At 67.1% G+C, this 50,988-nt stretch carries 51 protein-coding genes and 1 tRNA gene (1 of these 52 only partly in view); 28 read left to right on the top strand and 24 right to left on the bottom strand.

Translation table 11 applies throughout. The features are described from left to right. Positions 1-10, top strand: a tRNA-Leu gene (locus tag NNZ72_RS07155); it begins 75 nt to the left of the window's first position. Between the two features lie 56 nt (positions 11-66). Here NNZ72_RS07155 and NNZ72_RS07160 read toward each other — a convergent pair. The 3 genes from NNZ72_RS07160 to NNZ72_RS07170 are packed head-to-tail and all read right to left on the bottom strand — an operon-like array spanning position 67 to position 1,255. Then, on the bottom strand, positions 67-375 hold the full coding sequence (locus NNZ72_RS07160) for a helix-turn-helix domain-containing protein (protein ID WP_257314471.1): 309 nt from the start codon (positions 373-375) through the stop codon (positions 67-69). Between the two features lie 15 nt (positions 376-390). Beyond that, positions 391-738, bottom strand: coding sequence for a hypothetical protein (locus tag NNZ72_RS07165; protein ID WP_257314472.1), 348 nt, complete (start codon positions 736-738; stop codon positions 391-393). A gap of 22 nt (positions 739-760) precedes the next feature. Beyond that, a complete protein-coding gene (locus NNZ72_RS07170; protein ID WP_257314473.1) occupies positions 761-1,255 on the bottom strand; it encodes a peptide deformylase in 495 nt (164 codons plus the stop codon). Between the two features lie 278 nt (positions 1,256-1,533). On the opposite strand from NNZ72_RS07170, the gene mgtE reads away from it, so the two are divergent. Both mgtE and NNZ72_RS07180 read left to right on the top strand, forming a co-directional pair. Beyond that, positions 1,534-2,964, top strand: a complete 1,431-nt coding sequence (gene mgtE, locus NNZ72_RS07175) for a magnesium transporter (protein WP_257314474.1) — start codon at positions 1,534-1,536, stop codon at positions 2,962-2,964. Between the two features lie 61 nt (positions 2,965-3,025). Continuing rightward, the gene (locus NNZ72_RS07180; RefSeq protein ID WP_257314475.1) at positions 3,026-3,412 is read left to right on the top strand and encodes a MerR family transcriptional regulator; all 387 of its coding nucleotides are present in this window, start codon (positions 3,026-3,028) and stop codon (positions 3,410-3,412) included. Positions 3,413-3,473: 61 nt separating this feature from the next. Here NNZ72_RS07180 and NNZ72_RS07185 read toward each other — a convergent pair whose 3' ends face one another. From NNZ72_RS07185 to NNZ72_RS07195, 3 genes are all read right to left on the bottom strand, one after another. Then, positions 3,474-3,947: a methyltransferase family protein gene (locus NNZ72_RS07185; RefSeq protein WP_257314476.1), complete on the bottom strand. Its 474-nt coding sequence runs from the start codon at positions 3,945-3,947 to the stop codon at positions 3,474-3,476. Positions 3,948-3,951: 4 nt separating this feature from the next. Next, complete coding sequence (locus NNZ72_RS07190; RefSeq protein WP_371747732.1) at positions 3,952-4,863, bottom strand: acetyltransferase domain-containing protein; 912 nt, start codon at positions 4,861-4,863, stop codon at positions 3,952-3,954. 205 nt (positions 4,864-5,068) lie between these two features. After that, a complete protein-coding gene (locus tag NNZ72_RS07195) occupies positions 5,069-5,758 on the bottom strand; it encodes a DUF599 domain-containing protein (protein ID WP_257314478.1) in 690 nt (229 codons plus the stop codon). Positions 5,759-6,315: 557 nt separating this feature from the next. On the opposite strand from NNZ72_RS07195, the gene NNZ72_RS07200 reads away from it, so the two are divergent. Then, on the top strand, positions 6,316-7,716 hold the full coding sequence (locus tag NNZ72_RS07200; RefSeq protein WP_257314479.1) for an L-serine ammonia-lyase: 1,401 nt from the start codon (positions 6,316-6,318) through the stop codon (positions 7,714-7,716). A 54-nt stretch (positions 7,717-7,770) separates the two neighbouring features. Next, a complete protein-coding gene (locus tag NNZ72_RS07205) occupies positions 7,771-8,208 on the top strand; it encodes a DUF1489 family protein (protein WP_257314480.1) in 438 nt (145 codons plus the stop codon). A 30-nt stretch (positions 8,209-8,238) separates the two neighbouring features. Here NNZ72_RS07205 and NNZ72_RS07210 read toward each other — a convergent pair whose 3' ends face one another. The 6 genes from NNZ72_RS07210 to NNZ72_RS07235 form a co-directional block, all read right to left on the bottom strand. Further along, complete coding sequence (locus NNZ72_RS07210; RefSeq protein ID WP_257314481.1) at positions 8,239-8,511, bottom strand: hypothetical protein; 273 nt, start codon at positions 8,509-8,511, stop codon at positions 8,239-8,241. Between the two features lie 128 nt (positions 8,512-8,639). Then, positions 8,640-10,115, bottom strand: coding sequence for a D-alanyl-D-alanine carboxypeptidase (locus NNZ72_RS07215; RefSeq protein WP_257314482.1), 1,476 nt, complete (start codon positions 10,113-10,115; stop codon positions 8,640-8,642). Between the two features lie 69 nt (positions 10,116-10,184). Next, entirely contained in the window at positions 10,185-10,967 is a 783-nt protein-coding gene (locus NNZ72_RS07220; RefSeq protein ID WP_257314483.1) for a hypothetical protein, read from the bottom strand. Positions 10,968-11,218: 251 nt separating this feature from the next. Next, positions 11,219-11,824, bottom strand: coding sequence for a transglutaminase-like cysteine peptidase (locus NNZ72_RS07225; protein WP_257314484.1), 606 nt, complete (start codon positions 11,822-11,824; stop codon positions 11,219-11,221). Between the two features lie 457 nt (positions 11,825-12,281). Beyond that, the gene (locus NNZ72_RS07230; RefSeq protein WP_257314485.1) at positions 12,282-12,893 is read right to left on the bottom strand and encodes a PilZ domain-containing protein; all 612 of its coding nucleotides are present in this window, start codon (positions 12,891-12,893) and stop codon (positions 12,282-12,284) included. 117 nt (positions 12,894-13,010) lie between these two features. Beyond that, positions 13,011-13,652, bottom strand: coding sequence for a PAS domain-containing protein (locus NNZ72_RS07235; RefSeq protein WP_257314486.1), 642 nt, complete (start codon positions 13,650-13,652; stop codon positions 13,011-13,013). A 290-nt stretch (positions 13,653-13,942) separates the two neighbouring features. On the opposite strand from NNZ72_RS07235, the gene NNZ72_RS07240 reads away from it, so the two are divergent. After that, positions 13,943-14,680 (top strand): rhomboid family intramembrane serine protease, encoded by a 738-nt coding sequence (locus NNZ72_RS07240; protein ID WP_257314487.1) that lies wholly within the window; start codon positions 13,943-13,945, stop codon positions 14,678-14,680. Between the two features lie 187 nt (positions 14,681-14,867). Beyond that, complete coding sequence (locus NNZ72_RS07245; RefSeq protein ID WP_257314488.1) at positions 14,868-15,296, top strand: CBS domain-containing protein; 429 nt, start codon at positions 14,868-14,870, stop codon at positions 15,294-15,296. A 104-nt stretch (positions 15,297-15,400) separates the two neighbouring features. On the opposite strand, the gene NNZ72_RS07250 is transcribed toward NNZ72_RS07245, so the two are convergent. The 3 genes from NNZ72_RS07250 to folE all read right to left on the bottom strand — a co-directional run bounded on the left by NNZ72_RS07250 (position 15,401) and on the right by folE (position 17,817). Further along, positions 15,401-16,369, bottom strand: a complete 969-nt coding sequence (locus NNZ72_RS07250) for a patatin-like phospholipase family protein (RefSeq protein WP_257314489.1) — start codon at positions 16,367-16,369, stop codon at positions 15,401-15,403. Between the two features lie 350 nt (positions 16,370-16,719). After that, complete coding sequence (hisI, locus tag NNZ72_RS07255) at positions 16,720-17,172, bottom strand: phosphoribosyl-AMP cyclohydrolase (protein ID WP_257314490.1); 453 nt, start codon at positions 17,170-17,172, stop codon at positions 16,720-16,722. 33 nt (positions 17,173-17,205) lie between these two features. Further along, positions 17,206-17,817 carry a GTP cyclohydrolase I FolE gene (folE, locus tag NNZ72_RS07260; RefSeq protein WP_257314491.1) on the bottom strand — a complete coding sequence of 204 codons (612 nt, stop codon included), beginning with the start codon at positions 17,815-17,817 and terminating at the stop codon, positions 17,206-17,208. 330 nt (positions 17,818-18,147) lie between these two features. Between folE and NNZ72_RS07265 the strand changes: the two genes are divergently transcribed. The 4 genes from NNZ72_RS07265 to thrS all read left to right on the top strand — a co-directional run bounded on the left by NNZ72_RS07265 (position 18,148) and on the right by thrS (position 22,008). Then, positions 18,148-18,594 carry an iron-sulfur cluster assembly scaffold protein gene (locus NNZ72_RS07265; RefSeq protein ID WP_257314492.1) on the top strand — a complete coding sequence of 149 codons (447 nt, stop codon included), beginning with the start codon at positions 18,148-18,150 and terminating at the stop codon, positions 18,592-18,594. Between the two features lie 9 nt (positions 18,595-18,603). Further along, positions 18,604-18,963 carry a membrane protein insertion efficiency factor YidD gene (gene yidD, locus NNZ72_RS07270; RefSeq protein ID WP_257314493.1) on the top strand — a complete coding sequence of 120 codons (360 nt, stop codon included), beginning with the start codon at positions 18,604-18,606 and terminating at the stop codon, positions 18,961-18,963. 15 nt (positions 18,964-18,978) lie between these two features. Beyond that, positions 18,979-19,881 carry a DUF2971 domain-containing protein gene (locus NNZ72_RS07275; protein WP_257314494.1) on the top strand — a complete coding sequence of 301 codons (903 nt, stop codon included), beginning with the start codon at positions 18,979-18,981 and terminating at the stop codon, positions 19,879-19,881. A gap of 156 nt (positions 19,882-20,037) precedes the next feature. Beyond that, positions 20,038-22,008, top strand: a complete 1,971-nt coding sequence (thrS, locus tag NNZ72_RS07280; protein WP_257314495.1) for a threonine--tRNA ligase — start codon at positions 20,038-20,040, stop codon at positions 22,006-22,008. 335 nt (positions 22,009-22,343) lie between these two features. Here thrS and hspQ read toward each other — a convergent pair whose 3' ends face one another. Next, positions 22,344-22,676, bottom strand: coding sequence for a heat shock protein HspQ (gene hspQ / locus NNZ72_RS07285; protein ID WP_257314545.1), 333 nt, complete (start codon positions 22,674-22,676; stop codon positions 22,344-22,346). 91 nt (positions 22,677-22,767) lie between these two features. Here hspQ and NNZ72_RS07290 point away from each other — a divergent pair, with 91 nt between their 5' ends. Next, a complete protein-coding gene (locus NNZ72_RS07290; RefSeq protein WP_257314496.1) occupies positions 22,768-23,706 on the top strand; it encodes a hypothetical protein in 939 nt (312 codons plus the stop codon). Positions 23,707-23,717: 11 nt separating this feature from the next. Continuing rightward, positions 23,718-24,749: a TAXI family TRAP transporter solute-binding subunit gene (locus NNZ72_RS07295; RefSeq protein ID WP_257314497.1), complete on the top strand. Its 1,032-nt coding sequence runs from the start codon at positions 23,718-23,720 to the stop codon at positions 24,747-24,749. A gap of 175 nt (positions 24,750-24,924) precedes the next feature. On the opposite strand, the gene NNZ72_RS07300 is transcribed toward NNZ72_RS07295, so the two are convergent. The 6 genes from NNZ72_RS07300 to NNZ72_RS07325 form a co-directional block, all read right to left on the bottom strand. After that, positions 24,925-26,451: a caspase family protein gene (locus NNZ72_RS07300; protein ID WP_257314499.1), complete on the bottom strand. Its 1,527-nt coding sequence runs from the start codon at positions 26,449-26,451 to the stop codon at positions 24,925-24,927. Beyond that, a complete protein-coding gene (locus tag NNZ72_RS07305) occupies positions 26,451-28,019 on the bottom strand; it encodes a caspase family protein (protein ID WP_257314501.1) in 1,569 nt (522 codons plus the stop codon). The genes NNZ72_RS07300 and NNZ72_RS07305 overlap by 1 nt, the downstream gene beginning before the upstream one ends. Next, the gene (locus NNZ72_RS07310; protein ID WP_257314502.1) at positions 28,016-28,897 is read right to left on the bottom strand and encodes an OmpA family protein; all 882 of its coding nucleotides are present in this window, start codon (positions 28,895-28,897) and stop codon (positions 28,016-28,018) included. The genes NNZ72_RS07305 and NNZ72_RS07310 overlap by 4 nt, the downstream gene beginning before the upstream one ends. Before the next feature lie 75 nt (positions 28,898-28,972). Then, positions 28,973-32,260 carry a c-type cytochrome gene (locus NNZ72_RS07315; RefSeq protein ID WP_257314503.1) on the bottom strand — a complete coding sequence of 1,096 codons (3,288 nt, stop codon included), beginning with the start codon at positions 32,258-32,260 and terminating at the stop codon, positions 28,973-28,975. A 50-nt stretch (positions 32,261-32,310) separates the two neighbouring features. After that, the gene (locus NNZ72_RS07320; protein WP_257314508.1) at positions 32,311-33,552 is read right to left on the bottom strand and encodes a ferredoxin reductase family protein; all 1,242 of its coding nucleotides are present in this window, start codon (positions 33,550-33,552) and stop codon (positions 32,311-32,313) included. 209 nt (positions 33,553-33,761) lie between these two features. Beyond that, entirely contained in the window at positions 33,762-33,920 is a 159-nt protein-coding gene (locus NNZ72_RS07325) for a hypothetical protein (RefSeq protein WP_257314510.1), read from the bottom strand. A 246-nt stretch (positions 33,921-34,166) separates the two neighbouring features. Between NNZ72_RS07325 and NNZ72_RS25435 the strand changes: the two genes are divergently transcribed. The 14 genes from NNZ72_RS25435 (at position 34,167) to NNZ72_RS07400 (ending at position 48,070) form a co-directional block, all read left to right on the top strand. Next, on the top strand, positions 34,167-35,666 hold the full coding sequence (locus tag NNZ72_RS25435; protein ID WP_306766219.1) for a M10 family metallopeptidase: 1,500 nt from the start codon (positions 34,167-34,169) through the stop codon (positions 35,664-35,666). A gap of 78 nt (positions 35,667-35,744) precedes the next feature. Further along, entirely contained in the window at positions 35,745-36,635 is an 891-nt protein-coding gene (locus NNZ72_RS07340) for a VOC family protein (protein WP_257314512.1), read from the top strand. A 1-nt stretch (position 36,636) separates the two neighbouring features. After that, complete coding sequence (gene kdsA / locus NNZ72_RS07345) at positions 36,637-37,476, top strand: 3-deoxy-8-phosphooctulonate synthase (protein WP_257314513.1); 840 nt, start codon at positions 36,637-36,639, stop codon at positions 37,474-37,476. A 92-nt stretch (positions 37,477-37,568) separates the two neighbouring features. Continuing rightward, positions 37,569-38,843: a phosphopyruvate hydratase gene (gene eno / locus NNZ72_RS07350; RefSeq protein ID WP_257314514.1), complete on the top strand. Its 1,275-nt coding sequence runs from the start codon at positions 37,569-37,571 to the stop codon at positions 38,841-38,843. 241 nt (positions 38,844-39,084) lie between these two features. Further along, positions 39,085-39,393 carry an FtsB family cell division protein gene (locus tag NNZ72_RS07355; protein ID WP_257314517.1) on the top strand — a complete coding sequence of 103 codons (309 nt, stop codon included), beginning with the start codon at positions 39,085-39,087 and terminating at the stop codon, positions 39,391-39,393. A 149-nt stretch (positions 39,394-39,542) separates the two neighbouring features. Then, positions 39,543-40,577, top strand: coding sequence for a pyruvate dehydrogenase (acetyl-transferring) E1 component subunit alpha (gene pdhA, locus NNZ72_RS07360; RefSeq protein WP_257314518.1), 1,035 nt, complete (start codon positions 39,543-39,545; stop codon positions 40,575-40,577). Between the two features lie 18 nt (positions 40,578-40,595). Further along, positions 40,596-41,993 (top strand): pyruvate dehydrogenase complex E1 component subunit beta, encoded by a 1,398-nt coding sequence (locus NNZ72_RS07365; RefSeq protein WP_257314520.1) that lies wholly within the window; start codon positions 40,596-40,598, stop codon positions 41,991-41,993. Between the two features lie 16 nt (positions 41,994-42,009). Continuing rightward, positions 42,010-43,371 (top strand): pyruvate dehydrogenase complex dihydrolipoamide acetyltransferase, encoded by a 1,362-nt coding sequence (locus tag NNZ72_RS07370; RefSeq protein ID WP_257314522.1) that lies wholly within the window; start codon positions 42,010-42,012, stop codon positions 43,369-43,371. A 14-nt stretch (positions 43,372-43,385) separates the two neighbouring features. Next, on the top strand, positions 43,386-44,027 hold the full coding sequence (locus NNZ72_RS07375; protein WP_257314523.1) for an SGNH/GDSL hydrolase family protein: 642 nt from the start codon (positions 43,386-43,388) through the stop codon (positions 44,025-44,027). A gap of 68 nt (positions 44,028-44,095) precedes the next feature. Next, entirely contained in the window at positions 44,096-44,356 is a 261-nt protein-coding gene (locus tag NNZ72_RS07380; protein ID WP_257314524.1) for an HP1242/YdcH family protein, read from the top strand. Positions 44,357-44,440: 84 nt separating this feature from the next. Beyond that, positions 44,441-45,886, top strand: a complete 1,446-nt coding sequence (lpdA, locus tag NNZ72_RS07385; RefSeq protein WP_257314525.1) for a dihydrolipoyl dehydrogenase — start codon at positions 44,441-44,443, stop codon at positions 45,884-45,886. A gap of 92 nt (positions 45,887-45,978) precedes the next feature. Then, the gene (gene lipA / locus NNZ72_RS07390) at positions 45,979-46,956 is read left to right on the top strand and encodes a lipoyl synthase (RefSeq protein WP_257314526.1); all 978 of its coding nucleotides are present in this window, start codon (positions 45,979-45,981) and stop codon (positions 46,954-46,956) included. 72 nt (positions 46,957-47,028) lie between these two features. Next, the gene (locus tag NNZ72_RS07395; RefSeq protein ID WP_257314527.1) at positions 47,029-47,595 is read left to right on the top strand and encodes a P-loop NTPase family protein; all 567 of its coding nucleotides are present in this window, start codon (positions 47,029-47,031) and stop codon (positions 47,593-47,595) included. A 10-nt stretch (positions 47,596-47,605) separates the two neighbouring features. Beyond that, positions 47,606-48,070 (top strand): type II toxin-antitoxin system RatA family toxin, encoded by a 465-nt coding sequence (locus NNZ72_RS07400; RefSeq protein ID WP_257314528.1) that lies wholly within the window; start codon positions 47,606-47,608, stop codon positions 48,068-48,070. A gap of 2 nt (positions 48,071-48,072) precedes the next feature. Here NNZ72_RS07400 and NNZ72_RS07405 read toward each other — a convergent pair whose 3' ends face one another. Next, on the bottom strand, positions 48,073-48,579 hold the full coding sequence (locus NNZ72_RS07405; protein ID WP_257314530.1) for a CinA family protein: 507 nt from the start codon (positions 48,577-48,579) through the stop codon (positions 48,073-48,075). Next, a complete protein-coding gene (locus NNZ72_RS07410; protein ID WP_257314532.1) occupies positions 48,576-49,775 on the bottom strand; it encodes a bifunctional 2-C-methyl-D-erythritol 4-phosphate cytidylyltransferase/2-C-methyl-D-erythritol 2,4-cyclodiphosphate synthase in 1,200 nt (399 codons plus the stop codon). Before NNZ72_RS07410 ends, NNZ72_RS07405 begins: the two co-directional genes overlap by 4 nt. A 146-nt stretch (positions 49,776-49,921) precedes the next feature. On the opposite strand from NNZ72_RS07410, the gene dusB reads away from it, so the two are divergent. Continuing rightward, positions 49,922-50,935 (top strand): tRNA dihydrouridine synthase DusB, encoded by a 1,014-nt coding sequence (gene dusB / locus NNZ72_RS07415; protein WP_257314533.1) that lies wholly within the window; start codon positions 49,922-49,924, stop codon positions 50,933-50,935. Positions 50,936-50,988: the final 53 nt, after the last annotated feature.

A 50,988-nucleotide genomic window follows, 5' to 3' on the forward strand; every position in this document is an offset into this window, starting at 1 on the left:
GACCGCACCAAGAACCCGGCTTCGAGCCGGGTTTTTTGTTGTTCCGTCCCGCCTGAGGAAGCGTGGTCAAGCGACCTGCGCGGCGGCTTCGACGATCTCGGGATGCCGTTCGAGGACCTTCAGGAGGAGGCGTCCGGCAGGATCGGGGGACCGGCGTCCCTGTTCCCAGTTGCTGACGGTTGCCGCCGGTATGCCGAAGCGGCGCTCGAACTCTTTCGCGGACCTTGCGACTTTCTTGCGAATGGCGCGAATGCGCTCGGCCGGCATCGGATCGACGTTCACGGCTTCGAGTGCGATTTCGCCGCGCTTCCAGGCGAGGGCTTCCCTGAGGCCCTCCTCGATGGCGGTGCCGAGCTCGGTTCGCTTGTCAGTCATTGTTCAACTCCTTGATCAGGGCGAGCAGAGCCTTGCGATCGGCGCTCGAAAGATCGGCTTTCTCGTTCTTGGCGTAGGCTGTGAGCAGCAGGGCCATTCCTCGGAGATCATCAGGAAGTAGATGGCACGCCCGCCTCCGCTCTTGCCGCGGCTACCGAGGCGGAAACGTATCTTGCGGATGCCGCCGAGCCCCTGAATGACGTCGCCGGCCGCAGGATTGGAGGCGATCGCCTGTTCCACGGCCATCATGTCGGCCGCCGAGGCGCCGATCCGTTTCATGTCCTTCAGATAGCGCCTGGTTCGGACGACCTTCATGGGTCCATATACGCCATCGGCGTATTCTTCGCAAAGAAAATACGCCAATAGCGTAAATTCATGCGCCGGTTCAATCCCGCATCTTCCGATATCTCTTGACGATCCGCTCCCGCTTCAGCCGCGACAGGCGCTCGATCCAGAAGATGCCGTCGAGCTGGTCGATCTCGTGCTGCAGGCAGACGGACAGCAGGCCGCCCGCTTCCTCGACATGCTCCCCGCCCGAGAGGTCGCGATAGCGGACGCGCACGCGGGCGGGGCGCTCGACGGTGTCGGTGACGCCGGGCATGGAGACGCTGCCCTCGGCGTGCTGCGCGGTCTCGGGCGAGGACCACTCGATCGCCGGGTTGACGTAGACGCGGGTGGAGGCGGGACCGTCGAGCTCGATGACGACCAGCCGCTCGAGGATGCCCGCATGGGCGGCGGTGATGCCGATGCCGGGAGCGGCGCGCATCGTCTCGGCGAGGTCCGCCGCAAGCGTCGCGAGGCGGGCGTCGAAGCGGCCGATCTCGACCGAGCGGGCCTTCAGCCGCGGGTCGGGATAGCGCAGGATGGGAAGGGGTGCCATGGGGTCTCCGCCGGATCGTTCCGCCGTTCCTTCCTAGCCGATCCGGGCTCGCCGGAAAACACCATGGAGCCCATGTAATTTTCATGACATTGCAACAGCTTGCGCATTTTTTTCGGCAGCGCCGCCATTTGCCGTTTTCGGTGGTGGACCGGAGACGCTCTTTGCTTTAGCACGAAGGCGGTAGGCCCGCTGGGCCGTCCGGAACCCTCTATGCAGCTTCGTCGTCTCCGCTCCGCCGAAAGGCCGGACAGGACGCATTCCCCCGGAGGAACGGCCCGATGGAAAACGCCGGCGACGACGACCGCACCGCGCAGGAGGACCGCGCGCACCTGCCCTTCGAGGGCGAGGACATCTATGCCGAGGACGGCTCGATCCGCTCCGACTTCCTCATGCATGTCGGCGCGGCGATCGCCGACCGCGACCTCCTGTTCCTGCGCCGGCACGTGGCGCGGCTGCACGAATCGGAGATGGGCGACCTCCTGGAGGCGATCCAGCCGGAGCAGCGCCGCCAGCTCGTCTCGCTGCTCGGCGCCGACTTCGACCTCGCGGCGCTGACCGAGGTCGACGAGGCGATCCGCCTCGACATCGTCGAGCACCTGCCGAACGAGCAGCTCGCCGCCGCCCTCGGCGAGATGGATTCGGACGACGCCGTCTACATCCTGGAGGACCTCGACCAGAAGGACCAGGAGGAGATCCTCTCCAAGCTGCCCTTCACCGAGCGCATCCGGCTCCGCCGCTCGCTCGACTATCCGGAGAGCACCGCCGGCCGGCGCATGCAGACGGAATTCGTCGCCGTGCCGCCCTTCTGGACGGTCGGCCAGACGATCGACTACATGCGCGAGGACGGCGACCTGCCGGAGAGCTTCTCGCAGATCTTCGTCATCGACCCGACCTTCCGGCTCCTCGGCGCCGTCGACCTCGACCGCATCCTGCGCGCCAAGCGCGGCACGAAGGTCGAGGCGATCATGCGCGAGACGAACCATCCGATCCCCGCCGAGATGGACCAGGAGGAGGCCGCCCAGCTCTTCGAGCAGTACGACCTTCTCTCCGCCGCCGTCGTCGACGAGAACGGCCGCCTCGTCGGCGTGCTCACCATCGACGACGTCGTCGACGTCATCCAGGAGGAGGCGGAGGAGGACCTGATGCGTCTCGGCGGCGTCGGCGACGAGGAGCTGTCGGACACCACCATCGAGACCGTGCGCTCGCGCGCGCCGTGGCTGCTCGTCAACCTGCTGACGGCCTTCGTCGCGGCCTCCGTCATCTCGCTGTTCGAGGCGACGATCGAGGAGATCGTGGCGCTTGCCGTGCTGATGCCGATCGTCGCCGGCATGGGCGGCAATGCCGGCTCGCAGACGATGACCGTGACGGTGCGCGCGCTCGCCACCCGCAACCTCGACATCCACAACGCCTGGCGCGTCGTGCGCCGCGAGGCGGGCGTCGGCATCCTGCACGGCGTCGCCTTCGGCCTCATGATCGGCCTCGTCGCGGGCGTCTGGTTCCACGATCCCAACATCGGCGGCGTCATCGCCGCCGCCATGCTGATCAACATGACGGCGGCGGCACTCGCCGGCATCGCCATCCCGCTCTTCCTCGACCGGGCGGGCGCCGACCCCGCCGTCTCGTCGGCCGTCTTCGTGACGGCGGTCACCGACATCGTCGGCTTCTTCGCCTTCCTCGGGATCGCCACCTGGTGGTTCGCGCTGCGCTGAAAATTGACTTGTACGTAAAAGTCAATAGAATGGGCGCCCGCGGAACGGGAGCCGGGCAGGCGTGGACAAATACTATACCATAACCGAGTTGACGCGCGAGTTCGGGGTCTCGACCCGGACGCTGCGCTTCTACGAGGACGAGGGGCTGATCCATCCCGAGCGGCGCGGGCGCACGCGGCTCTTCCGCCCGGCCGACCGCCGGCTGATCCAGGAGATCCTGCGCGGGCGGCGCATCGGCCTCACCATCGCCGAGATCCGCGAGATCATCCGCGTCTACAAGGACCCGCCGGGCGAGGTGGGCCAGCTCGAGCTGCTGATGAAGAAGGTGAACGAGAAGCGCGACGAGCTGCGCCAGAAGCGGCGCGACATCGACGAGACGCTCGCCGAGCTCGACAATGTCGAGGAGGCCTGCCTGACGCGGCTCGCCGAGATCGGCGTCGGCACCTGATTTCCTCTTGTCTCCCGCAATTCCGGAGGCGAAACCGCTTCATGCCGTTGCTGGGATTGCGCTAGATCCAGCACGTCGTGTCGTGGCGGTAGCGCTCGAAATCGATGCCGAAGCGCGACAGCAGGTGCAGCTCCTCGCGGCGGATCGCCACCAGATGGGTGACGGCGGCGGCCGGGATCGCCACGATCAGGCACCAGGGATTGAGCAGGATCAGGCCCAGGCCGGCCGTCGCCAGCGTATAGCCGAGATAGATGGGATTGCGGGTGAAGCGGTAGGGGCCGCTCGTCACGAGATGGGTCGAGCAGCGGTTCGGCAGGATCGTCGTGTGGCAGTCGAGCAGCGTGCGCATCGCCCAGACGTCGAGCACGGCGGCGGAGGCGATCAGCAGGGCGCCGACGCCGCGCGCCGCGAGCACGTGGTCCTCGGCGACCGAGAGCGGCACGAGCGCCTGGAGCAGGAAGGCTGCCGCGATCGCCAGACCGTAGATGAACGGCGGCCAGGGGAAGACGAGCGGCTTCATGCGATAGGCGTTCATGATCCTACTCCTTCAGGTCGGTCTGCGTTTCCGCGTCTGCCGTGCACTGCGCGGAGATCGCCGTGATGCGGTCGTCCTTCGCCACGTCGATCGCCCCGCGCGTCAGGTCGGCAAACAGGTTCCGTTCCGTCAGCCGGTCGAGCGTGCACTCGCAGAAGCGGCCGCAGAAACCGGCGCCGCGCTCCGCCTCGCAGGCGCGCGTGCAGCTCGCGCGATAGCCCGCGACCGGATCGGCCGCGGGTGCGGGAACCGCCAGCGAGACGCCGTAGAGGAGGGCGATCAGCACCGGTTGATGGATAAGGTAGATGGCGAGACTGTGGCGCCCGGCCGCCGCGAGCAGGGTTTTCCACCGCGCGGTGACGGTCTCTTTCGTCGCAGCCAGCCGGGCCGGGATCGTGCTTGCAACGAGGAGGCGGCCGGCGCCGATGCCGGCGAGGAAGGGCGCGAGCCAGGGCAGCAGCGGCACGTAGTCGTTGGAGCGCGGGATCTGCGTCGAGAGCCCCACCCACCAGAGCGCCGGATGGTCGAAGAGCGGCGCGCGCAGGTAGAGCGGTGCCATGGCCGCGGCGGCGGCGGCGGCGAAGGTGAGGGCGGCGGGAAGCCTCAGGAAGAGGAGGCCGATCACGCTTGCGGCGGCGATCGCGTGCAGGATGCCGAAGAAGATGAAGGTCTCGCGGAAGGCGAACCAGGTGCCGACGGTGACGAGGGCCGCGGCGGCGGCAATCTTCGCGAGCCGGATCAGGAAGGGCCTTGCCCGCACCCCGTCGCCATGGCCCAGCACGAGGCTGAGGCCGGCGAGGAACAGGAAGCTGCCGGCGATCAGGCGCGCGAAGAGCCGCCAGCCGCCGGTGCCCGCCGTGCCGGGCTCGACATAGCCGAAATATTCGAGGTCCCAGGTGAAGTGGTAGACCGCCATGGCGAGGAGCGCGAAGCCGCGCAGCCGGTCGATCGCCGGCAGGCGCGGCCGGCGGCGCGGTCGCGCGCCGTCCTCCGCAAGCCTGCCGTCGAGAATCGTGGTCGTCATGGGTCGTGGTCGCCGCATCGCTTCGTTCCGGAGGATCATGCGCCGCCAACCTTGCGCCGGGCGGATGGCCGAAAAGGGGCCGGCGGGGAGGGTGGTCTCAGTCCGAGCCCTCGAGCACGGCCCGGCGCGCCTCGGAATAGAACTGCCGGCGCACCAGCACGACGATGATCGCCGCCGTCGTCGCCATGAAGAGATAGGGGCTGACGAACCAGCCGAGATAGCCGATGGAGAGGAAGATCGCCCGCAGCCCCTTGTTGAAGTGCTTTGCCGCCAGGATGTTCATGCGGATGACCTTGTCGGCGGCACGCGCCGCCGCCTCCGGGTCCTTGTCCACCTCGGAGCTCATCGGGATCGCGCCGAGCAGGATGGTGCAGTAGTTGAACAGCCTGTAGGACCAGCCGAACTTGAAGAAGGCGTAGCCGAAGATGCAGGCGAGCCCGCCCACCTTCATCTCGAAGCCGGTCCGTCCGCCGCGGAAGACGCCGGGCAGGTCGTCGAAGATGGCGAAGACCTGATCGGTGGCGCCGAGCAGCGCGAAGCAGCTTCCGAGCGCGAACATCGAGGTGGAGGCGAAGAAGGCCGTGCCGTTCTGCAGGCCCGCCATGATCTGCGTGTCGATCATGCGCAGGTCGCGCTTCACCGCGTTGCGGATCCAGGCCGCGCGCTGCGCGCTCATGGCGCGCGTCAGGCTCACGCGGCTGAACAGCCGCGCCCGGTCCGTGACCCACGAATAGGCGGTCCACAGGACGAGGAAGAAACCGAGGGCGGTGAAGTCGGCGGCGCTCATATGAAAGCCTTTTGCCACGGTTCGGGCGATTTGCAAGCGGTGAGCGCGGGTGCGGCAGCCGGCGTTCAGACTTTGGGCGGAACGCGGGCGGGGCGGTCCCGCCGCAATCGTCTGATTCCGCAGGCGCCATGCGCGGGACGCGGGGCTACCATGTGCATAACGCCACGGTTTCGCCACTTTTCCCGATTGCGGTTTCACCAATTCTTCATTAAGAGAGGCGCCATGCAGGGGCGGCGTCGCCGCTGCGATCGTATCCTTCACACGGGGAAATCATGGAAAGCACCGTTCAGAAATCCTGCTGGGGCGTAACCGTCCGTGCAGTCATCGGTTTTGCGACCGTCCTCATGGTCGCCTACCTCTTCGGTGGTGTCTGAAGCACCTGACAGTGACTCTCTTGTCGAACGGCGCGCCCCTCCCAGGCGCGCCGTTTCGATTCCGGCGGGGCAGAATGTCGCGCCTGTAAAACCCGATGTCGGGAGATCGCCTTACGTCCGGCGCATGATAACGTAGCTTGGCGACAAGGGCCTGAGGCCTTCGCAGGCAGGAGAAGTGCGGGAATGTTTCTTTCGGTGTTCGACGTCTTCAAGATCGGGATCGGCCCGTCGAGTTCGCATACGATGGGCCCGATGTCGGCCGCCAACCGCTTCCTCGACCTGATCCTGTCCCCGGACTGGCCGCGGCCGGCGGGCGCGCAGGTGACGGCGATCCGCATGAGCCTGCACGGTTCGCTCGCCTATACCGGCGTCGGCCACGGTTCGGACCGCGCCGTCGTCCTCGGCCTGATGGGGGAGAAGCCCGATACCGTCGATCCCGACCGGATGGACGCGATCGTCGCGGAGGTCGAGCGCACCGGCCGGATCACCCCGCCCGGCCATCCGGGCTACGCCTTCCAGCCGAAGACCGACCTGATCTTCGACAAGAAGAACCCGCTGCCCGGCCATGCCAACGGCATGACCTTCTCCGCCTTCGACCGCGACGACCGCCTCCTCCTGAAGCGCATCTACTATTCCGTCGGCGGCGGCTTCGTCGTGACGGACACCGAGCTGGAGGCGATGCGCGCCGATAAGGGCCGGGCGCCGGGCAAGAGGGTGCCGTTCCCCTTCGCCACCGCCAGGCAGATGCTGGAGATGGCGGAGCGCTCCGGCCTCACCATCGCGCAGATGAAGCGGGCGAACGAGGAGGCCACGATGCCGCGCGAGGCGCTCGACGCCGGGCTCGACCGCATCTGGGGCGCGATGAAGAGCTGCATCGACCGCGGCCTCAGGAACGAGGGCATCATGCCCGGCGGGCTGAAGGTGCGGCGCCGGGCGAAGTCGATCCACGACAAGCTGCAGGAGGAGTGGCGCTCCAACAAGGCCAATCCGCTGCTCGCCAACGACTGGCTCAGCGTCTACGCCATGGCCGTCAACGAGGAGAACGCGGCGGGCGGCCGCGTCGTCACCTCGCCCACCAACGGGGCGGCCGGCGTCGTGCCGGCGACGATCCGCTACTACCTGCATTTCCACGAGGACGCCGACGATGCGGGCATCCGCGACTACCTGCTGACGGCGGCGGCGATCGGCGGCATCATCAAGCACAATGCCTCGATCTCCGGCGCCGAGGTCGGCTGCCAGGGCGAGGTGGGCTCCGCCTCGGCGATGGCCGCGGCCGGCCTCGCCGCGGTGATGGGCGGCACGCCGGAGCAGGTGGAGAACGCCGCCGAGATCGCGCTGGAGCATCATCTCGGCATGACCTGCGACCCGATCGCCGGCCTCGTCCAGGTGCCCTGCATCGAGCGCAACGCGCTCGGCGCGGTCAAGGCGGTGACGGCCGCCTCGCTCGCCATCAAGGGCGACGGCACGCATTTCGTGCCGCTCGACGCCTGCATCGAGACGATGCGCCAGACCGGCGTCGACATGAACGAGAAATACAAGGAGACCTCCACCGGCGGGCTCGCCGTCAACGTGGTGGAATGTTGACGCACCCCTGCGGCGGACCCTTGACCCGGCCGCCGCAAGGGCGTTGAAAGAGGCATGGCCCTTCATCTTCTCAAACTGTGCGTCGGCGCGGATACCATCGAGGACCTGCGCGACTGGGTGTCGGAACGCTCGCTGGTGGCGATCGCCGCCGGGCTGGAGCCGCATTCGACCCACGTCACCCGGATGATCCCGAAGCGCGACCGGGAGCTACTCGACGGCGGCTCGCTCTACTGGGTGATCAAGGGACAGGTCCAGGCGCGCCAGCGGCTCCTCGACATCCAGGCCTTCACGGACGCGGACGGCATCTCGCGCTGCAGGCTCCTGCTCGGCCCGGAAGTGATCGAGACCGAGTTCCAGCCGCGCCGCGCCTTCCAGGGCTGGCGTTACCTGAAGGAGGAGGACGCGCCGCGCGACCTCAGGGCCCTGGGCGAGGGCGCCGCCGACCTGCCGATCGAGCTCCGCCGGGAGCTCGCCGAACTGGGCCTGCTCTAGAAGGGCCGCTGCACGCGCCGGCCGGAACCTTCAGCGCAGCTTCATCCGCACCGGAAAGCGCCGGCCCTCGGCGGCGACGTGGAGATGGATGCCGGTCTCGGGCTGGCCGGTGCGCCAGGCGCGGGCGCCGTGGGCGAGCAGCATGCCGACGAGGTCCTTCGTCCGGCCGCGCGAACGGCCGAGGCCGAGATCGGCGATGCGCATCGCCGCCTCGTGCAGCGGATGCAGCGTGCCCTTGAGCGACTTGCGCTTTTCCCCCCGCGGCCGGGTTCCGATATCGGACAGGTTCTCGTTCGTCGCCATGATCTGCCTCGTACACAATACCAAATCGAGGATGGCGGCAGGCCTTCACGCGGTCTCCGCCTGCCTTGCCCCGCGTCCGCCGGTACGCGATACCGGTCCGGCGACGTCTCGGGGCAGGGCCTTTCGTCTTACTGCTGGCTCGCCCAGCAGCCGAAGCCCTTGCGCTTCAGCGTCTTGCAGGCCGCCGTGGCGCGGTCCTGGCTCTCGAAGCCGCCGAAGCGGGCGCGGATGAGCCCGGCATGGGCGACCGTGAAGGGTTTGGCGCCCGAGAGGACCTTGCCGCCCTGGTTGCTCGCCTTGGCGAGCAGGTCCTCGGCCTGCGCGCGGTCCGGCGTCGCGCCGATCTGGATGACCCAGCCCGAGGGGATGGCGGCGGTCTCGGCCGGCGTCGTCGAGGAGGTGGTGAGCGAATCGACGTTCCCGCCGGTGTCGCCCTGCTCGGGCATGTATTCCGGGGCCGGCTCGGGGATGGCGATGCCGCGCTGCTGCTTGAGCGAGGCGGCGAGCGCGCGCTTGCCGACGACTTCCGCCGAACCGCCCGTCTCGACGGCGGCGTAGGCGGTCGCGAGACGGTCGCCCTCGTAGCGGTAGGCCGGGATCGGTCCGTTTTCCGGCAGGTCGAAGGCGCCGCCGACGGAGGCGGCGACGGCCTGGCTCGCGACGTCCGCCGTCAGCGTCGGCGCGGCCTTCGTTTCGGCGACGAGCTTGCCGCTGCCGCGCGTCGAGGCCTTCGGCAGGTAGGCGGCGATGAGCCTGCGCATCTGCTGGTCGCGGGCGGCGCCCGAGCGGCCGCCCAGCACGACGCCGACCACGCTGCGCCCGTCGGCCACCGCCGAGGTCACGAGGTTGTAGCCGGATGCGCGGGTATAGCCGGTCTTGATGCCGTCGACGCCGCGCACGTTGCCGAGCAGCCGGTTGTGGTTGCCGATCACCTGCTTGCCGAAGCGGAAGCTGCGGGTGGAGAAGTACGCGTAATATTGCGGGAAGTGCTGGCGCAGCGCCATGCCGAGGCGGGCCTGGTCGCGGGCCGTCGTCACCTGCGCGGTGTTGGGCAGGCCGTGCGCGTTGCGGTAGACGGTGCGGGTCATGCCGAGCGCGCGGGCCTTCTGCGTCATGATGCGGGCGAAACGGTCTTCCGAGCCGCCGAGGAACTCGCCGAGCGCGGTCGCCACGTCGTTGGCCGAGCGCGTCACGAGCGCCTGGATCGCCTGCTCGACGGTGAGCGAGTTGCCCGCGCCGACGCCGAGCTTGGAGGGCGGCTCCTTCGCGGCGTTCCTCGATACGGGGACGCGCGAGTTGAGCCTGATCTTGCCGGCCTCCAGCGCCTCGAAGGTGAGGTAGAGCGTCATCATCTTGGTGAGCGAGGCGGGATAGCGCAGCGCGTCGGCATCCTCGCTGTAGAGCACCTTGCCTGTCTTGGCGTCGACGACGATGCCGGCATATTTCGGGTTCGCCTGGGCCGGCGCCGCATAAGCGACGGCGGCGATCATTCCGGCCATCACCAGCCCCCTGGCCATGCCGGCGATCGCCTTGCAGGTGCGGGGGAGAACGTCGAGGAATACGGAACGGGACACTGGGTTACTCTTCAGTCTCGGATTGCACATGATGTTCGGTCGTCGCCTCCCGGAACGGCCGCTCGGGGCACGTTAGCCGCAACAGCGTTACCAATCGGTTTATGATGAATTGTCCGTTTGCGCGGTCCGTCGTCTTTTATCTGTTCCGGACTGTCCGGAGATCCGCTCGTCGAGCCAGGCCCGCGCGCGCGCCTCCATGGACTGCCACTGCGGCAAAAGTCTGCTCGAAAAGCGGTAGAGCACGGAAAGATCGCGGCCGACGTGGATGTCGCGCTGGCAGTCCGCCCCGGTCGACTGCGCCTCGTCGGCGGGCATCATGCAGCGCACGGCATAGTCTGAGCCGTCCGGCAGCGCGGCGGTGAAGAACACCTCGTCGCCATATCCGGAATTCGCCTTGAGCCGGTGCATCGACAGGCCCGCCGGTCCCGGTTGCGGCGCGCCCTCGAAGAGGTGGCGGTAGATCGGCTCCAGCCGCCCCGACATGTCCTTCGACATGGTGCTTTGCGACAGATGCAGGAAGATCAGGTTTTCCGCGTGCGCCACGTCGTTGAAGCGGATGCGCTCGGCGTTGGAATAGCCTTCCAGGGCGGGCCAGGTGAGGTAGAGGTCGACGCGTTCGGCGATCCCGCTCCGGCGCTGCTCCTCGAAGCGGATGGCGTTGGCGGGCAGGCGCACGCGGTCCTGCCCGACGAGGATGTCGAAGACCTCCGTGCTCTCGGTATGGCCGGAAAGCGCGATGCGCTCGCCGAGGACCCGGCCGGCGGCGCTGATGGCGACGGAGAGGCCGGCGAGCACGGCGATGCCGACGGTCAGCCGGGTCAGCAGGCGATTGGAGATGAGGGGAGCGTGCTCGCCGTCGCCGGGATGGGCTGCCGCAGTCATGATCGCTTGCTCCGTGAGGCTTCACGGCCCGCCTGGCGATTCCGCCGGCCGGCCATTCGTTACGGAGCGTCCGTGAACGGCGTTAATTTTTCGTAAACATCGATGCCCGCCGGTCCCGGACAGGGACGCGGCCGGTTCCGGGGACAGCGGAACCGGCCGCAGGGCCGTGGTCGTGGACGGGGATTGGGGGACTGACCGGGCCCTTTTCCTTCGCCCGGCGGCGGCCGCCGGGCAGTCTCGTCGTCGGCGCGTCAGCGAACGCTGCCGACCGCGTCGGCGCGGCCGTCCTGCAGCTTCACCCACTTGCCGGCATGCTGCGAGGACTGGCGCTTCAGGAAGCGGTATTCGGTCTCCGACCAGAGCAGGACCTTGTTGCGCATGTTGTCGAGCACGAAGTCGCCGCGGTCGGTGCGCACGGTCAGGATGGCGTGGCCTTCGCCGTTCGGCTGCAGCACGACGGTGATCAGCAGGTTGGAGGGCGAGATGCCGGCCTTCATCAGGAGCTTGCGCTTCAAGAGCACGTAGTCCTCGCAGTCGCCGACCGAGCGCGGATAGGCCCACCGCTCCTCGACGCCGTAGATCTCCATGTCGGTGAGCGGCTCGATCGCGGCGTTGACGTCGTAGTTGACCCGCAGGATCGCCTTCCAGTTTTCCTGGGTCAGGACCAGCGGCCCGCTGTCACGGCTATCGATCGGCTGGCATTCGCCGCTGTACTGCCGGCAGAACTCGTAATGGCCGATGGGCTGGTTGGTCGCGCCTGCGACCGGGATGTTGGCCGGAAGGGCCATCGCCGCCTGCGCCGCGGCGAGAGAGAGGAAGAAGCCGAGCGTCCCTGTCTTGAAGATCGTCTTTGTCATTGTGGTGTCCCCGTTTGATGGTCCGACAATGACACATATGTTTTGAGCTTCGCCGAAGCTTCGAAGTATAATTAAGTACAAATCAGGATCGAATAAATACAAAACAAGAATAAAACTTGAAGTACATTTGATATGTATTTTAGGAGAATTCGTCTAAAATTCGAATGAATTTCCCGCCCCGACGACCGCCGGGCGTTTGCCATCCCTTTGAAGGAACGATGTTTTTCCCGGACCCGCGACAGGCCCGCGCTTTCGCGCCGCGCAGGGCGATGCGCTCCTCGGCCACGTGCCGGCTCCGCGCGATGGAGGGGAAATGCATGGGGAAGGCGCCCGCCCGAGCGGGCGGCGCGAAAGCGGCAGGAAATTTTTCGATTTTTTTATGGCGATGCCGCCGATCCGCCGGCAACGAAAAAGGCCCCTTGCGGGGCCTGTCGTCCTTGCCGGTGTGGGCGGGCGGTTACAGGAAGGCCGTCAGGGCTTCCTTCGACTGCACGGAGGAGAACTCGATGGCGACGCCTTCCTGGAAATGGCGGACGACGCGGCCGCGCATGTGGCCGAGCTGGACCGGCGTGCCGAGCGCCGGGCGCACGTCGATGTCGATGGCCGCGCCCGAGAGCGAAAGGTCGATGATGCGGCAGCTGTAGCGCCGCCCGTCGTCGAGCGTCAGGTCGGTCAGGGTGTTGCGCGGGGTTAGGCGGTTGTGGCGCCGGTCCTCCGGCAGGCCGAGCTCGTGCTTGTTGGCGATCCAGGTGAGCTGGGCGGCGAGCTTCTCGCGCTTGCGGTCGGTGGCGGTGAGCACGATCGAGAAGCCGGTGTCGGTGAGGGTCGCGACCGTCCCCTCGATGCGGCCGAGATGGTCGACATAGGCGATGATGCGTTCGCCGACGCGCGGGCGGGCGTGGCAGGTGAAGGCGGCGTCACCCGGCGACATGTCGAGGACCGTGCAGTCGTACTCGTCGTGATTGGCGAGCATCAGCCGGCCCGAAAGGTTCACGGAGACGCGCTGGAAGCTGCGCTGCTCGGGCTGCGGCTTCCTGGCGGCGGGCGATGCTTGCTGGAATGAGTACATGGTCGCGCTGCCTGACTGGTCTACCTTCCTTCAACCCTTAGACCCTCGGGGTTAACAAAGGCTTGCCGACGGGCTGCAACCGGTTGTACCGGCCTGTTGCTGCGATATCTGGGTTGTCTAGGCCTTCCGCGTGTCGTCCTGCCCGCGGCCGCCCTCGAAGACGCGCAGATGCAGGACGCGGCCCATCTTCCGGCCGAGAAGGTCGGCCGCCGGCCGGACGCTCATGACCGAGGCGGGCATGGTCGCGTGCGGGTGGCGGCCGGGGACGCTGGCGGCGTCGATCGCCGAGACGGCGGACAGCGTCATGTGGCGGAAGGCCGACAGCGGCTGCGCCTGGCCGGGCAGGGGCGCGAAGGCGCCGATGATCCGGTCGGCGATCCTGCCCTTCGTGGCGAGCGGCAGCAGGACGATCTCGACGTCCGTCACCTCCAGCGCGCCGTCGACCGCCTCGACGAGGAGGACGGCCGGCGTGCGGTGGGCCATGACGTTCTCGCCGACGCGGGCGATGCGGTTGCGCTGGTCGGCGGGAAAGAGGGCGTCGAAGCGGCCGCCCTTCAGCTCGCGCCCGAACTGCGCGCAGAGCCGCGTTCCGGCAAGCCGGAAGCGCGGGTCGGAGGCGGCGCTGTGCTCCAGGATGAAGAGGTCCGGCAGGATGCGGGCGAGGTCGGCGGGCTCGATGTCGCTGCGCAGCGGCACGGGGCGGCTGCCGCGCCGCCGCGTCCAGTATTCGTAAAGTGCCGTCGCCGCTTTCGTCTGCATTCCGCTCGCCCATGCCTTTCCGTGCCATTCCGGCACGAAATCGGCGCCGGAGAGGGTCTTTGCCGTTGGAGGAGCGAGTTTCGTGCCAGTTCCCCGTTAAGGTTAAGGATCGGTTTCGATTGTCCGCCGCGGCCCGCCGTGGCACAGGAAGGCGACCGTCCGAGAGGAACGGTTCAGCATAGTGACTGTGGTCCCGGGGATTGGGGGCACCGGCCGTCGGCGGAAGCTGCACGGCCTTTCTTTTCTTTGTATAAGCGCGATTCGTGTTTCTGGATTTGATGGATCGGCCGATGAGCGACAGCGGGGCAAACGAGCGGGAGGGCCTGGAAACGGCCCGCAAATACGAGCCCGCCTTCAACCTGCCCGGCAGCCTCGTCGCGGTGCTGGGGCTGCTGACGCTCGTCCATGCCCTGCGCACCTACGTGCTGTCCGCCGCCGCCGACGAGTTCGTGCTGCTGCATTTCGCCTTCATTCCGGCGCGCTACACGATGCCCTTCGCCGGGCAGGACCTCGCCTGGCTGTGGAGCCCGGTCACCTATTCGCTGCTGCACGGAAGCTGGGAGCATCTCGTCTTCAACGCCTTCTGGATGGTCGCCTTCGGGGCGCCCGTCGTGCGCCGCATCGGCCCGCCGCGCTTCCTCGTCTTCTGGTGCCTCTCGGCCGCCGCCGCCGTCGCGCTCCATTCGGTCCTCCACTGGGGGGCGATGATCGTCGTCGTCGGGGCGTCGGGCGTCGTCTCCGGGCTGATGGGGGCGGCGGCCCGCTTCGTCTTTTCGCCGAGCGGGCGCATCAGCCGGCAGTTCGCCCATCTCAACCGGCGCCTGACGATCCGCGAGGCGCTGTCGAACCGTTCGGTGCTGGTCTTCTCTGGCATCTGGTTCCTCACCAACTTCCTGATCGGCTTCGGCCAGCTCTTCGGCCCGGTCGCCGACGGCGCCATCGCCTGGGAGGCGCATATCGGCGGCTTCCTGTTCGGCTTCCTCTGCTTCCCGCTGTTCGACGTCGCGGCCGAGGACCGGCGCGATTAACGATAGTCGCCGGGCGGCCTTGCATTCGTCTTTTTCGTGGCGCACCATGCCCCTCGTCCCGGTTCGCACATGCCCGCCGGGGCGGCGGTCTCATTCTCCCGGAGGAAAGGGAGGCCGTCGATACGGCAGGGCATCCCTGCATGGGCTGTCCCGCCTCTCTGCGTCATGATGCACACGGGAGGTACGCATGTATGTAAAGACGATACTGGATGAAAAAGGCCGCAACGTCGTCACCGGCGGCCCGCAGCTGACCGTCAGGCAGGCTGCCGTCTATCTTCACGAGAACCACATAGGCGCCATCGTTATCGTCGACCGTAACGACCGCATCGCCGGCATCGCGACCGAGCGCGACATCGTCGCCGCCGTCGCCAGAAACGGGGCGGAATGCCTCGACAAGCCGATCTCGTCCATCATGTGGGGCAATGTCCATCGCTGCAGCGAGGCCCAGACGGTCAACGAGCTGATGGAGATGATGAGCAACCTGCGCGCCCGCCACATCCCCGTCGAGAAGGACGGCCGCCTCGTCGGCATCGTCTCGATCGGCGACGTGGTCAAGTCGCACATCCGCGCGATCGAGCGGGAAGCGGACGCCATCAAGGCCTATATTACCGGCTGAGCACAGTCCTTCGGGATTCGGGCGGAACGGCTCCCACCGTTCCGCCCGCGCCTGTTTCTATGCGATTGGGGACGGAAGGCCGGTTCCCGCTCCTGCCGGATCGCCTAGCGCAGGAGCACGACCTCCTGCATGCGCTGGATCTCGAAGATCCGCGCCTTGGCTTCCAGGTAGCCGCGATCGATGGCCTCGCCCGCGCGGTGGAACTCCGACAGGCCGATATCCGACAGCTTCGGATGCAGCGACAGGTCCGGCGGATCGCCGGCGAGCCTTGCGCGCGAGATGCGGTCCTGGATGATGTTGAAGGACTGCACCATGACGCTGGTGAGGCCCAGCCTGGCGGCGCTGTCCTCCTGCCGGCTCTCCTCGATCTTCTGCGGGCTCGCGCTGTGCTTGATCACGGCGGAGCGGCCGTAGAGGTCGTAGTTGAGGTTGACGGCGACGACGAGCTGCTCCTCGTGCGCGCGGCAGACCGAGACCGGCACCGGATTGACCAGCGCGCCGTCGACCAGCGTGCGGTTGTTGCAGCGGATCGGTTCGAAGATGCCCGGCAGGGCATAGGAGGCGCGGATCGCGGTTATCAGCGCGCCGCTGTTGATCCAGACCTCGTGGCCGCTGTTGACCTCGGTCGCCACCGCGACGAAGGGGCGGTCGAGCTCCTCGATCGACAGGTTCTCCAGATGCTCCTGCATGCGCTTCGTCAGCCGCATGCCGCCGAACAGGCCGGAGCCGCGGATGGTGAAATCGAGGAGGCTGGCGATCCGCCGCATGGTGAGCGAGCGGGCGAAGGTCTCCAGCTCGTCGAGCTTTCCCGCGAGGTAGCAGCCGCCGACCAGCGCGCCGATGGAGGTGCCGGCGATCATGCTGACCTCGATGCCTTCCTCTTCGAGCGCGCGCAGGACGCCGATATGGGCCCAGCCGCGGGCGGCACCCCCGCCGAGCGCGAGCGCGATCTTCGCCTTGCGCGGCGGTTGCGGGGTAGGGGCGGGAATGTGGGACATGTCGTTCATGGAAGGGCCGCCGGGGTCGGATGCATCCGCCGTTACGAGACTACGATTGAAATTCCAGTTCAGCATGCCGGACCTCCGTCGAAAAGAGGAATTCGCATCGCGACAAACGGTTCCTCCTCCGCCTTCCTGCCGGGATGATAACCCGGACGAAGGACCGCGGGGATGACCGGGGGAACAGCGTCGACGCGCATGGCGCGGCGGTCCGGTGCGTCTTTCCGTCGGAGAAGGGCAGGCGCCCGCGGGATCGTTTCCCCTTCCGGGGCGGTGCCTGAACCGGTCGTGACGCACGAGAGCGATGGGGTTCCATGTCCTGATCCGCACGGCAGGGAAAGCTCTGCCATGCGGCCATTAGGCGCGCCCACCCGTTGCGATTTGATGAATCCGTGCCGAAATCGGACGGATCGGCCTCGGCAGGGTTAAGATTTGCCGTAGATCTCGGCCGGATCGAACTGCGGCGCCGCACCGGTGATGGTAAGCCGCGCGCCCTCGGGGGCCACCGAGACCGTGCGGTAGAAGCAGGAGCGGCGGCCGGTGTGGCAGGTGGCGTCGTGGCCGGCGACGGAGACCTTCAGCCAGACGGCGTCCTGGTCGCAGTCCGTGCGCAGCTCCTCGACCGTCTGGAGGTTGCCGGAGGTCTCGCCCTTCTTCCACAGCGCCCTGCGCGAGCGGCTCCAGTAATGGGCGATGCCGGTCTCGATGGTGAGCGCCAGCGCCTCGGCGTTCATGTGCGCGACCATCAGCAGCTCGCCGTCCTTCGCGTCCGTCACGACGGCCGTCACCAGGCCGTCGGCGTCGAAGCGCGGCGTGAAGGCCGCGCCCGTTTCCAGTTCGCTCTTGTCCTGCGGCGGGGGAGGAAAGGTGATCGGCATGGCGCTCGGCTCCACTGCCGGAGCCGCTTCGGCCTAGCTCCGGATCATCGTCATGAACCGCACCTGCTCGGCCGGCTCGGTCTTGAAGGCACCGGTAAAGGTGGTGGTGAGCGTTGTCGAGCCCTGTTTCTGGATTCCGCGCATCGCCATGCACATGTGCTCGGCCTCGATCATCACGGCGACGCCGCGCGGGTTCAGCGTCTCGTCAATGGCCTTCGCGATCTGCGCCGTCATCGTCTCCTGCGTCTGCAGGCGGCGGCCGAAGATCTCCACGACGCGGGCGATCTTCGAAAGCCCCAGAACCCGGCCGTTCGGCAGATAGGCGACATGCGCCTTGCCGATGATCGGCACCATGTGGTGCTCGCAGTGGGAGAAGAAGGGGATGTCCTTCACCAGCACCATGTCGTCATAGCCGGCCACCTCCTCGAAGGTGCGGCCGAGCACGTCCTCGGCGGCGAGGTCATAGCCGGAGAAGAGCTCGCGATAGGCCTTGGCGACGCGGGCCGGCGTGTCGAGCAGCCCCTCGCGCGACGGGTCGTCGCCCGCCCAGCGCAGGAGCACGCGCACGGCGTCTTCCGCCTCCTTCTGCGTGGGGCGGCGGGATTCGTCGTCGAGGCGCGGAAAATTCGTGACTATGGCGTCCATGGACCCATTGACCTCTCTGCAGGTTACCAGACGTGCTTATCGGACTCGCCACTGGCCATTCGCCTAACCCTGCAGGCTTGGGTTCCGTTGGCGGGCTCCGGGGCTTTCGGGTCTCGGCGTCTCAGTGCACTCGACCTTCCGGCACGGTTTCCCAAACAACAGGTGGCGTCCCGCATTGCAAAACGCTCACCCCAACACGAGTTATCATATAGTATGGGCCGAGGGCAGCGAAAGAGGTTCAAGGCGACACCGTATGCTTTTTTCCCGACGAGGCCGGAATAATCTCTCCGGATCATTGAAGATTCCGCAAAAATCGCGGATCACGGAGCCATGATGGACGATATCTACAACAGCCGCATCCTCGACTTCGCCGGCAACATCCCGCTGATCGGCGAGCTTGCCGACGCCGACGCCGTGGCGAGCGCGCATTCCAAGCTCTGCGGCTCGCGGGTCAAGGTGTGGCTGAAGCTCGACGGCGACGTCGTCAGCGATTTCTCCCACGAGGTGAAGGCCTGCGCGCTCGGCCAGGCCTCCTCCTCGATCATGGCGCGCGCCGTCGTCGGCGCGACGGTCGCGGAGGTGCGCCGGGCGCGCGAGGACATGCTCGCCATGCTGAAGGCCGACGGCGAGGGGCCGACGGGACGATTCGCCGACATGCGCTTCCTGAAGCCCGTCAGGGACTACAAGGCCCGCCATGCCTCCACCATGCTCACCTTCGACGCGGTGGTGGACGCCATCGGCCAGATCGAGGCGCGGCGGCTGGAGAAGACCGGGTGAGGGCGGATCATGTGCAGCGCGCCTGAGGCCCGGTTGCGCTACAGGGGCCGCAACTGGCGCGGTCCCTTCCGCAAGACGCCGGGGCGGCTTCTCGGCATGGGCCTCATCCGCCTCTACCAGCTCACGCTCTCCGGCTTCGTCGGCCATTCCTGCCGGCATCTGCCGACCTGCTCGGAATACGGCTACGAGGCCGTCGCCCGGCACGGTCTCTGGCGCGGCGGCTTCATGACGCTCTTCCGCGTCGCCCGCTGCGGCCCCGGCGGCACGCACGGCCTGGATCCCGTGCCGGAACGGCTCGACGCGCGCTTCGCCTGGTGGGCGCCGTGGCGGCTGTGGCGCCTGCCGAAGGCGGGCGCGGGCGAGGAGTGAGGCAATGGCGAGGCATTGGCTGCTGAAATATGTATGCTCCATCTTTTACTATTTTTTATTGAGATAGTTGCAATGCCTAATCTTTATAAATTTGTTAAAAGTATAGATGCTGTTAGAAATCTAATCTGTGGAAGACTGAGATTTTCTACAATTTCAGAATTAAATGACCCTTGTGAATTATTAGATGAAATAAATAGGGATCTTGTTATTGAATCGCTTAAAAGGATTAGGAAGAGTGGATATAGTGACTACGAATATTCATGGCTACAAAAGCAGGCAGCAATACTTTATGCTCTAGCTCCAGATAAGCAGGCTATCCCGTTACCCGTCTCCGCGCAGGATGCTCATCGCCAAATTATGTCATCATTTTACGATAATATTGATCGGATGGCTCAACTCCAACGTGACGCAGTTCTTGAGATACGAAAAATCAGCGGCATACTAAGTTTGTCTTTGCGATACGACAGCCTCCCAATGTGGGCGCACTATGCAGATAATGCTCGCGGTTTTGTTGTTATTTTTAAGGATCTTGAAGATTTCTTCTCCGGCGATGAAACAGGCGTTCTAGATGAGGTCAAGCCCGTTATATACTCTAACGTATTTCGTGGAATGACATTTGATCCCAGCAGTCAAAATGAATTGTTTTTCTGGAAGCACGCAGATTGGGCATATGAGCAGGAAGTTCGCGTAGTATCTTCTCTGAAAAAATGTAATTTTAGTGAAATTAATGGAAATAATATGTTTATTAGGTCCATTGATAAAAAATATATATCTGGAATTATACTTGGATGGAATATCGATAAATCAATAAGATCTATTGCTTACAGCCTAATTTCCGATGCAGGTCGCCCTATCGAGATTTTCCAAGCTCGTTTGGATAAAGTAACTGTCGTTATTGATAAATTGGATTTGACATAGATACTTAGTGTCTTTCCTTCATTTATAGCGCCAACTGCTTGCCTCTTCCAATCGTCTGGTTTTCCTCGTATACCGCCCGACGCACGCGCCGGTCTTTCCGGCCTTACCCTCGCATACCACCCGCATTCGTTGGCGGGACTGGATAGGAGATCCTCGATGTCTGCACCCGTTTCCCTGACTTTCCCCGACGGTTCCGTCCGCGATTACCCCGCGGGCTCGACCGGCCGCGACGTGGCCGAGGCGATTTCCAAGTCGCTCGCCAAGAAGGCGGTCGCGGTCGCGCTCGACGGGACCCTGCGCGACCTCTCCGATCCCGTCACCGACGGGCGGATCGAGATCGTCACCCGCGACGACGACCGCGCGCTGGAGCTGATCCGCCACGACGCCGCCCACGTGATGGCGGAGGCCGTGCAGGAGCTCTGGCCGGGTACGCAGGTGACGATCGGGCCGGTCATCGACAACGGCTTCTACTACGACTTCGCCAAGGACGAGCCCTTCACGCCCGACGACCTGCCGAAGATCGAGAAGCGCATGAAGGAGATCATCCAGCGCAACAAGCCCTTCACCAAGGAGGTCTGGTCGCGCGACAAGGCGAAGGAGGTCTTCGCCTCGAAGGGCGAGAAGTACAAGGTCGAGCTGGTCGATGCGATCCCCGAGGGGCAGGACCTGAAGATCTACTACCAGGGCGACTGGTTCGACCTGTGTCGCGGGCCGCACATGGCCGCGACCGGCCAGATCGGCACGGCCTTCAAGCTGATGAAGGTCGCGGGCGCCTATTGGCGCGGCGATTCGAACAACCCGATGCTGACGCGCATCTACGGCACCGCCTGGCGCACGCAGGATGAGCTCGACACCTATCTCAACATCCTCGCCGAGGCGGAGAAGCGCGACCACCGCCGGCTCGGCCGCGAGATGGACCTCTTCCACTTCCAGGAGGAAGGGCCGGGCGTCGTCTTCTGGCACGGCAAGGGCTGGCGCATGTTCCAGACGCTCGTCGCCTATATGCGCCGCCGTCTCGCCGGCACCTACGAGGAGGTGAACGCGCCGCAAGTGCTCGACAAGTCGCTCTGGGAGACCTCCGGACACTGGGGCTGGTACCGCGACAACATGTTCAAGGTGACGGTCGCCGGCGACGAGACGGACGACGAGCGCGTCTTCGCGCTGAAGCCGATGAACTGCCCGGGGCATGTGCAGATCTTCAAGCACGGCTTGAAATCCTACCGCGAACTGCCTGTCCGGCTTGCGGAATTCGGCAACGTGCATCGCTATGAGCCCTCCGGCGCGCTGCACGGGCTGATGCGCGTGCGCGGCTTCACGCAGGACGATGCGCACGTCTTCTGCACCGACGAGCAGATGGCGGCCGAATGCCTGCGCATCAACGACCTGATCCTCTCGGTCTACAAGGATTTCGGCTTCGACGAGATCACCATCAAGCTTTCGACCCGGCCGGAAAAGCGCGTCGGCTCCGACGCGTTGTGGGATCGCGCCGAGAGCGTGATGAAGGAGGTGCTGGGGACCATCCAGCAGCAGTCGAACAACATCAAGACCGGCATCCTGCCGGGCGAGGGCGCGTTCTACGGGCCGAAGTTCGAGTATACGCTGAAGGACGCGATCGGCCGCGAATGGCAGTGCGGCACGACGCAGGTCGACTTCAACCTGCCGGAACGCTTCGGCGCCTTCTACATCGACCAGGCGTCGGAAAAGCGCCAGCCGGTGATGATCCACCGCGCCATCTGCGGCTCGATGGAGCGTTTCCTCGGCATCCTGATCGAGAACTTCGCCGGCCACATGCCGCTGTGGATCTCGCCGCTGCAGGTGGTCGTCGCGACGATCACCTCGGAGGCGGACGACTATGCGCGCGAGGTGGCGGAGAAGCTGCGCGACGCCGGCATGACGGTGGAGACCGATCTTCGCAACGAGAAGATCAACTACAAGGTCCGCGAGCATTCCGTGACCAAGGTGCCGGTCATCATCGTCTGCGGCAAGCGGGAGGCGGAGGAGCGCTCCGTCAACATCCGCCGCCTCGGCTCGCAGAACCAGACGGCGATGTCGCTCGACGAGGCGATCGCCTCGCTCTCGTTCGAAGCGATGCCGCCGGACCTGAAGCGCAAGGCCGGCAAGGCCTGACGGGCGCCGAGCCAGGCGGGCCCCCTCGTGGTCCGTCCGGCGATGCGCTACAAGACGCAGGTTCGGGGAAGCAGCAGGCGCCGCGCCGGCCGGCGCGACCGGTGAGGATGAGCCGCACCGGCCGCGGCAGAGACTCTGTTCCCCAACACGCGCGATCGCTATGCGGTGGAAGCCATTCAGCATCACGCTGACGATACGGAAAACCCGCACGAGCTGGCAGGCAAGCGTGCGGGTCCTATTCCGTAAGTAGGCGAAACGAGATCAGGGGTTCGTGCCCTTGGTCTCACTCCAGCATTATAGGTCTCTCGGCTGGCCTCTTCAATCCATCGCCGCCCTCAGTGAAAAATGCCGGACTGCTGTTTCCAGCGGTAGTGGCCGTCGGCGACGTCCATCAGCGCCAGCACCTGCGGGTGGCGGATGGGCCTGCCGCTGTCGTCCGGCACGAGGTTCTGCTCGGAGACGTAGGCGACGTATTCCGTCTCGTCGTTCTCGGCGAAGAGATGGTAGAACGGCTGGTCCTTCGCCGGGCGGATCGCGGCGGGAATCGCGTTCCACCACTCCTCCGTGTTGGCGAATTCGGGGTCGATGTCGAAGACGACGCCGCGGAAGGGAAAAATCCGGTGGCGGACCACATCGCCGATCGCAAATCTTGCACTTCGCATCTTCATGGACATACCTGCCTTTCCCTATATATTTGGGACTATTGGCGGAAACATCAATAGCGCCGCCCTTTCGGCGCGGTCACGCGGGTTCGGCACGATGAGCAATCCCTGGGGCAGGAACGGCGGCGGCGCGGTCGCGCGCAGGAGCGGCGCGGGCGTCGTGCTCTTCGCTTCGCTCGTCTGCCTCGCGCTCGGCGGCGCGGCGGGATACGGCCTCGTCCGCCTGACGGAACGGGGCGACGCCGCCGGCGAGATCGCCGCGCGCGACGAGACGATCGCCGATCTCACCCGGCAGGCCGAGGCCCGCGGACGGGAGGCGGAGGAAAGCCGTCGCGACGCGGAGGACCTGCGGAAGGAAAACGACGAGCTCAGGCGGCAGGTGGAGGCGCTCGGCGCGGACCGCGGCGAGCCCGATGCCGCTCCGGCGGCCGAAAACCTGCGGCTGACGCAGGAGGTCGTGCCGGGGCTCGAGAAGGAGGCGAAGCTCGCCGCCCAGCGCGCCGCCGACGCCGAGGCGCTCCGCCGCCGCGCCGAGGAGACGGTCCGCGAGCGCGAACGGCAGATCTCGCTGCAGGCCGACCGCATCGCCCGGCTGGAGAAGGAACTCCGGCAGGCGGGCGCCGAGAAGGAGCTTGCCGGCCATCTGGAGATCGAGCGGCTGGGGAAGGAAACGGCCGATCTCCGCCGCGACCTCGACGCGGCGCTCGCCGAGATCGTCCGCAAGGACAAGGAGCTCGCCGCGCTGCAGGAGGCGGCCCGCGCGGCCGCGAGCCGGCCGGCGGAGAAGGTCGGCGGCGAGCCCGCGCGCGACAACGGCAAGCCCGCCGACAGCCGCAGCCCGCGCAACGCCGCGCTCGTCGCGCTGGCGCTGGAGGCGACGCCCGGGCTCGACCGGCTCTCGACCGACCAGCGCGGCCTCCTGGAGCGCACGCTGGTCTCCGGCGAATGCGTGACGAACGCGCTCGGCGCCGTCTTCTCGCGCGTGCCGGTGCTCACGCTGCGCAACCTGATGCGCGACCTCGAAAGCGACTGCTAAGGAGTTCTCCGATGAAACGATCTGTTCTGGCGGCCGCCATTGGCCTCGCCCTTTCGACGGGGTACGCGCAGGCGCAGGCCTTCGAGCGCAACATCATGACCGGCGGGCCGCAGGGCACCTATATCCAGATCGGCCGCGACATCGCCCGCCTCGGCGCCGAGTGCGGCCTGTCGCTCAACGTCGTGGAAAGCGCCGGCTCGCTCGAAAACTTCGTCGGCGTGCGCAACCGGCGCAACACCCAGTTCGGCATCGTCCAGAGCGACGTGCTCGAATACCTGAAGACCTTCGAGGCGAACGATCCGGAGGTGCAGAAGGCGGTCAAGGGCGTGCGCATCATGTTCCCGCTCTACAACGAGGAGATCCACGTGCTGGCGCGCCGCGACGTCGGCTCGATGAAGGACCTCGCCGGGCGCAAGGTCGCCGTCGGCAGGAAGGACAGCGGCACCTTCCTCACCGCGACGCTGATCCTCGACATCCTGCAGGTCAAGGCCGGCGAGCGGCTCGACATCAATCCGGACGAGGCGCTGCCGAAACTGCTTTCCGGCGAGATCGACGCCTTCTTCTACGTCGCCGGCGCGCCGGCCGCGCTCTTTTCCGAGAACGCGATCGACGGCGGGAAATTCCATCTCGTGCCGATCACCGAGGCGCCGCTGCTCGCCACCTACACGCCGTCCCGCATCGAGGCGGGCACCTATTCGTTCCAGGGCGAGCCGGTCGACCTCGTCGCCGTCAAGGCGGTGATGATGACCTACGACTACGACGTCGGGCGCAACGCCTATCACCGCGAGAGCTGCAGGACCGTCTCGGATTTCTCGAGCCTCATCCTGACCGGGCTCGACCGGCTGCGGGCGACCGGGCATCCGAAATGGAAGACCGTCGACCTCACCGCGCTGCCGCCGGGCTGGCAGGTCGGCGTCTGCGTGAAGGCCGGCATGGCGCTCGACTACAAGCCCGCCTGCAATGCGCCGGCCGCCGGCGCCGCGGGCGCGGACGACAGCAACGAGGAATACCTGAACCTGCTGAAGCAGCGGCTGAAGCAGTAGGCGGAAGATCGTCGCGCCGTCGATCGGGGCTTGCTCCTCACCCTGACCTCTCCCCGTAAGCGGGAGAGGGGACCTGACTTGCAAAACAAGGAGGTTCGGGAAGCCGGTGCGGCATCTCTCCTTCTCCCCGCAGCCAAGGAGAACGCGGCCGGCAGGCCGGATGGGGGCTGGCGCCTCAATAGATCGTATATTTCAACAGCCCCAGCGACCATTTCACGCCGCGGTTCTCGGCCTCGCGCGTCCAGGTCTGCTGGAGCGTGCCGGCGATGTCGGCGATGGTGGAGCGGGCGTCGAGGCTTTCGGTCAGGCCGTAGCTTGCCGGAGCGACCTTGCCGAGATCGACGTCGTCGGCGACGACGATCGCCACGAGGATGCTTTCGCCCGATCCTTCCGCCTCGAAGTCGAAGCCGTAATAGTCGTCGGGGATGGTGAGCGGCACGCCCGGCGAGAGCGCGGTGACCTTCTTCGCCACCTCGTTCGGGAAGATCTGCGTCGCCTTGCCCTCCTTGTCGACGTCGAAGAGCAGCAGCTGACCGCCGGTGCCGCTCGTGACGGTGATCCTGAAGACGTCGCCGTTCTTCAGGTAGTCGGGCGCGAGCGTTATCCTGACGTCGCCGGTTTCCGGCCTGCCGAGGATGTCGCCGACGGCGGCGACGGGATCGGCGGCGACATAGGCGGCCTGCTGCGCCTCCTCCACCTTGACCGTCTCGTAGGCCGGCGTCTGCTGGCTCTGCGTGCCGGCGGCGGCCCCGTCCGGCGTGACGACGCTCGCGCCGAGCAGCGCGTAGTTCACCTCCAGCTGCGGATCGAGCGCCTGGCACTGCGGCTGCAGGGCGCAATAGGCCTGCGACTGCTTCTTCACATATTCCAGGAGCTCGGCGTTCGAGACGATGCCGTTGCCGTTGCCGTCGGCGGCCGACGGATCGTGGCCGGCGATGTAGGAGGCGGTGAAGACGCCGTGGCGCTCCTCCGGCGGCAGCCGAGTGTCGTCCCAGGCGACCTGGTAGGAGGCCGCAGCACTCCAGGCCTCGATGCCGCTCTCCTTGACGCGCTCCGGCTTGTCGACCACGGCGACGTCGATGCGGAGACCGCGCGTCTTGACCGCCTCGGCCGGCTTGGCGAAAGGCCGCGGCAGGAAGCGGGCGCTCTCCATCGCCTCGCCGGCATCGACGGAGAGCGAGCGGGAGATCGTGCCGGAATGGCAGGCGTCGATCACCAGCGAGACCTTGCGGTCCTTGAGCTTGACCAGCATCGCGTCGATGTCGTCGTCGAGGATGACGTTCGTCCAGTCGCCGTCGCCGGCGGCGATGTCGTAGGTGGAGAGCGCCTCGTCCAGGCCGTCCTCCTCGTCGCCGCTGACGTCCTTCACCTGCAGGCCGTGACCGGAGAAGTAGAGATAGGCGCGGTCTCCGGGCCGGGTGCCGGCGACGAGCCATTCGTCGATCGCCGACAGGATCGCCGCGCGTGTCGCCTCGGCGTCGCGCAGCACGCGGATGCCCTCGGGCGCGAAGCCGAGCCTGTCCTTCAGCAGCGCCTCGATGGCGCCGACGTCGTTCTTCGGTCCCTCGAGGAACATCTTCTCCGGCAGCGACCGGTAGGTGCCGATGCCGATCAGCAGCGCCCGGTCGGCCGCCGCGGCGGCCGCGCCCGAGGCAAGCAGCGCCGCGGCGGCGAGGAGGAGCGAGGCGACGTGGCGGATCATCACAGCGTTTCCCGCGTATAGAGGGGTTGGATGGCGACGCTCGCCTCCCTGCCGTCGAGGCGGGTCAGGAGCGCCTGGAGCAGGGCGGCCGGCGTCGCGGCGCGGTCGGCGAGCACCGCGCCGATCGCGTCCACCGGCTCGTCGGTCGAGATCACCACGAGATGGTCGGCGCCGTAGGGCTTGACGATCTCCACGTCCGTCAGCTTGAACTCGGCGCTGTTCGTGCCGGCCGTCTGCATGTCGAGGAATTGCACCTCGCCGGTATTGGCGAGGTTGAAGACCAGCATGTTGCCGTAGCGGCCGGGCGGGGCGTCGAAACGCAGGCGGTTGCCGGCGGCGTAGATGTCGCGCACCGGCGACAGCGAGACGGCGCCGGGGTTCTGGCTCGCCATCGCCTTCAGGAGGTCGAGCAGAACGAACTTGTCGACGACGGACTGGATCCGGTCCCGCCCGACGTTCTCGGCCGCCACGTCGCCGTTCGGCGTGTAGAAGGTGCCCGTCGCCACGTCCCACCTGAAGGGCGTGCCGCTGCCGTCCGCGTTCGCGGGCCTGTCGCCGCCTCCGGCGATGTCGAGCGCGATGCTGCCGGTCCAGCCGAGGTCGCGGGCGGACTTCACCGGCCGCGGCGTCGCCGCCGCCTGTTGGTCCCCGCCCGCCTGTGCCGATCCGTCGGCCGCCGGCAGGCCGCGCGTCAGCCGCACCACGACCTCGCTGTCGGAGCGGGCGATCTGCGGCGTGAAGTTCGGCACCTGCAGCGCCTCGGACTGGTTCTTGACGTTGGAGAAGACGTAGTCCTCGAGCTCGATGCGGGTGATGACGCCGTCGCCGTTGCGGTCGGCGCTGCCTTCGACGGCCCGGGCGAAGCTCCAGCTCAAGGCGCCGCGCGGCTCGCCGTCGATGATGACCTCCGGCGTCGGCTGGCTTTCCAGCGAGGCGGCGAGGACGGTCACCTGCTTGAAGGCGTTCTCCTTGAGGTTCGCGCCGGCGATCGCCTCCTGCGAGGGCGGAGACAGCTTGACCGTGACGGCCGGCGCAAGCCGCGTCTTGCCGGTGACGGACCGGCTCATGCCGCCGGAAAAGCAGCTGTCGGAGACGAAGAGGACGTGTACGCCCTTGCTCTCGGCCTCCGCGAACCAGGCGTTCATCTCGTTGTCGACGATGATCTCGTTCTGCGTCTCCGCCATGCGGCTGCGGTCGAAGCCGGGAAGCTGGAGGAACTCGTCGAGGCCGTCCGCCTCGTCGCCGGCGATGAGCTCGGGCATCTGCGCGCCGTGGCCGGCATAGGTGAAGATGATCGTGTCGCCGGCGACCGACCGCTCGACGAGATCGGTCCAGGCCTTGCGGATCGCGTCCTTGCGTGCCTCGGCATCGACGAACTTCACCGCCTGGAAGCCCGCCGCGACCATCGACCCGTAGACGTCCTCGGCATCCTTCACCGCGCCGTCGAGGCTGACGTCGTGCGGATACTGGTCGATGCCGACGACGAGCGCATAGGTCTCGGCGGCGAGCGCCGGCGCGGGCAGGGCGGCGGCGAGCAGGAGCGCGAGGAGCCGGCTACACACGCTCATGGCTCCACGTCCACGTCGACGCGGCGGTGGAGCTGGTTCAGGGTCTCCGTGTCGTAGGCCGTGGCGTCGTCGGGCTTGAACGGCTCGTCCTCGCCCTTGCCGACGGTGGCGATCCTGCCGGGGAAGCCCGCGGTCTGGAGATAGGCCGCGAGCGTCTCGGCGCGCGCGAGCGAGAGCCTGTAGTTGGATTCGGCGGAGCCGACCGGGTCGGTATGGCCGATCAGGGTGATGGCGGCTGGCTTCACCGACTTCAGGCATTCCGCCAGGTCCTTCGCCGCCTCGACGCCCTCCGGCGTGAAATCGGCCGTGCCGAAGACGTAGCGCACCGGCGTCGACTTCTTCTTGATGGCGACGCCGCGGAAGGAGACCTTGCAGCCGCCGCGCATGGCGAGCTGCACGGGCCGCGGCGAGGCGAGGCGCATCTCGCCGGCGAGCCGGTCGAGCCGCAGGATATAGTCGGGATCGGGCGCCATCCAGTCGGGCGTCAGCGTCTCGTTGGCGCCGTCCTCCAGCGCGAGCTGATAGAGCCGCGCCGCCGCCTCGTAGTCCTTGCGCTCGCGGGCGAGGTCGCCGAGTGCGTCGAACACCTGCCAGGGGCCGCCGAACCGCTTCTGCAGGTCTTCCAGGTCCGCCTGGTGGTCGGAGAGCCGGCCGCCGTTGCCGACGTCCGTGGCGATGCGGTTGAAGGTCGTCAGCGCGGCGACGCGGCCGACAAGCGTCCGCTCGTTCGCGCTGCAGGTGGTTCCGTCGGCCGCCGCGGCGATCGTGCGGGCCTTGTCTTCGTCGCCGGCGTTGAAGGCCTCGACGACGCCCGTCACGGCCTCGCAGGCGGCCGCGGCGGGCAGCGCGCCGGCCAGAACGAAGAATGTCACCGCCATCGATCGCATCAGCATTGTCTGTCGAGCCTCCATCCTCTCAAGCCTGGGGCGGGGCCCGAAGGCCCCGCCCGCTTCTCAATAGTCCCTGATCTCGAACGTGACCATCTGCACGCCGGCCGCGCCGTTGTCCTTCTCGGCCTGCTTGGCGAGGTTGATCGCCAGCCCCTTCGTCGGCGGCTGCCTGGAGCTTGCGACCAGCTCCCGGGCCTTCTCCGCCGTCAGCTTCTGGTCGCCGAGCCCGCCGGCGCGGCAGAAGGCGACCATCGTCTCGGCCGACGAGGGCGAATCGAAGGTGAGGTCGCCGGTGCCGGGCTGCGGGATGAGCCGCTGCTCGCCGGGGTTCAGCACGGTGTTGCCGATCATCACGTCGGGAATGATCTCGACGTTGCCGGTGTCCTCCACATACATGACCTGCAGCTCGCAGGCATGGTTGGTGGAGAGCTCGAAGCTGAGTTTGTCGCCCACCTTCGCCGTGGTCGAGGGCACCCGGAGCGCGAGCTTCACCTTCTCCGCCTGCGCCTTGTCGTCCTGCTTGTAGGCGGGGACGGGGTAGGCGACGGCGCCGGCATACTGGTCGCCGCTCGCGGCCTCGCCCTGGGCGGACTGCTGGTAGGCGTCCGCCTGGTGGCCCGCGTCGCCCTGCGCCTGGTAGGCGCCGCTGCCGGCATTCGCCACGTCGACATTGGCGCCGCGCTTCAGCGGACGGAGCTGCATCAGCGGCTCCAGCATGTAGGCGAACTGGTCCTCGACCTCGACGCGCGGGATCGTCGCGCCCGATTCCAGCGTCGCCACCCAGTCGATGCCGACGCGCAGCGCATTGACGTCGGTGAGGCGGCGGATGTCGGAGGCGAACTGTTCCGGCGTCATGTCGAACTCGGCGGCGAGCTGCTCGAAGTTCAGCTCGTCCTCGTACTTGTCGGCGAAGTAGGTGAAGATCTCCGCGCCGCCCGGCGCCTTCAGGCTGGTCTTGCCGCCGTCCGGCGTCGGCTCGGTGATGCCGAGATGGTCGAGCGCGGCGACGAAGCGCTCGCGGTCGCGCTTGTAGGCCTCGTCGAGCTCCTCCTGCGGCACGTAGAGCGCCAGCAGCACGTCCTGCTGGTCCTTGGAGAACAGCGTCGACGTCTCGATATGCTCGCGGATCTGGTCGCGCTTCGACAGGATGCCGTCATAGTGGCAGTCGAAGCACGAGCGGGCGTTGATGATCTCGACGCCCTTGCCGATCGGCCGCTTGCGGAAGGAGACGATCGCCGTCGGGCCGACGTCGAGCTGGGCGCCCTCGGCGGTCGAGAGATAGTAGCCCTGCAGGCCGTTCGGAAGCGAGAAGACCATTTCGCCGCCGTCGTGCTCGAAGGACTGGAGGCCGGCTTCGAGCTTCAGCTCCTTCGGCCCGTGCGGGAAGCGCTTCAGCACCTGGCGGCCGACGTCGCCGCCGAAGTCGTAGGACTTCCAGTAGTAGCCGCCGAAGGGCATGTCGTGCCGCTCCAGCATGCGGTTGTGGTCGGAGACGCCGGAGGAGCCGTCGGCGAAGCCGGCGCGCAGGACCCGGCCGCGATGGATGTTCTGGTCGACGTCGATCTTGAAGCGGGTCTCGAGCTCGCGGATGTGCGTCGGCAGCTTCATCAGCCGGTTGTAGACCTTGGGCCGCGCGCCGTTGCTCATGAACCAGTCGATGCGCATGATCGGGAGCTGCGTCTCGGTCGCCTTGGCGAGCGCGTGCAGCGAGGCGTCGCTGGTCGGGTCGACCCCGTAGAAATACTCGTTGATCAGGAAGTCGTAGTCGTCCACCGACCATTCGAGGTCGCGGATGTCGACGCGCACGAGCAGGCCGTCCGATCCCTCGACCTCCTCCGGGATGACGAGGTTCGGCCCGTAGGAGAGCGAGTTCAGCAGCTTCTTGAAGCCGCCGGCGAGCACCGTCATGCGCTTGAGGAAGGTGGCGTGAGTCTCGCAGCCCATCATGCCGTTGTACTGGTCGCGGTAGCTGAAGTAGCGCATGAAGGGCTGGTCGCGCTCGTCGACCTTGGAAATGTCGCGCAGCGCCAGCTCGATGAAGTCGCGGTAGCCGATCATCGGCCGGGAGCGCTCGACCTTCGTCACCGCCGCCGTCTGGATGTCGGCCTCGGCGAGCGAGTTGATCCAGGTCGCCAGCGTCTGCACCTCCTCGTCGCTCGGGCGCTTGCCGAGCGGCATGCGGCCGCTGGTGACGCTGGTGTAGAGCAGCGACTTGGCGGCGTTGCCGGGCGTCACGAAGGCGGCGTTGGCGGCGATCGAGGCGAGGTCGCCGGACGGGAACGAGCCCTGCGAGCTCTCGCCCGGGCCGTGGCAGTTGCGGCAGTACTTGCCGATGAAGGCGTCGGCCGCCGCGGCGGCTTCCGCGTTGCCGCCGCCGAGCGAGGCTTCCGCCGTCGCCTCGCTGCAGACCGGTTCGGTCGAGGTGGCGACCGGCGTCGCCTTCACCTCGCGGTCGGCGAGGAAGGCGTACATCGCCTGGCGGTCCTCGTCGGAGAGCACCGAGAGGCCCTGGGCGATGCGGCGCATGACCGGGTCGGAGAGCGGCGAGCCGGACAGCTTCTTGCCGTCCTCGATCAGGCCCCTGGTGAAGACCTCGAAGGAGGCGAGCCCCGACATGCGCGCCTTGGTGATGTCCGGCGCCACGGCGCCGGTCAGGCCCTTCTCGCCCTCGTAGGCGCGGGCGAGGTCGAGGCCGTAGGTGGTGGTGCGCGGCGTGTGGCAGTCGCCGCAGCCGCCGACGTTCTCAACGAGGTAGCGGCCGCGCTCCATCTGCGTCTCCTCGCGCGGCTGGTAGGCGGCGACGGTGAAGTGGCTGCGCTTCCACAGCGTGATCGTCGTCTGCCGGCTGAAGGGGAAGGCGATCTCGTGTTCCTTCGAGACGGCGTCGGACTGCGGCAGCGTCTCGATATAGGCCTTCATGTCGAGCACGTCCTCCGGCTTCATGCCGCCGTAGGACGTGTAGGGCATGACCGGATAGAGGTGGTTGCCGTCGCGGTCGAGGCCGTTCATGACGGCATTGAGGAAGTCGGCGTTCGACCAGCCGCCGATGCCGTTCGGATGGGCGGAGATGTTGGGCGCGAAGAATTTCCCGATCGCCGTCTGCATCTCCATGCCGCCGGAGAGCAGCCCCGTGTTGTCGCCGGAGCCGTGGCAGGCGCCGCAGCCGGCGGCGCTGAACATGTAGCGGCCGTTGTCGGCGTCGGGCTTGTAGGTGGAGAAGGCGTCGGCCGCGAAGGGATCGCGGGCCGAGGCCCCTGCCGGACAGAGGACGGCGAGCGCGAGGCCGGCCGCTGCCGCAAGCCGGACGGCGAAGCGGCGCGAGCGCGGGAAGTCTGGTGCGAACATGCTCATGGCTTGTTCCTTTCGCTCCGATGGAGGCCGGCGCGCCGGCTGGAAGACTGTCAACGAAACTCGAAACGCTCGAACTCGACGCGGCGCGGCGGCTTGCCGAGCTCCTTCAATCCCTTCTCGATGGCGAGCCGCAACGGCGGCGGGCCGCAGAACCACAGGTCGGCCTCGCCCGGGTCGATCGGCGCGCCGGCGACGAGCTTGGCCGCGTCGAAGCGGCCGTCGGTCGCGGAGTTGTGCAGCACGAAGCTGAAGTTGCCGAGCTTTTCGGCCTGCGTGCGGAAGGTGTCGAGGCCGATCGCCTCGGCACCGTCGCGCACGCAATAGACCATGTGGATGTCCTGCCCCTCGTCGCCCGTAAGCCGGCTCGCCATGGCGAGGAACGGCGTGACGCCGATGCCGCCGGCAAGCCAGATCTGCTTGCTTCCGCCGCGCCTGTGGTTGAAATGGCCGTAGCCGCCTTCGAGCGTCAGCCGGTCGCCGACGGCGACGGCCTCGCGCAGGGCCCTGGTGTAGTCGCCGAGCGGCTTGATGGCGAAGCGCACCGTGCCGTCGTCCTCGATCCCCGCGATCGTGAAGGGATGCGGCTCGCGCAGCCCGCTCTTGTCGACGCGGAAGAAGCCGAACTGACCGGGCAGCGCCGAGAGCTTCCGCCCGGCGGGTTTCGCCGTGATGATGGTCGCGCCGTCGTGGCGGTGGACGTCGACCACCTCGTAGCGGCGGGTGCGCAGCCAGGGCAGGAGCTGGGTGTAGAGGTAGCTCGCGATGCCGATCGCCGCGAAGAGGTTGAGATAGGTCGCCAGCAGCGCCGTGCCGTCATAGGGCCGCTTGATGAACATCTGATGGAAGGCGACGAGGATGAAGAGGATGCCGATGAAACGGTGCGTCACGCGCCAGTAGTGATAGGGGAACTGCAGGCGCGTCTTCGGGATCACCTTCACGAGGCTCAGCACGATCAGGAAGACGAAGCCGTAGAAGGCCCATTCGCCGAGCGTCGCGGCGAGGATGTTGAGGCCGCTCGTCACCGCGAGGCCCTGGAAATCCGGCGTCACGAAATAGTGAACGCCGATGAGACAGAGGATGGCGATGCCGAGCTTGCGGTGGAAGTGGTAGATGCGGTCGAGGCCGCCGAACAGCTTTTCCACCACCGGCGGGCGGGTCGCCATGAACTGGGCGATGGCCATGGCGACGAAGGCCATGGAGGAGGCCATCAGCGAGAAGGTGGTTCCCGGATTGGTATGGCTGACGGCCGGAACGGCGATGAGGCCCGCAAGGGCGACCAGGATCGTTGCCACGATGGAACCCGCAGTCAATTTCCACCCCCTCAAGCGAAACCGGACCGGTCGGCCTATGCCGCGGGCATGCTGTCAATGCCCATGACGTTCGTCAACCGCAATCCTCCTATCGACGGGCGGCGCGTCGGCTTTATTCGGGAGGAAGGAGGCAACGGAAAAAGGCGCCTTGCGGCGCCTTCCGGGTCAGGGGCGGAGGGGTGGCCCGCCGCTCAGGGCGACATCGCCTCGAGCGCCTGGCGGGCGCGCTCGGCGAGCGGATGATCGGGATGGCGGGCGATGAAGAGCTCGAGCGCGGCGCGCGTTCCCTTCGCGCTCAGGACCTCGTACTCGGCCGCGACCGCCGCGTCGGGGTCGCCCGGCGGGCGCATTCCGCCGGCCTTGCCGGCCGCCGTAGACGAAGCGGCAAGGCCGAAAGCTACGCTCAAGCCGCATAAGGCAAACATTAACTTCCGGCAGAATAGCATGTGGACCTCGTTCGTCGTTGTGCAAGAGTATGATGACTTTCATGGCTTTTTACGGGCGATTCGGGTCGCAGGACCATTGTTCGCGCGGTTGACGCCCGTTCAATACTTCGCCCGGGCGTTCCAACCGGATTTTTATAGGGGGATATTTCAATGACAGGCACCGGCAAGACCACGAAGACGATCGGTCTCACGTCCAGCAATTCGATCAATGGCGTCCTGTCCGGCTATGCGTGGGCCGGCGGTTCGATCACCTATGCCTTTCCCACGTCGTGGAGCACCTACGGCGGCAGCGACTACAGCGGCGACAACGAGCACCTGAACGGCTTCGGTGTGTTCTCCGCCAGCCAGAAGGCGGCGGCCAGGTACATGCTCGACAACGCGTTCGGCAGCAGCGCCAACAACGGCTTCTCCGTCGAGGGCTTCACCAACCTCAGGATCGGTGCGGGCAGCAATTCGAGCGCGAACCTGCGCTTCGCCATGTCCAACGACCCCGAGGCCGCATGGGCCTACTATCCGTCGGAATCGGAGGAGGGCGGCGACCTCTGGTTCGGCTATGAATACAACGACGACACGCCGGTGGCCGGCAACTACGAGTGGACGACGATCCTGCACGAGATCGGCCACGCGCTCGGCCTGAAGCACGGGCACGAGAACGAGGGCAAGTTCAAGAGCCTGCCGTTCCACGTCGATTCGATGGAATATTCCATCATGACCTACCGGGCCTATATCGGCGCGCCGGTCAGCGGGGGCTACGGGAACGAGGAATACGGCTATGCCCAGACCTACATGATGCTCGACATCGCCGCCCTGCAGCGCATGTACGGCGCGGACTTCTCGACCAATTCCGGCAAGACCGTCTACAAGTGGAAGCCCGGCAGCGGCGACACCTACGTCAACGGCAAGGTCGGCATCGACGCGGCCTCCGGCGCGGATGCCAACCGCATCTTCGCCACCATCTGGGACGGCGGCGGCACCGACACCTACGACCTCACCGCCTACAGCAGCGGCGTCCGGATCGACCTGCGTCCCGGCAAGCACTCCGTCTTCAGCGACGCCCAGCTCGCCTTCCTCGGCGGCGGGCCGAACGACGGCTTCGCCCGCGGCAACATCTTCAACGCGCTCCTCTACAAGGGCGACGTGCGCTCGCTGATCGAGAACGCGAAGGGCGGCAGCGGCGGCGACCTGATCGCCGGCAACCAGGCGCGCAACACGCTCTACGGCAACGGCGGCAACGATAAGCTCTACGGCTTCTCCGGCAGCGATAAGCTATCCGGCGGCAGCGGCCACGACAAGCTCTACGGCGGCACGGGCAAGGACAAGCTCTACGGCAATTCCGGCAACGACCGGCTCTCGGGCGGATCGGGCAATGACCGGCTCGACGGCGGCAAGGGCAACGACAAGCTCACCGGCGGCTCGGGCGCGGACGACTTCGTCTTCCGGAAGGGCTACGGCCGAGACACGATCGTCGATTTCAAGAACAATGTCGACGACATCGACCTGCGCTCCTACGGCTTCTCGAAGGTCAGCCAGGTGCTTTCCAGGGCCGATCAGGTGGGCAGCGACGTCCATATCGAGCTGTCGTCGACGGACGTCATCATCATCGAGGACTTCCGCCTGAAGAATCTCGATTCCAAGGACTTCCTGCTCTGACGGACCGTCGCCGGCGCTTGCATTGAAAGCGCAAAGCATGCAAAGCACGCGCATCAGGAACACGACCGGATGCCGCCCATGACCGTGAGTTCGAGAACGCCCCGCCCGATCGACCATCTGGTGCTGCCGGTCTCGGACCTCGCGGTGGCGCGGGCGCGGCTTGCCGCGCTCGGCTTCACCGTGGCGCCGGACGCGCGCCACCCCTTCGGCACGGAGAACTGCTGCGTCTTCCTCGCCGACGGCAGCTATCTGGAGCCGCTCGGCATCGCCAACCGCGAGGAATGCGAGGCGGCGGCGCTCGCCGGCAATTCCTTCGTTTCGCGCGACCAGGCCTTCCGCTTCCGCCGCGGCCTGGAAGGCTTTTCGGGCATCGCCATGGCGACCGGCGATGCGGCGGCCGACGACGCGCGCTACCGCGCGGCGGGGCTTTGCGGCGGCGCCATGCTGGAATTCTCCCGCGGCATGCTGCTGCCGGACGGCGGCAAGGCCACCGGCAGCTTCCGGCTCGCCTTCGCGGCCGACGCCCGTTCGCCCGATTTCTTCTTCTTCGCCTCCGAGCGCGTCGTCGCGCTGCCGTCGGACCGCGCGGCGCTGGAGCGCCACGAGAACGGCGTCGTCGCGCTCGCCGAGGCGGTGCTGTCCGAGCAGAACCCGACGGACTTCCAGTATCTCCTGCAGGAGGCGGCCGACGAGCGCGAGGTCGAGGCGCTCTCCTTCGGCATGTCGGTGGAGACGCCGCGCGGGCGCATCACCGTGCTGAACGCCGCCGGCCTCGAAGGCTTCTACGGGATCGCGCCCGCCGGCGGCGACCGCGGCCTCAAGGGCGAGGCGGTCGTCTTCCGCGTCGCGGACCTTTCACACTGTCGTCATATGCTTCTGGCACGCGGCATTGCCTTCACGGAGCGGGACGACCGTCTCCTCGTGCCGCCCGCCCCCGGGCAGGGCGTCCTTTTCGTCTTCGGAGAATGACATGAAAGCCAATTCCACCGTAATCGCCGGCGCGGGCGAGAAGTCCGTGAGCTTCTCGCAGGCCGGCCGTCTCGCGCTGATCGCCGGCCCCTGCCAGATGGAGAGCCGCGACCACGCCTACATGATCGCCGGCGCGCTCTCCGAGCTTTGTGCGAAGCTCGGCATCGGCCTCGTCTACAAGTCCTCCTTCGACAAGGCGAACCGCACCTCGCTGTCCGGCAAGCGCGGCATCGGCCTGGAGAAGGCGATGGAGATCTTCGCCGACCTCAAGACGGATTTCGGCTTCCCGGTGCTGACCGACATCCATACCGAGGAACAGTGCGGCCTCGTCGCGCCGACGGTCGACATCCTGCAGATCCCGGCCTTCCTCTGCCGCCAGACCGACCTTCTCGTCGCAGCCGCGAAGACCGGCCGGGTGATCAACGTCAAGAAGGGCCAGTTCCTCGCCCCCTGGGACATGAAGAACGTGCTCGCCAAGTTCACCGAGAGCGGCAATCCGAACGTGCTGCTCTGCGAGCGCGGCGCCTCCTTCGGCTACAACACGCTCGTCTCCGACATGCGCTCGCTGCCGATCATGGCCGGGCTTGGCGCGCCGGTCGTGTTCGACGCGACCCATTCGGTGCAGCAGCCGGGCGGGCAGGGCGGTTCCTCCGGCGGCCAGCGCGAGTTCGTCGAGACGCTGGCGCGCGCGGCCGTCGCCGTCGGCGTCGCCGGCGTCTTCATCGAGACGCACGAGGATCCGGACAACGCCCCCTCCGACGGGCCGAACATGGTGCCTCTCAAGGACATGCCGCGGCTCCTGGAGAAGCTCCTCGCCTTCGACGCGGTGGCGAAGGCGTGAGGGGCCGGCCGGGACATCCGGCATTGTAATTTCCCGGCGATCGGCTAAGACAGATTTCAATCGATTTATAACCCCGAACCAGGACGATATCCATGACCGCAATCATCGACATCACCGGCCGCGAGATCCTCGACAGCCGCGGCAATCCCACCGTCGAAGTGGACGTGCATCTGGAGGACGGCAGCTTCGGTCGCGCGGCCGTGCCGTCGGGCGCCTCGACCGGCGCGCACGAGGCGGTGGAGCTGCGCGACGGCGGCAAGCGCTACCTGGGCAAGGGGGTCGAGAACGCGGTCGCCGCCGTCAACGGCGAGATCTTCGAGGCGATCGGCGGCCTCGACGCCGAAGACCAGATCCTCGTCGACCAGACGATGATCGAGCTCGACGGCACGCCGAACAAGTCGCGGCTCGGCGCCAACGCCATCCTCGGCGTCTCGCTCGCCGTCGCCAAGGCGGCGGCCGAATCCGCCGGCCTGCCGCTCTACCGCTATGTCGGCGGCCCGAACGCCCGCGTCCTGCCGGTGCCGATGATGAACATCATCAACGGCGGCGCGCATGCCGACAACCCGATCGACTTCCAGGAGTTCATGATCGTGCCGGTCGGCGCCGACACGCTGCGCGACGCCGTGCGCATGGGCTCGGAAGTGTTCCACACGCTGAAGAAGCAGCTCGCCGCCGACGGCCACAACACCAATGTCGGCGACGAGGGCGGCTTCGCGCCGGGCCTCGCCTCCGCGCCCGCCGCGCTCGACTTCATCATGACGTCGATCGAGAAGGCCGGCTACCGTCCGGGCGAGGACATGTTCATCGCGCTCGACTGCGCCTCGACGGAATTCTTCAAGGACGGCAAGTACGTGCTCGAAGGCGAGGGCCGCACGCTGGAGCCCGGCGCCATGGCCGACTACCTGGCGGAGCTTGCCGGCAGGTACCCGATCTTCTCGATCGAGGACGGCATGGCGGAAGACGACTGGGACGGCTGGAAGGCGCTGACCGACAAGATCGGCAAGACGGTGCAGCTCGTCGGCGACGACCTGTTCGTCACCAATTCCGCCCGCCTTCGCGACGGCATCAAGATGGGCGTCGCCAACTCGATCCTCGTCAAGGTGAACCAGATCGGCTCGCTCTCCGAGACGCTCGACGCCGTCGAGACGGCGCACAAGGCGGCCTATTCCGCCGTCATGTCGCACCGTTCCGGCGAGACCGAGGATTCGACCATCGCCGACCTCGCCGTCGCCACCAACTGCGGCCAGATCAAGACCGGCTCGCTCGCCCGCTCCGACCGCACCGCCAAGTACAACCAGCTGATCCGCATCGAGGAGCAGCTCGGGCCGCAGGCGAAATACGCCGGCCGCGCCATCCTGCGCGGGTGAGAAGGGGCTGCCCCTCATCCCGCTGCCGGGACCTCTCCCCGCAAGCGGGGACAAGGGGCATGCCGGATCCGTTTCCCGGCTTTCGGGAAAGCATCGCCAAGCCTTCCTTCTCCCCGCTTGCGGGGAGAAGGTGCCGGCAGGCGGATGAGGGGCCGGTTTTTCCCCTGCCCTCCGTCGTGGTCAACGGTCGGTTAACCGCTTGCCGCTAAGCTCGTCCCCGTATTGCGTATCGGGGTACCGCATGTGGACCAAACATCACAAGAAGCGCAGGTTCGGCCGGCTGGTTCTTCCGGCGATCACCGTCGCTTTTCTCTCCTACTTCGGCTATCATTCGATCCACGGCGATTTCGGCCTGGAGGGAATGGAGGAGTTCGAGCGCCAGCGGGTGGAGCGCCAGGCACGCCTGGACGTGCTCGTCCGCCAGCGCCAGATACTGGAGAAAGAGGTCGCGCTGATGAGCGACGGGTCGCTGGAACGCGACATGCTGGACGAGAAGGCGCGCTTCTCCCTGAACCTTTCGCGTGCCGACGAGATCGTCATTTTCCACTGACGGAGTGGATTAACCGGAATTCGGTTAATCAAAAATCCCCGTTCAGAATCAGATGTTTGTGGCGAATACAAGGCATGCAAATATAGCATTGCTGCTCGGTTCATTCTCCCCTATGGTTTCCGCAACCGACAAACAATGGGGAGGAAGGGATGGCTCCGCGTAAATCCGCGTCCACGTCCAGCCGCAAGACTGCGAAGAAGGATTTCAACGGCGACATCATCGCCGATTTCTCCAAGGAAGACGATCTCAAGGCCTATCGCGAGATGCTCTTGATCCGGCGTTTCGAGGAGAAGGCCGGCCAGCTCTACGGCATGGGCTTCATCGGCGGCTTCTGTCACCTCTACATCGGCCAGGAGGCCGTCGTCGTCGGCATGCAGATGGCGCTGAAGGACGGCGACCAGGTCATCACCGGCTACCGCGACCACGGCCACATGCTCGCCTGCGGGATGAGCGCGCGCGGCGTGATGGCGGAGCTGACCGGACGCCGCGGCGGCCTTTCCAAGGGCAAGGGCGGCTCCATGCACATGTTCTCCAAGGAGAAGAACTTCTACGGCGGCCACGGCATCGTCGGCGCGCAGGTCTCGCTCGGCACGGGGCTCGCCTTCGCCAACCGCTACCGCGGCAACGACAACGTCTCGCTCGCCTATTTCGGCGACGGCGCGGCCAACCAGGGCCAGGTCTACGAGAGCTTCAACATGGCGGCTCTCTGGAAGCTGCCGGTCGTCTACATCATCGAGAACAACCGCTACGCCATGGGCACCGCCGTCTCGCGCGCCTCCGCCCAGACCGACTTCTCCGAGCGCGGCGCCTCCTTCGGCATCCCCGGCTACCAGGTCGACGGCATGGACGTGCGCGCGGTCAAGGCCGCCGGCGACGAGGCGGTGGAACATTGCCGCTCCGGCAAGGGTCCGATCATCCTCGAAATGCTGACCTATCGCTATCGCGGCCATTCCATGTCGGACCCCGCGAAGTACCGCTCCAAGGACGAGGTGCAGAAGATGCGCTCGGAGCACGACCCGATCGAGCAGGTGCGCGCGCGCCTCCTCGACAAGGGCTGGGCGAGCGAGGACGATCTCAAGCGGATCGACAAGGACGTCCGCGACATCGTCGCCGACAGCGCCGATTTCGCGCAGTCCGATCCGGAGCCGGATGTCTCCGAACTCTATACCGACATCCTGCTGTAATCCGGGGAGGGACGACATATGCCAGTAGAAATTCTCATGCCCGCCCTGTCTCCGACGATGGAGGAGGGCACGCTGTCCAAGTGGCTCAAGAACGAGGGCGACGCCGTCAAGTCCGGCGACGTGATCGCCGAGATCGAGACCGACAAGGCGACCATGGAGGTCGAAGCCGTCGACGAGGGCGTGATCGGCAAGATCCTGATCCCGGCCGGCAGCGAGGCCGTGAAGGTCAACACGCCGATCGCCGTGCTGCTGCAGGACGGCGAGAGCGCCGACGCGATGGCCGCACCCAAGGCGGCGGAAAAGCAGCCCGAGGCCGCGACGCCGAAGGTCGAGGAGGCCGAGAAGCCGACCCAGCAGGGTTCCGCCTCCGCACCGGTCCCGGCCGCGCCGAAGGGCGAGGTCGCCGCCGATCCGGACATCCCGGCCGGCACGGAGATGGTCGCGACCACGGTGCGCGAGGCGCTGCGCGACGCCATGGCGGAGGAGATGCGCCGCGACGGCGACGTCTTCGTCATGGGCGAGGAGGTGGCCGAGTACCAGGGCGCCTACAAGATCACGCAGGGGCTGCTGCAGGAATTCGGCGCCCGCCGGGTCATCGACACGCCGATCACCGAGCACGGCTTTGCCGGCGTCGGCGTCGGTGCGGCGATGACGGGGCTGAAGCCGATCGTCGAGTTCATGACCTTCAACTTCGCCATGCAGGCGGTCGACCAGATCGTCAACTCGGCGGCGAAGACCCTCTACATGTCGGGCGGCCAGATGGGCGCGCCGATCGTCTTCCGCGGCCCGAGCGGGGCTGCGGCCCGCGTGGCCGCCCAGCATTCGCAGTGCTACGCCGCCTGGTACAGCCATATTCCGGGCCTCAAGGTGGTCATGCCCTATACGGCGGCGGACGCGAAGGGCCTGCTCAAGGCCGCCATCCGCGATCCGAACCCGGTGATCTTCCTCGAGAACGAGATCCTCTACGGCCAGAGCTTCGACGTGCCGAAGCTCGACGACTTCGTGCTGCCGATCGGCAAGGCGCGCATCCACAGGGAGGGCAGCGACGCCACGCTCGTCTCCTTCGGCATCGGCATGACCTATGCGGTCAAGGCGGCGGCCGAGCTGGAGAAGGAGGGCATCGACGTCGAGGTGATCGACCTCCGGACAATCCGGCCGATGGACCTGCCGACCGTCATCGAATCGGTGAAGCGGACCGGGCGCCTCGTCACCGTGGAGGAAGGCTTCCCGCAGTCGTCGGTCGGCGATTTCATCGCCAACAGCGTCCAGCGCGAGGCCTTCGACTATCTCGACGCGCCGGTCATCACCGTCGCCGGCAAGGACGTGCCGATGCCCTATGCCGCCAATCTGGAGAAGCTGGCATTGCCGAACGTGGGCGAGGTCGTGCAGGCCGTGAAGGCCGTCTGCTACAAATAAGGGGAGGGCTTCCAAAATGCCGATCAACATCACGATGCCCGCCCTTTCGCCGACGATGGAAGAGGGCAACCTCGCCAAGTGGCTGGTCAAGGAAGGCGATACGGTGAAGTCCGGCGACGTGATCGCCGAGATCGAGACCGACAAGGCGACGATGGAAGTCGAAGCCGTCGACGAGGGCACGGTCGCAAAGATCGTCGTCCCCGCCGGTTCCGAAGGCGTGAAGGTCAACACGGTGATCGCCGTGCTGGCCGCCGAGGGCGAGGACGTTTCCGCCGCCGCCTCGGGCGGGGGAGCGGAAAAGGCCCCCTCATCCGGCCCTTCGGGCCACCTTCTCCCCGAGGGGGAGAAGGAGAAGGCACCCGCCGCCCCGCACGTTTCCCCCTCTCTCCAGCGGGGAGAGGGTGGCGCGAAAGGGCCGGGTGAGGGGGGCGCCGCACCCGCCGGCGACCGCGTCTTCTCCTCGCCGCTCGCCCGCCGCCTGGCGAAGGAAGCCGGGCTCGACATTTCCGCGATCTCCGGCTCCGGCCCGCACGGCCGCGTCGTCAAGAGCGACGTCGAGAAGGCCGCCGCGTCCGGCGGCGCGAAGCCGGCGGCAGCTCCCGCCGCAGCGGCCGCCCCGGCGCCCGGCGCGGCCAAGGGTGCCTCCGACGATGCGGTGCTGAAGCTGTTCGAGCCGGGCTCCTACGAGCTCGTGCCGCATGACGGCATGCGCAAGACGATCGCCAAGCGCCTGCAGGAATCCAAGCAGACGATCCCGCATTTCTACGTCTCGGTCGACGTCGAACTCGACGCGCTGCTCGCGCTGCGCGGCCAGATCAACGCCGCCGCGCCCGAGAAGGACGGCAAGCCGACCTACAAGGTCTCGGTCAACGACATGGTGATCAAGGCGCTGGCGCTCGCGCTCCGGGACGTTCCGGACGCCAACGTCTCCTGGACCGACACGAACATGGTCAAGCACAGGCATTCGGACGTCGGCGTCGCCGTGTCGATCCCGGGCGGCCTGATCACGCCGATCATCCGCAAGGCGGAGACGAAGACGCTGTCGGCCATCTCCAACGAGATGAAGGATTTCGCCAAGCGCGCCAAGGAGCGCAAGCTGAAGCCCGAGGAATACCAGGGCGGCACGACGGCGGTCTCCAACATGGGCATGATGGGCGTCAAGGATTTCGCCGCCGTCGTCAACCCGCCGCATGCGACGATCCTCGCCGTCGGCGCGGGCGAGCAGCGCGTCGTGGTCAAGAAGGGCGAGATCGCCATCGTCAACGCGATGACGGTGACGCTGTCCACCGACCACCGCTGCGTCGACGGCGCGCTGGGCGCCGAACTGCTCGGCGCCTTCAAGCGCTACATCGAGGATCCGATGGCGATGCTCGTCTGACAGCGGGGCCGGCCATGAAAACCGTCCTCTGCTACGGCGACTCGCTCACCTGGGGCTACAACGCCGAAACGCTCGACCGGCACGCCTTCGAGGACCGCTGGCCGAGCGTGCTGGCGAAGGCGCTGGGGCCCGGGGTCACGGTGATCGCGGAGGGGCTCAACGGCCGGACGACCGCCTATGACGACCATCTGGCGGACTGCGACCGCAACGGCGCGCGCATCCTGCCGACGGTCCTGCACAGCCACGATCCGCTCGACCTCGTCATCCTGCTGCTGGGCGCCAACGACATGAAGCCGACGATCTGCGGCACGGCCTTCGGCGCGGTGCAGGGAATGGAGCGGCTGGTGGAGCTCGTGCGCCATCACGCATGGTCGTTCGGCGCCGGGGAGGGGCCGGAGATCCTCGTCGTCTCGCCGCCGCCGCTCTGCGAGACGGCGAACACGGCCTTCGCCGCGATGTTTTCCGGCGGCGTCGAGCAGTCGGCGATGCTGGCGACGCTCTATGCGGACCTCGCCGACGAGACGGGCTGCGGCTTCTTCGATGCGGGCTCGGTCGCGCGCACCACGCCGCTCGACGGCGTGCATCTCGACGCCGAGAACACGCGGGCGATTGGCCGCGGGCTGGAGCCGGTCGTGCGCATGATGCTTGGACTTTGATCGGGATCAAGGAGGAGAAGGGGCGGCGGGCTAGGCTGGGATCATCAATCGAGAGAAGGAGATGACCCATGTCGAACACGCCGCACGAACTGGCCGAGGAATTTCCGGAACATGTCGCGAAGATGCGCCACCTGCGCGAGATCGACGGGCATTTCCACCGGATAACGGAAGAATACCATGCGGTGAACAAGGCCATCCACCGCGCCGAGACGAACATCGAGCCGGTCGACGACTTCCGCATGGCGGACATGCGCAAGGAGCGGATGCGGCTCAAGGACGAAATCTACGGAATGCTCACGCGGCACGAGACGGTCGAAGAGCTTCCCTGAGGGGCGGGTCCCGCTCCTCGCCGCGGCCGCCGCCCATCGCGGCCGGTCGCGGCAAGCACGAGCAACAGAGGAGTGGAAGCGCTCATGTCGAATGCCTATGACGTCATCATCATCGGATCGGGCCCGGGCGGCTATATCGCGGCGATCCGCGCCGCCCAGCTCGGCCTGAAGACCGCCATCGTCGAGCGCGAGCACCTTGCCGGCATCTGCTCCAACTGGGGCTGCATCCCGACCAAGGCGCTGCTGCGCTCCGCCGAGATCTTCCACTACGCCAAGCATCCGGGCGACTACGGCGTGAAGATCGAGGGCGCGGTGACGCCGGACCTCAAGGCCATCGTCGCCCGCTCGCGCGGCATCGCGCAGCGCATGAACGGCGGCGTCGGCTTCCTGTTGAAGAAGAACAAGGTCGACGTCATCTGGGGCGAGGCGAAGCTCACGAAGCCCGGCGAGATCGTCGTCTCCAAGACGGCGAAGGCCATCCAGCAGCCGCAGGCGCCGCTGCCGAAGACCGTCCTTCCCGAGGGCACCTACACCGCCAAGCACATCGTCGTCGCCACCGGGGCGCGGCCGCGCGCGCTGCCGGGCATCGAGCCGGACGGCAAGCTGATCTGGACCTATTTCGAGGCGATGAAGCCGGAGGCGCTGCCGAAGTCGCTGCTCGTCATGGGCTCGGGCGCGATCGGCATCGAGTTCGCCTCCTTCTACCGCACGCTCGGCGTCGAGGTGACGGTGGTCGAGGTCATGTCGCAGGTCATGCCGGTCGAGGACGCGGAGATCTCCGCGCTCGCCAGGAAGCAGTTCGAGAAGCAGGGCATGAAGATCCTGCTCGAGGCCAAGGTCTCCAAGGTGGAGAAGGGGGCGAATTCCGTCACCGCCCATGTCGAGACCAAGGACGGCAAGGTCGAGAAGATCACCGCCGACCGGCTGATCTCCGCCGTCGGCGTGCAGGCGAACATCGAGAACATCGGTCTCGAAGCGCTCGGCGTGAAGACCGACCGCGGCTTCATCGCCATCGACGGCTACGGCAAGACCAACGTGCCGGGCCTCTACGCGATCGGCGACGTCGCCGGCCCGCCGATGCTCGCCCACAAGGCCGAGCACGAGGCCGTCATCTGCATCGAGAAGATCGCCGGCCTGCCGAACGTCCATCCGATGGACAAGTCGAAGATCCCCGGCTGCACCTATTGCCATCCGCAGGTCGCCTCGGTCGGGCTCACGGAGGCCAAGGCGAAGGAGCAGGGCCGCGACATCCGCGTCGGCCGCTTCCCCTTCGTCGCCAACGGCAAGGCGATCGCGCTCGGCGAGGACCAGGGCCTCGTCAAGACGATCTTCGACAGGAAGACCGGAGAGCTCCTCGGCGCCCATCTCGTCGGCGCGGAAGTGACCGAGCTCATCCAGGGCTTCGTCGTCGCCATGAACCTGGAGACGACCGAGGAGGAGCTGATGCACACGGTCTTCCCGCATCCGACGATCTCGGAGACGCTGAAGGAAAGCGTGCTCGACGCCTACGGGCGTGCACTGAACGCTTGAACGTGCTAAAGCCCGCCTCCACATGAGGCAGGCTTTCGGAACCTCGGTCCGCAAGACAGGCGGCAGGAGCCTGCCAGGAAAGCAGAATCGACATGGTCACCATTCTCGACCGCACCAACCTCACGCCCGACAGCCAGCGGGTGCGCCATCCGGAGAAGGCCCATCGGCCGGACACGGAAGTGCTGCGCAAGCCGGAGTGGATCCGCGTCAAGGCGCCGGTCTCCAAGGGCTATCAGGAGACGCGCGACCTCGTGCGCTCCCACAAGCTGGTGACGGTGTGCGAGGAGGCGGGCTGCCCGAACATCGGCGAGTGCTGGGACAAGAAGCACGCGACCTTCATGATCATGGGCGAGATCTGTACGCGCGCCTGCGCCTTCTGCAACGTGGCGACGGGCAAGCCGAACGCACTCGACCAGGAGGAGCCGGAGAACGTCGCCAAGGCGGTGAAGCAGATGGGCCTGTCGCATGTCGTCATCACCTCGGTCGACCGCGACGATCTCGACGACGGCGGGGCGGAGCATTTCGAGAAGGTGATCTTCGCCATCCGCGCGGCCTCGCCGCAGACGACGATCGAGATCCTCACCCCCGACTTCCTCAAGAAGCCGGGCGCGCTGGAGCGCGTCGTCGCCGCCAAGCCCGACGTGTTCAACCACAATCTGGAGACCGTGCCGGGCAACTACCTGACGGTCCGCCCCGGCGCGCGCTACTTCCACTCCGTCCGCCTCCTGCAGCGCGTCAAGGAGCTGGACCCGACCATGTTCACCAAGTCGGGCATCATGGTGGGGCTCGGCGAGGAGCGCAACGAGGTGCTCCAGCTCATGGACGACCTCAGGACCGCCGACGTCGATTTCCTGACGATCGGCCAGTATCTCCAGCCGACGAGGAAGCATCACAAGGTCGACCGCTTCGTGACGCCGGAGGAGTTCAAGTCCTACGAGACGGTCGCCTATACCAAGGGCTTCCTGATGGTCTCCTCCAGCCCGCTGACGCGCTCCTCGCACCATGCGGGCGACGATTTCGCGCGGCTGAGAGCGGCACGCGAGCGCAAGTTGCTGGCCGCCGCGGAATAGACATCCGCCGGGCGATGCTTTAAGCCCCGCCGTCCCGCAGGACGGCGGGGCTTTTGCATGAGGAGAATCGCGATGACGGTGTTCCTGACGCCGGAAGAGGCGGCGGCCCGGCTCGGGACGGCGGAGCGGGTGCTGGTGATCGGCTGCTCGGGCAGCGGCAAGAGCACGCTCTCGCGCCGGCTGGGCGAAAGCCTCGGCCTTCCCTGCGTCTCGATGGACCGCGAGGTCTTCTGGATGCCCGGCTGGCGAATGCGGCCCAGGGCCGAGGCGCTCGACCGGCTGAGGGAGATCGTCGCAAGGGAGCGCTGGATCATCGACGGCACGAGCCCCGGCACGCTGCCGCTGCGCCTGCCGCGCAGCCATCTCGTGCTGTGGCTCCGCCCGCCGCGCATCGTCTCGCTCTGCGGCGTCGTCTCGCGCTGGCTGCGCCATCGCGGCCGCACGCGCCCGGACATGGCGGACGGCTGCCCGGAGAAGATCGACTGCGAATTCCTCTCCTATGTCTGGACCTTCGAGAAGACGCAAAGCCCGCAGATCGAGGCCAATCTGGCGGCCCACGGCGCCGGCGTGCCGGTTTGCGTGTTGAAATCGCGCGCCGAGGCGCGTCGCCTACTTGCCATTGCCGGGCGGGAATATTAGCTCTCGGCCCATGCCCCAGTTCGAGACCCGCAGGCCCGTCCCCCACAGCGCCGATCAGATGTTCGCCCTCGTCGCCGACGTGGAGCGCTATCCGGAATTCCTGCCGCTGTGCGAGGCGCTTTCCGTGCGCTCGCGCAGGGAGCGCGACGACAAGGTGCTGCTGGTCGCCGACATGACGGTCGGCTACAAGGCGATCCGCGAGACCTTCACCACGCAGGTGCTGCTCGACCGGAGCACGCGCACCATCGACGTGAAATACATCGACGGGCCGTTCCGCTTCCTCGACAACCGCTGGCGCTTCGAGGCGCTGCCGGACGGCACCTCGATGGTGCATTTCTTCATCGACTACGAGTTCAAGAGCCGCATCCTCGGCGCGCTCATGGGCTCGATGTTCGACCGCGCCTTCCGCATGTTCACGGAAGCCTTCGAGAAGCGCGCGGCGGCGATCTACGCCCCGCCGGGATCGGCGGCATAGGTTCAGTCCGCCGCGTTCGACAGTTCCACCAGCATTTCCAGGGCGGTGCGTATCGTCGCAAGCCGCACGGCGCTGCGGCCGAGGTCGCCGTAGCGCATTTCCCGGTGCAGCGTCCGGTGCCCCTTGCGGGCGGCGGCGAGGTGGACGAGGCCGACCGGCTTTTCCGGCGAGCCGCCGCCGGGCCCGGCGATGCCGGTGACGGCGACGGAGACGCTCGCCCGCGAACGGCGGAGCGCGCCCTCGGCCATCTCGATCGCGGTCGGGCGCGAGACGGCGCCGTGCGCCCTCAGGGTCCCGGCGGAGACGCCGATCATCTCCTCCTTGGCCGCGTTGGAATAGGTGACGAAGCCGCGGTCGAAGACCGCGGAGGAGCCGGCGATCTCGGTGATGGCGCCGGCGATCAGGCCCGCCGTGCAGGATTCGGCGGTGGCGATCGTCAGCCCGCGCGCGGCGAAGCCGGCGACGATGGCGCGGGCTGTCTGCTCGATGTCGGCCGGCCAGATGCTCATGCGTCGGTCCCCCTGTAGACGACGGTCGCCGTGGCGATGGCGGCGATCCCCTCGCGTCGCCCGACGAAGCCGATCCTCTCGTTCGTCGTCGCCTTGACGGAACAGCGGTCCATCGAAAGGCCGAGCATCTCGGAAAGGTTCCGCCGCATCGTCTCGCGGTGCGGCCCGATCTTGGGCGCCTCGGCGATCAGCGACACGTCGGCGTTCATGATCGTGCCGCCCCTTTCGCGGACGAGTGCAGCGGCATGTTCGAGGAAGATGCGGGAGGCCGCCCCCTTCCACTGCGGGTCGGAGGGCGGGAAATGGTCGCCGATGTCGCCGGCCCCGCAGGTGGCGAGCAGGGCGTCCGTCAGCGCATGCAGCGCGACGTCGGCGTCGGAATGGCCGGAGAGCGCCTGCTCGTGCGGGATGAAGACGCCGCAGAGCGTCACCCCGTCGCCGTCGACGAGCTGGTGCACGTCGTAGCCGTTGCCGGTGCGCACGTCGGGCAGGGCGGAGGAAAGCCGCTGGTCGGCCATGGCGATGTCCTTCTGCAGGGTGAGTTTCACGTTGCCGGCGCTGCCCTCGACCAGTTGCACGCGCACGCCCGCCCACTCGGCGATGGCCGCGTCGTCGGTGAAGTCGCCGCGCCCCGAGGCGGCCGCGCGCCGATGTGCCTCCAGGATGGTCGGGTAGCGGAAGGACTGCGGGGTCTGGGCGGCGAAGAGGCCGGCGCGCGACACGGTCTCGGCGACATGGCCGTTGGCGTCGGCGCGCTTCAGCGTGTCGGCGACGGCGACGACCGGCAGCACGGCCTCGGCCCCTGTGCGGAAGGCGGCGAGCGTGCGCTCCAGGATCGCCGGCTCCACGAAGGGCCGCACCGCGTCCTGGATGAGGACGTGGCTGATGCCGCTTGCGGCAAGCGCTTCCAGCCCCGCCAGCACCGATTGCTGCCGCGTCGCCCCGCCGTGGACGACGGAGAGCCGGTCGCAGTCGGGCCGCGCCGAGGCGAACAGCGCCTCGTCGTCGGGATGGATGACGGCGACGATATGGCAGGCCGGCGACCAGGCGAGGAAGAGGTCGAGCGTGTGGGCGATGACCGGCCGTCCGCCGATGCGGCGATACTGCTTCGGCCCCTCGGCATGGGCGCCGGCGCGTTCGCCGCGGCCCGCCGCCACGATCACCACGCCGCAGGATATGGCGTTCTCCCCCTGCATTTCGGTCTGCCCAACTCCCGTTCAAAGCGTTTCGGCGTGGTTTAGCCGGAAGGTCGGCGCAATACCAGCCGCCTTGCGAAAATTGGCCGGGCGCGCGAATACGGCTTGGCAAGGCCGGCAATGATGTCTAAAAATAGTGCAGAGACTTGTCCTGCTTGAAAGATGAGCATTTGCCGATTCCCGATCTGTCCGCGCCGCTTTCCGTCGGCGGCAGCGCCTTGCGAAACCGGGTCGTGCTGGCCCCCATGTCGGGCGTCACCGACCTGCCGTTCCGCGATCTCGCCTGGCGTTTCGGCGCGGGCCTCGTCGTCACAGAGATGGTGGCGAGCCGCGAGCTGGCGCTGAACGCGCGCGAGAGCTGGGCGCGCATCCGCAATTGCGGCATCCGCCCGCACATGGTGCAACTCGCCGGCCGCGAGGCGCACTGGATGGCCGAGGCCGCGCGCATCGCCGAGGGCGAGGGCGCCGACATCGTCGACATCAACATGGGCTGCCCGGCCAAGAAGGTGATCGGCGGCTATTCCGGCTCGGCGCTGATGCGCGATCCCGATCACGCGCTGTCGCTGATCGAGGCGACGGTGAAGGCGGTGAAGGTGCCCGTGAGCGTGAAGATGCGGCTCGGCTGGGACCATGCGTCGATCAACGCGCCGGAGATCGCCGCGCGCGCCGAGGCCGCGGGCGCCGCCATGATCACCGTGCACGGACGCACGCGCATGCAGTTCTACGAGGGCCGGGCCGACTGGCAGGCGATCCGCGCCGTGCGCGAGGCGATCTCCGTGCCGCTCGTCGCCAACGGCGACGTCGACACGCCGGAGGACGCGCGGGAAATCCTCCGCCGCTCCGGCGCGGACGCGGTGATGGTCGGCCGGGCGGCGCAGGGGCGGCCGTGGCATCCGGCGGTGCTGGCGGGCGCGTGCGCCCATCCGCGCACGCCGGAGATCGCCGCGGTTGCCGTCGAGCACTACCGCATGATGCTCGACTTCTACGGCGCCGAGGCGGGCCTGCGCCATGCGCGAAAGCATCTCGGCTGGTACCTGGAGCGGTTTTCGCAGGATCTTCCGGCCGCGGCGAAGGCGGAGATCATGACGGCGCGCGACGGCGCCTTCGTGGCCGACCGGCTTGCCGCCGCGCTCGGCGCGCGCGGACGGGAGGCAGCCTAATGGTTTTGTCAAGCTGCATGTTTGAAGTTTGGGCTGAAGGGGGTTCTTGTCTG

The sequence above is a fragment of the Shinella pollutisoli genome, assembly GCF_024609765.1.
In the GTDB taxonomy this organism is placed as follows: Bacteria; Pseudomonadota; Alphaproteobacteria; order Rhizobiales; family Rhizobiaceae; genus Shinella; species Shinella pollutisoli.

Coding starts and splice junctions, on each gene's coding strand:
- NNZ72_RS07160 (WP_257314471.1), bottom strand. CDS start 375: ATGACTGACAAGCGAACCGAGCTCGGCACCGCCATCGAGGAGGGCCTC.
- NNZ72_RS07170 (WP_257314473.1), bottom strand. CDS start 1,255: ATGGCACCCCTTCCCATCCTGCGCTATCCCGACCCGCGGCTGAAGGCC.
- mgtE (WP_257314474.1), top strand. CDS start 1,534: ATGGAAAACGCCGGCGACGACGACCGCACCGCGCAGGAGGACCGCGCG.
- NNZ72_RS07185 (WP_257314476.1), bottom strand. CDS start 3,947: ATGAACGCCTATCGCATGAAGCCGCTCGTCTTCCCCTGGCCGCCGTTC.
- NNZ72_RS07190 (WP_371747732.1), bottom strand. CDS start 4,863: ATGGCGGTCTACCACTTCACCTGGGACCTCGAATATTTCGGCTATGTC.
- NNZ72_RS07195 (WP_257314478.1), bottom strand. CDS start 5,758: ATGAGCGCCGCCGACTTCACCGCCCTCGGTTTCTTCCTCGTCCTGTGG.
- NNZ72_RS07200 (WP_257314479.1), top strand. CDS start 6,316: ATGTTTCTTTCGGTGTTCGACGTCTTCAAGATCGGGATCGGCCCGTCG.
- NNZ72_RS07205 (WP_257314480.1), top strand. CDS start 7,771: ATGGCCCTTCATCTTCTCAAACTGTGCGTCGGCGCGGATACCATCGAG.
- NNZ72_RS07210 (WP_257314481.1), bottom strand. CDS start 8,511: ATGGCGACGAACGAGAACCTGTCCGATATCGGAACCCGGCCGCGGGGG.
- NNZ72_RS07215 (WP_257314482.1), bottom strand. CDS start 10,115: ATGTGCAATCCGAGACTGAAGAGTAACCCAGTGTCCCGTTCCGTATTC.
- NNZ72_RS07220 (WP_257314483.1), bottom strand. CDS start 10,967: ATGACTGCGGCAGCCCATCCCGGCGACGGCGAGCACGCTCCCCTCATC.
- NNZ72_RS07225 (WP_257314484.1), bottom strand. CDS start 11,824: ATGACAAAGACGATCTTCAAGACAGGGACGCTCGGCTTCTTCCTCTCT.
- NNZ72_RS07230 (WP_257314485.1), bottom strand. CDS start 12,893: ATGTACTCATTCCAGCAAGCATCGCCCGCCGCCAGGAAGCCGCAGCCC.
- NNZ72_RS07235 (WP_257314486.1), bottom strand. CDS start 13,652: ATGCAGACGAAAGCGGCGACGGCACTTTACGAATACTGGACGCGGCGG.
- NNZ72_RS07240 (WP_257314487.1), top strand. CDS start 13,943: ATGAGCGACAGCGGGGCAAACGAGCGGGAGGGCCTGGAAACGGCCCGC.
- NNZ72_RS07245 (WP_257314488.1), top strand. CDS start 14,868: ATGTATGTAAAGACGATACTGGATGAAAAAGGCCGCAACGTCGTCACC.
- NNZ72_RS07250 (WP_257314489.1), bottom strand. CDS start 16,369: ATGCTGAACTGGAATTTCAATCGTAGTCTCGTAACGGCGGATGCATCC.
- hisI (WP_257314490.1), bottom strand. CDS start 17,172: ATGCCGATCACCTTTCCTCCCCCGCCGCAGGACAAGAGCGAACTGGAA.
- folE (WP_257314491.1), bottom strand. CDS start 17,817: ATGGACGCCATAGTCACGAATTTTCCGCGCCTCGACGACGAATCCCGC.
- NNZ72_RS07265 (WP_257314492.1), top strand. CDS start 18,148: ATGATGGACGATATCTACAACAGCCGCATCCTCGACTTCGCCGGCAAC.
- yidD (WP_257314493.1), top strand. CDS start 18,604: ATGTGCAGCGCGCCTGAGGCCCGGTTGCGCTACAGGGGCCGCAACTGG.
- thrS (WP_257314495.1), top strand. CDS start 20,038: ATGTCTGCACCCGTTTCCCTGACTTTCCCCGACGGTTCCGTCCGCGAT.
- hspQ (WP_257314545.1), bottom strand. CDS start 22,676: ATGAAGATGCGAAGTGCAAGATTTGCGATCGGCGATGTGGTCCGCCAC.
- NNZ72_RS07290 (WP_257314496.1), top strand. CDS start 22,768: ATGAGCAATCCCTGGGGCAGGAACGGCGGCGGCGCGGTCGCGCGCAGG.
- NNZ72_RS07295 (WP_257314497.1), top strand. CDS start 23,718: ATGAAACGATCTGTTCTGGCGGCCGCCATTGGCCTCGCCCTTTCGACG.
- NNZ72_RS07300 (WP_257314499.1), bottom strand. CDS start 26,451: ATGATCCGCCACGTCGCCTCGCTCCTCCTCGCCGCCGCGGCGCTGCTT.
- NNZ72_RS07305 (WP_257314501.1), bottom strand. CDS start 28,019: ATGAGCGTGTGTAGCCGGCTCCTCGCGCTCCTGCTCGCCGCCGCCCTG.
- NNZ72_RS07310 (WP_257314502.1), bottom strand. CDS start 28,897: ATGGCGGTGACATTCTTCGTTCTGGCCGGCGCGCTGCCCGCCGCGGCC.
- NNZ72_RS07315 (WP_257314503.1), bottom strand. CDS start 32,260: ATGAGCATGTTCGCACCAGACTTCCCGCGCTCGCGCCGCTTCGCCGTC.
- NNZ72_RS07325 (WP_257314510.1), bottom strand. CDS start 33,920: ATGCGCCCGCCGGGCGACCCCGACGCGGCGGTCGCGGCCGAGTACGAG.
- NNZ72_RS25435 (WP_306766219.1), top strand. CDS start 34,167: ATGACAGGCACCGGCAAGACCACGAAGACGATCGGTCTCACGTCCAGC.
- NNZ72_RS07340 (WP_257314512.1), top strand. CDS start 35,745: ATGACCGTGAGTTCGAGAACGCCCCGCCCGATCGACCATCTGGTGCTG.
- kdsA (WP_257314513.1), top strand. CDS start 36,637: ATGAAAGCCAATTCCACCGTAATCGCCGGCGCGGGCGAGAAGTCCGTG.
- eno (WP_257314514.1), top strand. CDS start 37,569: ATGACCGCAATCATCGACATCACCGGCCGCGAGATCCTCGACAGCCGC.
- NNZ72_RS07355 (WP_257314517.1), top strand. CDS start 39,085: ATGTGGACCAAACATCACAAGAAGCGCAGGTTCGGCCGGCTGGTTCTT.
- pdhA (WP_257314518.1), top strand. CDS start 39,543: ATGGCTCCGCGTAAATCCGCGTCCACGTCCAGCCGCAAGACTGCGAAG.
- NNZ72_RS07365 (WP_257314520.1), top strand. CDS start 40,596: ATGCCAGTAGAAATTCTCATGCCCGCCCTGTCTCCGACGATGGAGGAG.
- NNZ72_RS07370 (WP_257314522.1), top strand. CDS start 42,010: ATGCCGATCAACATCACGATGCCCGCCCTTTCGCCGACGATGGAAGAG.
- NNZ72_RS07375 (WP_257314523.1), top strand. CDS start 43,386: ATGAAAACCGTCCTCTGCTACGGCGACTCGCTCACCTGGGGCTACAAC.
- NNZ72_RS07380 (WP_257314524.1), top strand. CDS start 44,096: ATGTCGAACACGCCGCACGAACTGGCCGAGGAATTTCCGGAACATGTC.
- lpdA (WP_257314525.1), top strand. CDS start 44,441: ATGTCGAATGCCTATGACGTCATCATCATCGGATCGGGCCCGGGCGGC.
- lipA (WP_257314526.1), top strand. CDS start 45,979: ATGGTCACCATTCTCGACCGCACCAACCTCACGCCCGACAGCCAGCGG.
- NNZ72_RS07395 (WP_257314527.1), top strand. CDS start 47,029: ATGACGGTGTTCCTGACGCCGGAAGAGGCGGCGGCCCGGCTCGGGACG.
- NNZ72_RS07400 (WP_257314528.1), top strand. CDS start 47,606: ATGCCCCAGTTCGAGACCCGCAGGCCCGTCCCCCACAGCGCCGATCAG.
- NNZ72_RS07405 (WP_257314530.1), bottom strand. CDS start 48,579: ATGAGCATCTGGCCGGCCGACATCGAGCAGACAGCCCGCGCCATCGTC.
- NNZ72_RS07410 (WP_257314532.1), bottom strand. CDS start 49,775: ATGCAGGGGGAGAACGCCATATCCTGCGGCGTGGTGATCGTGGCGGCG.